At 60.1% G+C, this 57,671-nt stretch carries 52 protein-coding genes (2 of these 52 cut by a window edge); 38 read left to right on the top strand and 14 right to left on the bottom strand.

What is annotated here, in order from left to right:
- Window positions 1-254, top strand: partial view of a tRNA (guanosine(37)-N1)-methyltransferase TrmD gene (trmD, locus tag CCANI_RS08895; RefSeq protein WP_146323536.1) — the 3' end only. 586 nt of this gene lie to the left of the window's left edge; only the last 254 of its 840 coding nucleotides appear in the window; the start codon falls outside the window, past its left edge; the stop codon is at window positions 252-254.
- On the opposite strand, the gene CCANI_RS08890 is transcribed toward trmD, so the two are convergent.
- Both CCANI_RS08890 and CCANI_RS08885 read right to left on the bottom strand, forming a co-directional pair.
- Window positions 251-1,636 carry a hypothetical protein gene (locus tag CCANI_RS08890; protein WP_146323537.1) on the bottom strand — a complete coding sequence of 462 codons (1,386 nt, stop codon included), beginning with the start codon at window positions 1,634-1,636 and terminating at the stop codon, window positions 251-253. The genes trmD and CCANI_RS08890 overlap by 4 nt on opposite strands.
- Window positions 1,637-1,740: 104 nt before the next feature.
- The gene (locus CCANI_RS08885) at window positions 1,741-3,084 is read right to left on the bottom strand and encodes a hypothetical protein (RefSeq protein ID WP_146323538.1); all 1,344 of its coding nucleotides are present in this window, start codon (window positions 3,082-3,084) and stop codon (window positions 1,741-1,743) included.
- Window positions 3,085-3,168: 84 nt separating this feature from the next.
- On the opposite strand from CCANI_RS08885, the gene CCANI_RS08880 reads away from it, so the two are divergent.
- Window positions 3,169-3,669: a transposase gene (locus tag CCANI_RS08880; protein ID WP_146325764.1), complete on the top strand. Its 501-nt coding sequence runs from the start codon at window positions 3,169-3,171 to the stop codon at window positions 3,667-3,669.
- Window positions 3,669-4,757, top strand: a complete 1,089-nt coding sequence (locus CCANI_RS08875) for a DDE-type integrase/transposase/recombinase (protein ID WP_290210955.1) — start codon at window positions 3,669-3,671, stop codon at window positions 4,755-4,757. Before CCANI_RS08880 ends, CCANI_RS08875 begins: the two co-directional genes overlap by 1 nt.
- Before the next feature lie 682 nt (window positions 4,758-5,439).
- Here the strand turns inward: CCANI_RS08875 and CCANI_RS08870 are convergent.
- Entirely contained in the window at window positions 5,440-5,844 is a 405-nt protein-coding gene (locus tag CCANI_RS08870) for a hypothetical protein (protein ID WP_146325443.1), read from the bottom strand.
- A gap of 256 nt (window positions 5,845-6,100) precedes the next feature.
- Between CCANI_RS08870 and CCANI_RS08865 the strand changes: the two genes are divergently transcribed.
- Window positions 6,101-8,389: a Tex family protein gene (locus CCANI_RS08865; RefSeq protein ID WP_146325442.1), complete on the top strand. Its 2,289-nt coding sequence runs from the start codon at window positions 6,101-6,103 to the stop codon at window positions 8,387-8,389.
- Here CCANI_RS08865 and CCANI_RS08860 read toward each other — a convergent pair.
- A complete protein-coding gene (locus tag CCANI_RS08860) occupies window positions 8,386-9,468 on the bottom strand; it encodes a GTP-binding protein (protein WP_146325441.1) in 1,083 nt (360 codons plus the stop codon). The two genes, CCANI_RS08865 and CCANI_RS08860, sit on opposite strands and share 4 nt — an antisense overlap.
- Before the next feature lie 72 nt (window positions 9,469-9,540).
- On the opposite strand from CCANI_RS08860, the gene CCANI_RS08855 reads away from it, so the two are divergent.
- The gene (locus CCANI_RS08855) at window positions 9,541-10,290 is read left to right on the top strand and encodes an aldose epimerase family protein (RefSeq protein ID WP_146325440.1); all 750 of its coding nucleotides are present in this window, start codon (window positions 9,541-9,543) and stop codon (window positions 10,288-10,290) included.
- 3 nt (window positions 10,291-10,293) lie between these two features.
- Here CCANI_RS08855 and CCANI_RS08850 read toward each other — a convergent pair whose 3' ends face one another.
- Entirely contained in the window at window positions 10,294-10,593 is a 300-nt protein-coding gene (locus CCANI_RS08850; RefSeq protein ID WP_146325439.1) for a hypothetical protein, read from the bottom strand.
- Window positions 10,594-11,634: 1,041 nt separating this feature from the next.
- Here CCANI_RS08850 and rplS point away from each other — a divergent pair.
- From rplS to CCANI_RS08810, 8 genes are all read left to right on the top strand, one after another.
- Window positions 11,635-11,976 (top strand): 50S ribosomal protein L19, encoded by a 342-nt coding sequence (rplS, locus tag CCANI_RS08845; protein WP_146325438.1) that lies wholly within the window; start codon window positions 11,635-11,637, stop codon window positions 11,974-11,976.
- Window positions 11,977-12,194: 218 nt separating this feature from the next.
- A complete protein-coding gene (gene lepB, locus CCANI_RS08840) occupies window positions 12,195-12,857 on the top strand; it encodes a signal peptidase I (RefSeq protein ID WP_146325437.1) in 663 nt (220 codons plus the stop codon).
- A 4-nt stretch (window positions 12,858-12,861) separates the two neighbouring features.
- A complete protein-coding gene (locus CCANI_RS08835; RefSeq protein ID WP_146325436.1) occupies window positions 12,862-13,506 on the top strand; it encodes a ribonuclease HII in 645 nt (214 codons plus the stop codon).
- Window positions 13,507-13,533: 27 nt separating this feature from the next.
- Window positions 13,534-13,839, top strand: a complete 306-nt coding sequence (locus CCANI_RS08830; protein ID WP_146325435.1) for a DUF2469 domain-containing protein — start codon at window positions 13,534-13,536, stop codon at window positions 13,837-13,839.
- A gap of 201 nt (window positions 13,840-14,040) precedes the next feature.
- On the top strand, window positions 14,041-14,409 hold the full coding sequence (locus CCANI_RS08825) for a YraN family protein (RefSeq protein WP_146325434.1): 369 nt from the start codon (window positions 14,041-14,043) through the stop codon (window positions 14,407-14,409).
- Window positions 14,396-15,889 (top strand): YifB family Mg chelatase-like AAA ATPase, encoded by a 1,494-nt coding sequence (locus CCANI_RS08820; protein WP_146325433.1) that lies wholly within the window; start codon window positions 14,396-14,398, stop codon window positions 15,887-15,889. The genes CCANI_RS08825 and CCANI_RS08820 overlap by 14 nt, the downstream gene beginning before the upstream one ends.
- Window positions 15,886-17,061 carry a DNA-processing protein DprA gene (dprA, locus tag CCANI_RS08815; protein ID WP_146325432.1) on the top strand — a complete coding sequence of 392 codons (1,176 nt, stop codon included), beginning with the start codon at window positions 15,886-15,888 and terminating at the stop codon, window positions 17,059-17,061. The genes CCANI_RS08820 and dprA overlap by 4 nt, the downstream gene beginning before the upstream one ends.
- A gap of 185 nt (window positions 17,062-17,246) precedes the next feature.
- Window positions 17,247-18,170 carry a tyrosine recombinase XerC gene (locus CCANI_RS08810; RefSeq protein WP_146325431.1) on the top strand — a complete coding sequence of 308 codons (924 nt, stop codon included), beginning with the start codon at window positions 17,247-17,249 and terminating at the stop codon, window positions 18,168-18,170.
- Here CCANI_RS08810 and CCANI_RS08805 read toward each other — a convergent pair.
- Window positions 18,167-18,619 (bottom strand): M23 family metallopeptidase, encoded by a 453-nt coding sequence (locus tag CCANI_RS08805; RefSeq protein ID WP_146325430.1) that lies wholly within the window; start codon window positions 18,617-18,619, stop codon window positions 18,167-18,169. The two genes, CCANI_RS08810 and CCANI_RS08805, sit on opposite strands and share 4 nt — an antisense overlap.
- Window positions 18,620-18,953: 334 nt before the next feature.
- Here CCANI_RS08805 and rpsB point away from each other — a divergent pair, with 334 nt between their 5' ends.
- The 5 genes from rpsB (at window position 18,954) to CCANI_RS08780 (ending at window position 23,598) form a co-directional block, all read left to right on the top strand.
- A complete protein-coding gene (rpsB, locus tag CCANI_RS08800; protein WP_146325429.1) occupies window positions 18,954-19,751 on the top strand; it encodes a 30S ribosomal protein S2 in 798 nt (265 codons plus the stop codon).
- A gap of 116 nt (window positions 19,752-19,867) precedes the next feature.
- The gene (tsf, locus tag CCANI_RS08795; RefSeq protein WP_146325428.1) at window positions 19,868-20,698 is read left to right on the top strand and encodes a translation elongation factor Ts; all 831 of its coding nucleotides are present in this window, start codon (window positions 19,868-19,870) and stop codon (window positions 20,696-20,698) included.
- A gap of 643 nt (window positions 20,699-21,341) precedes the next feature.
- Entirely contained in the window at window positions 21,342-22,028 is a 687-nt protein-coding gene (gene pyrH, locus CCANI_RS08790) for a UMP kinase (RefSeq protein WP_222432967.1), read from the top strand.
- Window positions 22,029-22,065: 37 nt separating this feature from the next.
- Window positions 22,066-22,623, top strand: a complete 558-nt coding sequence (frr, locus tag CCANI_RS08785) for a ribosome recycling factor (RefSeq protein ID WP_146325426.1) — start codon at window positions 22,066-22,068, stop codon at window positions 22,621-22,623.
- A gap of 108 nt (window positions 22,624-22,731) precedes the next feature.
- Window positions 22,732-23,598, top strand: a complete 867-nt coding sequence (locus CCANI_RS08780; protein ID WP_246118299.1) for a phosphatidate cytidylyltransferase — start codon at window positions 22,732-22,734, stop codon at window positions 23,596-23,598.
- Between the two features lie 43 nt (window positions 23,599-23,641).
- On the opposite strand, the gene CCANI_RS08775 is transcribed toward CCANI_RS08780, so the two are convergent.
- Window positions 23,642-24,097: a lipopolysaccharide assembly protein LapA domain-containing protein gene (locus CCANI_RS08775; RefSeq protein WP_146325424.1), complete on the bottom strand. Its 456-nt coding sequence runs from the start codon at window positions 24,095-24,097 to the stop codon at window positions 23,642-23,644.
- 70 nt (window positions 24,098-24,167) lie between these two features.
- Between CCANI_RS08775 and rlmN the strand changes: the two genes are divergently transcribed.
- The 3 genes from rlmN to CCANI_RS08760 are packed head-to-tail and all read left to right on the top strand — an operon-like array spanning window position 24,168 to window position 27,682.
- Entirely contained in the window at window positions 24,168-25,265 is a 1,098-nt protein-coding gene (gene rlmN, locus CCANI_RS08770) for a dual-specificity RNA methyltransferase RlmN (RefSeq protein ID WP_146325423.1), read from the top strand.
- 48 nt (window positions 25,266-25,313) lie between these two features.
- Window positions 25,314-26,108, top strand: coding sequence for an ABC transporter ATP-binding protein (locus CCANI_RS08765; RefSeq protein ID WP_146325445.1), 795 nt, complete (start codon window positions 25,314-25,316; stop codon window positions 26,106-26,108).
- On the top strand, window positions 26,105-27,682 hold the full coding sequence (locus tag CCANI_RS08760; protein ID WP_146325422.1) for a hypothetical protein: 1,578 nt from the start codon (window positions 26,105-26,107) through the stop codon (window positions 27,680-27,682). The genes CCANI_RS08765 and CCANI_RS08760 overlap by 4 nt, the downstream gene beginning before the upstream one ends.
- Before the next feature lie 525 nt (window positions 27,683-28,207).
- Here CCANI_RS08760 and CCANI_RS08755 read toward each other — a convergent pair.
- The gene (locus CCANI_RS08755) at window positions 28,208-28,630 is read right to left on the bottom strand and encodes a DUF2631 domain-containing protein (RefSeq protein WP_146325421.1); all 423 of its coding nucleotides are present in this window, start codon (window positions 28,628-28,630) and stop codon (window positions 28,208-28,210) included.
- Between the two features lie 184 nt (window positions 28,631-28,814).
- Between CCANI_RS08755 and dxr the strand changes: the two genes are divergently transcribed.
- The 3 genes from dxr to ispG are packed head-to-tail and all read left to right on the top strand — an operon-like array spanning window position 28,815 to window position 32,312.
- Window positions 28,815-29,966 carry a 1-deoxy-D-xylulose-5-phosphate reductoisomerase gene (gene dxr / locus CCANI_RS08750; protein ID WP_146325420.1) on the top strand — a complete coding sequence of 384 codons (1,152 nt, stop codon included), beginning with the start codon at window positions 28,815-28,817 and terminating at the stop codon, window positions 29,964-29,966.
- Window positions 29,960-31,105, top strand: a complete 1,146-nt coding sequence (locus CCANI_RS08745; protein ID WP_281285012.1) for a M50 family metallopeptidase — start codon at window positions 29,960-29,962, stop codon at window positions 31,103-31,105. Before dxr ends, CCANI_RS08745 begins: the two co-directional genes overlap by 7 nt.
- A gap of 46 nt (window positions 31,106-31,151) precedes the next feature.
- Window positions 31,152-32,312: a flavodoxin-dependent (E)-4-hydroxy-3-methylbut-2-enyl-diphosphate synthase gene (gene ispG, locus CCANI_RS08740; RefSeq protein ID WP_146325419.1), complete on the top strand. Its 1,161-nt coding sequence runs from the start codon at window positions 31,152-31,154 to the stop codon at window positions 32,310-32,312.
- A gap of 198 nt (window positions 32,313-32,510) precedes the next feature.
- On the opposite strand, the gene CCANI_RS08735 is transcribed toward ispG, so the two are convergent.
- Window positions 32,511-33,293 carry a transposase family protein gene (locus CCANI_RS08735; RefSeq protein WP_290210929.1) on the bottom strand — a complete coding sequence of 261 codons (783 nt, stop codon included), beginning with the start codon at window positions 33,291-33,293 and terminating at the stop codon, window positions 32,511-32,513.
- A 370-nt stretch (window positions 33,294-33,663) separates the two neighbouring features.
- Here CCANI_RS08735 and CCANI_RS08730 point away from each other — a divergent pair, with 370 nt between their 5' ends.
- The 6 genes from CCANI_RS08730 (at window position 33,664) to CCANI_RS08705 (ending at window position 41,570) form a co-directional block, all read left to right on the top strand.
- Window positions 33,664-33,954 (top strand): hypothetical protein, encoded by a 291-nt coding sequence (locus tag CCANI_RS08730; protein ID WP_146323799.1) that lies wholly within the window; start codon window positions 33,664-33,666, stop codon window positions 33,952-33,954.
- A gap of 2 nt (window positions 33,955-33,956) precedes the next feature.
- A complete protein-coding gene (locus CCANI_RS08725; protein ID WP_146323798.1) occupies window positions 33,957-34,415 on the top strand; it encodes a hypothetical protein in 459 nt (152 codons plus the stop codon).
- Window positions 34,416-34,587: 172 nt separating this feature from the next.
- Window positions 34,588-36,432: an HSP90 family protein gene (locus CCANI_RS08720; RefSeq protein ID WP_186750130.1), complete on the top strand. Its 1,845-nt coding sequence runs from the start codon at window positions 34,588-34,590 to the stop codon at window positions 36,430-36,432.
- 66 nt (window positions 36,433-36,498) lie between these two features.
- A complete protein-coding gene (locus CCANI_RS08715) occupies window positions 36,499-39,111 on the top strand; it encodes a hypothetical protein (RefSeq protein ID WP_146323796.1) in 2,613 nt (870 codons plus the stop codon).
- Window positions 39,112-39,238: 127 nt separating this feature from the next.
- Entirely contained in the window at window positions 39,239-41,047 is a 1,809-nt protein-coding gene (locus CCANI_RS08710) for a penicillin-binding transpeptidase domain-containing protein (protein WP_146323795.1), read from the top strand.
- Between the two features lie 79 nt (window positions 41,048-41,126).
- On the top strand, window positions 41,127-41,570 hold the full coding sequence (locus CCANI_RS08705; RefSeq protein ID WP_146323794.1) for a hypothetical protein: 444 nt from the start codon (window positions 41,127-41,129) through the stop codon (window positions 41,568-41,570).
- On the opposite strand, the gene CCANI_RS08700 is transcribed toward CCANI_RS08705, so the two are convergent.
- On the bottom strand, window positions 41,567-42,325 hold the full coding sequence (locus CCANI_RS08700; protein WP_146323793.1) for a carboxymuconolactone decarboxylase family protein: 759 nt from the start codon (window positions 42,323-42,325) through the stop codon (window positions 41,567-41,569). The two genes, CCANI_RS08705 and CCANI_RS08700, sit on opposite strands and share 4 nt — an antisense overlap.
- 431 nt (window positions 42,326-42,756) lie before the next feature.
- Here CCANI_RS08700 and map point away from each other — a divergent pair, with 431 nt between their 5' ends.
- Both map and CCANI_RS08690 read left to right on the top strand, forming a co-directional pair.
- A complete protein-coding gene (map, locus tag CCANI_RS08695; protein WP_146323809.1) occupies window positions 42,757-43,641 on the top strand; it encodes a type I methionyl aminopeptidase in 885 nt (294 codons plus the stop codon).
- On the top strand, window positions 43,642-45,078 hold the full coding sequence (locus CCANI_RS08690; RefSeq protein ID WP_146323792.1) for a cobyric acid synthase: 1,437 nt from the start codon (window positions 43,642-43,644) through the stop codon (window positions 45,076-45,078).
- On the opposite strand, the gene CCANI_RS08685 is transcribed toward CCANI_RS08690, so the two are convergent.
- The 4 genes from CCANI_RS08685 to CCANI_RS08670 are packed head-to-tail and all read right to left on the bottom strand — an operon-like array spanning window position 45,075 to window position 49,662.
- Window positions 45,075-45,854: a hypothetical protein gene (locus tag CCANI_RS08685; RefSeq protein WP_146323791.1), complete on the bottom strand. Its 780-nt coding sequence runs from the start codon at window positions 45,852-45,854 to the stop codon at window positions 45,075-45,077. The genes CCANI_RS08690 and CCANI_RS08685 overlap by 4 nt on opposite strands.
- A 13-nt stretch (window positions 45,855-45,867) precedes the next feature.
- The gene (locus tag CCANI_RS08680; protein WP_146323790.1) at window positions 45,868-47,226 is read right to left on the bottom strand and encodes an MFS transporter; all 1,359 of its coding nucleotides are present in this window, start codon (window positions 47,224-47,226) and stop codon (window positions 45,868-45,870) included.
- Window positions 47,227-47,242: 16 nt separating this feature from the next.
- Window positions 47,243-48,607: a mycothione reductase gene (gene mtr / locus CCANI_RS08675; RefSeq protein WP_146323789.1), complete on the bottom strand. Its 1,365-nt coding sequence runs from the start codon at window positions 48,605-48,607 to the stop codon at window positions 47,243-47,245.
- A 29-nt stretch (window positions 48,608-48,636) separates the two neighbouring features.
- Window positions 48,637-49,662 carry an alpha/beta hydrolase gene (locus tag CCANI_RS08670; protein WP_146323788.1) on the bottom strand — a complete coding sequence of 342 codons (1,026 nt, stop codon included), beginning with the start codon at window positions 49,660-49,662 and terminating at the stop codon, window positions 48,637-48,639.
- Between the two features lie 523 nt (window positions 49,663-50,185).
- Between CCANI_RS08670 and mqo the strand changes: the two genes are divergently transcribed.
- The 6 genes from mqo to CCANI_RS08640 form a co-directional block, all read left to right on the top strand.
- Window positions 50,186-51,688 carry a malate dehydrogenase (quinone) gene (gene mqo / locus CCANI_RS08665; RefSeq protein WP_146323787.1) on the top strand — a complete coding sequence of 501 codons (1,503 nt, stop codon included), beginning with the start codon at window positions 50,186-50,188 and terminating at the stop codon, window positions 51,686-51,688.
- A gap of 3 nt (window positions 51,689-51,691) precedes the next feature.
- Window positions 51,692-52,771: a magnesium chelatase ATPase subunit I gene (locus CCANI_RS08660; RefSeq protein ID WP_146323786.1), complete on the top strand. Its 1,080-nt coding sequence runs from the start codon at window positions 51,692-51,694 to the stop codon at window positions 52,769-52,771.
- 19 nt (window positions 52,772-52,790) lie between these two features.
- Window positions 52,791-53,537, top strand: a complete 747-nt coding sequence (locus tag CCANI_RS08655; RefSeq protein ID WP_146323808.1) for a vWA domain-containing protein — start codon at window positions 52,791-52,793, stop codon at window positions 53,535-53,537.
- A gap of 23 nt (window positions 53,538-53,560) precedes the next feature.
- Window positions 53,561-54,454 (top strand): VOC family protein, encoded by an 894-nt coding sequence (locus tag CCANI_RS08650; protein ID WP_146323785.1) that lies wholly within the window; start codon window positions 53,561-53,563, stop codon window positions 54,452-54,454.
- 286 nt (window positions 54,455-54,740) lie between these two features.
- Entirely contained in the window at window positions 54,741-56,516 is a 1,776-nt protein-coding gene (locus tag CCANI_RS08645) for an ABC transporter ATP-binding protein (RefSeq protein ID WP_146323784.1), read from the top strand.
- Window positions 56,513-57,671: the 5' portion of an ABC transporter ATP-binding protein gene (locus tag CCANI_RS08640; protein ID WP_146323783.1), read on the top strand. Its footprint extends 578 nt past the window's final position; the window shows 1,159 of its 1,737 coding nt (coding positions 1-1,159); it begins with the start codon at window positions 56,513-56,515; its stop codon lies beyond the right edge, outside the window. Before CCANI_RS08645 ends, CCANI_RS08640 begins: the two co-directional genes overlap by 4 nt.

The raw sequence follows: 57,671 nt of genomic DNA, 5'->3' as shown, positions 1-57,671 counted from the left end.
TGGGCAATGCCCGCAGTCATCAGGAGGACAGCTTTTCCGATGGTCTTTTGGAAGGCCCGAGCTATACCAAACCGCAGGTGTGGCGGGGTTTGGAGGTGCCGGAGGTGTTGCGTTCCGGCAATCACGCCAAGGTGGATCGGTGGCGCCGGGATCAGGCCTTGCTTCGCACCGCGCAGCGGCGCCCCGAACTCATCGAACAATTGCGTGAATCCGGTGGTTTGAGCGCGGCGGACGAGGAGGTATTGCGCGGTTAACGCTCCGGAAGAAATACCGTCAGCTTGCCGTATTCGTCCGAATCCTCGGCCTTGTGCGTGATGGCCAGGGTGCCGTTGATTACCTGCGGGGTGGAGTCCACGGTTTCGATAATGTCCATCGAATTTTCGTTCGTGGTATCAAAGATCTGGTACTTCACGGAATGCGCCGGGGTTCCCTCTTCGGTGCGCACCAGCAACAGTGTGCCGTCCCAGCTGCCGGTGAGCAGGTTGGAGGCCGCAAAGCTGAATTGTTTATCGGCGCTATCTAGGCGGAAGAAGTGCTTCGTTTTGCCGTCGTTATCCATGGCGCCGCGGTAGGTAATCGTGCCATTTGCGGATACCACGCCGGAATCCTGCGCCTCCATCCCCGCGATGCTGTGCGCCGGGTATGTCAGGGTTTCCGAATTCCCAAGGTTGCGGTCGGTGTTGTACGGGAAAAACGTGTCCACGCCGGAGCTTCGGCTTTTGCCTTGGTGCCGGCCGTACGCATCGTAGACTTGGTAGGGTTTCGCCGGTTTGCGCGCGGCCGTCGTGGTTGGCTGTTCGGTGTCCGGCGTTTCGGGTGGAAACTCGATCCAACCTCCGCTGGTTATCGCGATGCGGGTGTCGGCGTGGTGGTTGGTGAGTTCCGCGCCGTCGGAAACCTGGAGCGTGCGGATGTCCACCGCCCCCGGCCCACCCCCGGCGGGTTGATGGCACAGCAGTATCCGATTCCGGTGAATCGCATTGCAACGTTCGTTCGGATGCAGTTTTTTGGACCACCGAATTGAATTACCGGTGATGGAGTACAGGGTGTTCGTTGTCGCCGGCCCGTCCTCGCTATTGCGCGCCACAATGATGTCGCCCTGCCGGCCGGTGCCCAGCAATTCAAAGTGGGCGTCCGCGTCGGGCGTGGGGAAGGAAAACATGCTTTTACCAGTAAACATGTGGTACGCGGTGACGTGTGAGCGCTGCCCATTGTGGCAGTACACGACGTTATTGCGGGAGACATTTGAGCAGCCCGAGGCGTAGGTTTCGTGGCGGAGGCTTTTCGACGCCGCGTTATACACCTGCAGTTTTGCCTCCCGATGCGGGTCCTCGACCTCCGCGGAGGTCACGTCTACCGCGAATGTGGCGTGGTTGCTATCCGTGCCTAGGAACCGCCCCGGCTCTGGAATGTCAACAGGGGTGACGCCATTGCGGTAGTCGTTACGCAGGAAGATGCTGGTGCTGCTTGGGGTGGCTCGGGTGTCTAACAGCGGGGTATTGGTTTTGTATTTTTCTACATTGAATGTCTGAACAGATTCATACAATGCGACGATGCACAGCAAAGCCATGATGCCAAGGAACACCTTGATGCAGTACGTGACTATTTCTGCATTCACGTTGTTAAATAAGCGCACTACCAGACTCTCTGTTGTGGCGAATGAAACGGTGGCGAATGAAACCGTGGGCACATGCGCGGCCGGCGATGCGCAAGCTAGCACGGTGCCAGCCGCCGGGTGAGCTACGTGCCGGACGGCAAGAAGATAACGAGTTTTTCAAAGCCCCCAGTTTTTATGGATTTCTTCGTTTGGGCCAGCAGCCCGTTGATCACCGTGATCTCATCGTCGCCGGTGTCCTCGATATCGAGCACGCTGGCGCGCGTATCGGTGTCGTAGATGGTAAACACGTCGTTGTTTTTATTGGCCGAATTGTCCAGCTTTAACAGCACAAGTTTGCCGTTTTTGCTGCTGGAAAGCACCTTATCGGCGGCGGAAATGCTAAACACAATGTCCGGCCCGCCAACGTGCGCGTAGCTGGAATCCTCCGGGTTGTGGGACGGCACGCGCACCAGGTTGATCTCCCCATCGGCGGTGACGATTCCGCCGGCGTGGAAGCCCATCGCCTCGATCACATGGGACGGGTACGCCAAGGTCTCCGTGTTGCTGCCGCCCTCCTCCGACGTACGCGGGAAAAAGGCGGTGCCGACCCAATTTTGCGAGGTTCCCTTTTCCTTGCCGTCCACGCCGAAGATCTTGTTCGGCTCCGGGGCGGGCATCGCCTCCGATTTGTTGACGGAAACGTGGGAGGTAAAGGCGGCCGTGGTCGGGTTGTTATCCGCCTTGTATTCCGGAGATTTTTCCATCCAGCCGTCGCTGGTCAGCGCGATTTCCGCCGCGGTTTCCCGGGTGCCAATCTCGTGCCCATCGGCCGTGCTTAACGTGCGGATCTTCGTGCCTTCCTCCGAATCCGCATCCGGGGTTTGGCACACGATGGTGCGGCCGCGGTCGATCACATTGCACTGCTCGGTGGGCGCGAGCTCCTGGCTCCAGCGCACGCGATTCCCAGACAGGGTATATAGCTGATTGCCCGAGGTTTCCCCTTCCTTCTTGGCAGTTACCTGCACGATATCCGCCTGCTGCTGGGAACCCAAGAGCCGCGCCTCGGCGGCCCCAGCGCCGTCGGTGGGCGCGGGGAAGTCGGACATCTTTTTGCCGTTGAGCACATTGATGCCGTGGATCGAGCCTTCCTCATCGTTAAAGCAATACACCAGGTTATTGATGGAAACATTCGAGCACCCAGCTGCCGCGATCTCGAGGCGGCGCTGCTTGGTGCCTATATCGAAGACCTGCAATAGCGACTTTGCATCAACGCTGCCGTCCTCCTGGTAGCGCATGTTTACCGCCAGCACGGAGCTGCCGCGGTCGGTGCCCAGAAACGATCCACCTTCGCCCTCGATCTCAAATGGCTGCGCGCCGGATTGATACCCATTGCTTAGGAAAAAGCTGGTGCTGGTCGGGGTGGCCCGCAGCTTTCTGGTGCCGCCATCGTAAGACTGTGAATCGCGCCCAAGAATAACCAAATACATCGTGAAACGTACCTTGCCATTGAAGATGTGAACTTTCGGAAGCTTCCCCGTGATGGTCATGGGGATGAGGAAGGAAGGTTCAAGATGTCTGTACAGATCCCTCCGGTAGATCCGGACCGGACGTTTACTGCGGAGCAGCGCCGGGAGATCGTGTTGGCCCATGCGGAGACCAAGCATGGTCTGAAGGGAGAGTTCCTCCGGGCGGCCGGGGTGACGCCGAGGCAGTTGTATTTGTGGCGGCGGCAGCTTGCGGCGGGCACGCTCGACATCGGGTTAACACCGCGAGAAAATATTCCTATGAGTGATGAAAATATCGTGGAGTTTTCTCGGCTGACACAGCGCAATCAGGAGTTGGAGGCGCTTAACGCCGAGCTGGGGGCGGAGCGTGCGAAGCTGGAGACCGAGCGCGCGAAGTGGGAGACTGCGCGCGCGAAGTGGGAAACACGTCACGCCAAATTGGAGGCGCGGATCGCTGAATTGGAAAAGGTGGTTGCGGATAAGGATGCTGCCACCACTGCGCATGCCAAGGCGGTGGAGGCGATGGGAAAAGCTATCGCCGCCATGCAAAAATATACCGATCGTTGATGCGTGGTGGCCGGAAACTTTCCCCAGAGCAGCAAGCCGATTTCGATGAGTTCGTTAAGCTTGAAGACCATATTTTAGAGTTGCTTGCGGCGGCTGGCTATACCCAAAACGCGGCGTTGAAGCTGCTTGGGCTTGCGAAAACAACCCTGTATTACCGGCGGCATCCGCGGCCGAAGAAACCACCACAACACCCAAAGGCCGCGCCGCCGAAAACGATTAGCGCCCCGGAGCGTCAACGTATCGCCGCATTGCTTCGCGACGGTCGTGAGCAGGGATTATCGGTCTATAAAATCTTTTTCAGCCATGTCGATTCCGAGGAGCCCTTGCTCGGCTCATTGCGGACGTTTTACCGCGTGAACAATGAAATCAAAACGGTGCCAGMMCCGCTGCGCCACGGCGCGCCACGGGCGCCGCAACCACCACGAATAGTGACCGCGACACGGCCCGGCGAAGTCCTGTGCTGGGATATCACCTGGCTCCCCGGATCCTTTATGACCAAGGGATTTCACCTCTACACCGTGCTGGACTTGCACTCCCGTAAAATCGTCGGCCACACCGTACAACTGCGCCAAGACAAACACATCGCCACCGACCTCATCGCCCAAGTCATCGCCGCCGAGCAGCTCAACCACGCCAAGGTCCGAGTCCTGCACACCGACAACGGTGCTGTCATGACCTCCACCCAAATGCGCCAAATGCTCGACGCCAACGGCGTAGAACTCTCACTCATCCGCCCCGGAGTATCCAACGACAACCCTTTCGAAGAATCCTCCCACCGCACACTCAAACACCACCGCTACGCCTTAACCAGCTACCCCAATATCAAGGCCGCCGCCAACACCATGGCCTCCATCATCGACGCCTACAACAACCACGACCCACACAGCGGCCTCGCCGGATTCACCCCACAACAGGTCTACACCGGCGAATGGAAACCACTACTCAAACACCGCAAAGCAAAGGAAGAAATCTACTACAACACCTACCCCCAACGACGCCCACCACGATCCATGTTCCAACCACCACCAGCCACCGTCGGCATCAAAATCGGAACACCACCACCAACCCCACAAAACCAAGTACAATAAAACCAAGAACAATCAAAGAAGTTCACAACTCAATGGCACGCGGCGAAAAACGCCAATAACATCAGTATCGCAAACAGAATCTTGGCTGTGTAAACGGCGATCGAGTCTTTCGTATCCTTCACTTGGGGCATTATTTGCAACTCCGTACAGCAGTGTTCAGTGCTAGGTTCTCGAATTGAGTAAAACTGGTTGTTTCAGTATTTGTTAAAACAGGTGAAAGGCAATAACGATGGAACATAAGGCGCCCGGATATGCCGCCATTACACGGCATTTAGGGTGCGGTGGGCGAAATTCAACCCCTCCGAGTTGTCTGGTGCAAAACCTATCTGACCTGTATGGATCGCGCCGGTTTCGGTCTCCAAGTCCACCTCATGGAGCGGTGATCTATCACTGGGTTCCAGCGTAGCAGCAATGACAACATGTTTCCCTAGAAGTTTTGTTCCCCTGATATCAAGATGGTGAATAATCGAAACAATGTAGCAGTTTAGTCACCGCCAGATAACAAAATAGAAACTGGTCCCCGAACCATCAATTCATCGTGCGGAAGTAAACGCGCGTGAATATTCGCCATAATGCACTTCGGCCGTATTAGGTCGGCACCGCCGCGTCCCGCGCACCAAACGCCGGGCCAAATAAAATGGGGTCCCCTTATTGAGGGAGTTCCGCCGACCCCTACCAAGGTTCACACCGTGGCGTCGAGGTAGGCGTTGAACAGCAGATATGGCCCCACGGTCAGCGAGCAGCACCACAGCACAAGCACGAGTGCCGTCACCATCATGGACCAGAGGAACCAGGTTTGGTCCCGTGGATTCGCCACTATGGTCCGCCGAATGCAAAAGCACTTGACCATGCACCAGGCGGCCGGCATCGGCGTAATTGTGTACAGCAGAATAAGCAGCCACGTCACAAAAAGGTTCGGGGAGCCGCCGAAGATTGTCGCGCCCAGCCACGCGCCGCTACGCAGCGTGGAGCCCGGTGCCAGCACGGAGGCAAAGTACAGCATCGGAAGGCACGCCAGCACCCAGGTGATGTAGTTGATGAGTGTGATGGTTCGCCGCGTGGATTGCGTCACTTCAGCGTGCGCCATCCTTCCTCTTGCAGAAGTGAGTGGGGAGGTAAAGCCCAATAAACCCGTATCAGGTAGGGCTAAGGTTGCCCCGTAAGCTTTCACATTAACCCCGGTAGCAGGAAAGCTGCAAGTGTTTTCCGTGTGCTCGCGTATGGTTTTTCCGCCATTCGAACGTGATTGCGTCCGGCGTGGGGTCCGCCCGGCGGAGGCTGAAGTCGGATCGGCGGGGTGAGCGGTGGCCGACGCTGCCGGGGTGCGGGCTAGAATCGGCGGAATGATTATTTCCACGCTCGCCCGTGAACTCGGGGTTGCCGAGGCCCAGGTTGCCGCTACCGTTGCACTGCTCGATGAGGGAAACACTGTGCCATTTATCGCCCGCTACCGTAAGGAGATTACCGGCGGGCTTGATGATTCCCAATTGCGGCAGCTGGAGGAGCGCCTCGCCTACCTGCGCGAATTAGAGGAGCGTAAGGGCGCGGTGTTGGCGGCGATCGCGGAGCAGGGCAAGCTCAGCGAGGAGCTGCGCGCGCAGATCCTGGCGTGTGAGACCAAGGCCCGCGTGGAGGATTTGTACCTGCCGTTTAAAAAGCGACGCCGCACCAAGGCAGACGCCGCGCGTGAGGCCGGAATCGAACCTTTGTTGGACGCGCTTCTCGACGCCCCGACCGCCGACCCGCACGTTATCGCCGCCGATTACGTCACCAAAGGTTTCACCGATACGAAGGCGGTTTTGGAGGGCGCCCGCGCCATTCTGGCTGATCGTTGCGCCACCAACGCGGACCTTGTCGGCACCGTCCGCGAACGCATGTTTGAAAACGGCGCTATGTTGGCCACCGTCGTCGCGGGCATGGAAACCGCCGGCGCAAAATTCAAAGATTATTTCGATTTCGCCGAGGATTTTACCTCGTTGCCTTCGCACCGCATCCTCGCATTATTCCGCGGCGAGAAGGAAGGAATCCTGCACTTAAACCTGGACGCCGGGGACGATGCGCCGTATATGGGCATGATCGCTGAAGCGGAGGGCGTCGATACGCACGCTTCGCCCTGGCTTGCTGACGCAGTGCGCTGGACCTGGGCCACAAAGCTCGCCGTTTCTTCTGCATTGGATGTTCGAATGCGCCTAAAGGAAAAGGCGGAGGCGGGGGCGCTGGAAGTCTTTGCCACGAACCTGCGGGACGTGTTGCTCGCGGCCCCGGCAGGTCAACGCGCCGTGCTGGGCCTTGATCCGGGGTACCGCAACGGCGTGAAATGCGCGGTGGTGGACCCCACGGGCAAGGTGCTGGATACCTGCATCGTCTACCCGCACAAGCCGCAAGCGCGCTGGTCAGACGCGGTGTCCGTGTTGGCTACGGCATGCGCCACGCACGGGGTGGAACTATTGGCCGTGGGCAATGGGACGGCCTCGCGGGAGACGGAAAAACTCGCCGGTGAGGTCGCGGACCTTATCGCAAAAGCGGGAGGAAAACGGCCGACCCCGGTTGTGGTTTCGGAATCCGGTGCGTCCGTATATTCGGCATCCTCGGTGGCCGCCGCGGAGTTCCCCACGATGGACGTTTCCCTGCGCGGCGCGGTGTCGATCGCCCGCCGCCTCCAGGACCCGCTCGCCGAGCTGGTGAAGATCGACCCGAAGTCCATCGGCGTGGGCCAATATCAGCACGACGTGAACCAGACCGCGCTGGCGCGCACCCTCGACGGCGTGGTGGAAGATGCGGTAAATGCCGTGGGCGTAGACCTTAATTCCGCATCTGCGCCGCTGCTCACGCGGGTCGCCGGGGTAACCGGGACCATTGCGGAAAACATCGTGGCATACCGCGATGAGCACGGCGCTTTTGCCTCGCGTTCCGAACTGAAAAAGGTGGCGCGTCTAGGGCCCAAGGCCTTCCAGCAATGCGCCGGTTTCCTGCGGATCCGCGGCGGCAAGGATCCCCTGGACGCTTCCGCAGTGCACCCCGAGGCGTACCCGGTGGTGCGGATGATGGCCAAGCGCACCGGCCTTGGCGTATCCGAACTGATTGGCAATACTCGGGTGTTGGCGGGGCTGAAACCCGCAGAGTTTGCCGACGATACGTTCGGTATCCCGACCGTCACCGATATCATTTCCGAGCTGGATAAACCCGGCCGCGACCCGCGCCCCGAATTCCGAACCGCCACCTTTAAGGAAGGTGTGGAAACCATTTCGGATCTGGCGCCCGGCATGATTCTGGAGGGCACCGTCACTAATGTTGCCGCCTTCGGCGCCTTCGTGGACGTCGGCGTGCACCAGGATGGTTTGGTACACGTGTCCGCCATGTCGGACCGCTACGTTTCGGACCCGCATTCGGTGGTGCGTTCCGGGCAGGTGGTCAAGGTCAAGGTGATGGAAGTGGATGTGCCCCGCAAACGCATCAGCCTTTCGCTGCGGCTGAGCGATGAGCCCGCCGCGCCTGCCGATCGCAAACGTAACGATGCTGGTCAGCGCCCGCGCGCGGGGCGCGGGCAGCAGCCGGGGCGCAGAGACGCATCGCGCCGGGAATCGGGTGGCTCGATGGCGGACGCGCTACGCAAGGCGGGGTTTGGTCGCTAGGATGGCAGCAGCGCCGCAGCCTCGGCGTCTGTGACAACCGCCTGTTCGAATGATCGGAGGAGCGCGGGCGCATCGAGGTCGATTCCGATAAGCACCACCTCACTGCGCGGAGTTGCGGTGCCCCACGTGCCTACCGGTTCGATGCTTAGATTGGGGCCGGCCTGCTGCCATGAAAACACCAGGTTGAGCCTAGTGTCTAGCCAACAATAACCCTTGGAGCGTACGAGACCGCGGCTGCCGCGCAGCGCGGTAAGCAGACGGTCCTTATTGAACGGACGTTCGGCGCGAAAAACGACGGAGGAAATGCCGTATTCTTCCGTTTCGGGGTCGTGCGGGGTGGCCAATTCCTCCGCGAATCGTTGCTGGGCGTCGGCGTCCGGATCGTATAGCCCGGCGTCGAGCACAGTGGCGATATCGATCTCGCCATTGGTAACCGGGACCACGCGGGCGCGGGGATTCATGGCGCGCACGGTTTCGATGACCTGCCGCCCGCCGTCGGGGGAAAGGTCGGTTTTGGTTATTAGGATAAGGTCGGCAAATTCCACTTGATCGACAAGGAGTTCGGATACCGTGCGGTCGTCCTCGGGGGTGGCTTGGCTATCGGTTTCCGCAAGCGTGCGGCCGCCGCGCAGCATGGGCAGGAACGTGGCGGCGTCGACGAGGGTTACCATTGTGTCGATGCGAGCTAGGTCCGCCAATCGAAAGCCATCCTCAAACTCCCATTCGAAGGTCGCGGCGACGGGCAGGGGTTCGGAAATCCCGGTGGATTCGATCACGATCTGATCGTATTTTCCGGAGCGCGCGAGGCTGGCCACGCTTTCAATCAGATCTTCGCGCAGCGTGCAGCAGATGCAACCGTTCGAAAGTTCGATGAATCGGTCTTCGCCGCGGGTGAGGTGCCCTTCTTCGGCGATAAGCGCGGCGTCGATATTCACCTCGGAAAAGTCATTGACAATCACGGCGATTTTGCGGCGTTCTCGGTTGGCCAGCAGGTGGTTGAGCAGGGTGGTTTTGCCGCTGCCGAGGAAGCCGCTCAGCACGGTGACCGGTACAGGTGTTCGGGGTGAGGGATACAACATGCGCTTAATGGTAACAATTTTCGTTAAAGCTTGTGGGTGCGCGGCGCGCCCGAGAAGCGGACAATAGAGCACATGACTCAAACAGCACTCATCCCACACGGCGCCCATTTGGCGCTTGCAGACACCAACCATGGCCCCCTGTTTTGGCTCAGCCCCTCCGCACAACTCAGCGGTCCGAAACCCATCCGCGGCGGCGTACCCATTATCGGCCCCTGGTTTGCCGACCTCACTGGCCAAACCCCCGGGCACGGCTGGGCGCGCGTTTCCACCTGGGAGCTCGCGGCGGACGGCACCGAAGCGCGAATCGAACACGATGACTGGGAGCTCGCCGTCGCGCTCAATGTGCGGCCCGACGGGATCAAACTTGCGTACTGTGCCACGAACCACGCGACCTCCCCACGCCGCGTGCAGCTAGCTTTCCACCCGTATTTCCTTGTCGACGACGTGCGTAACATCACCGTCGCAGGGCTCGACGGCACCCAGCTTTACGATCGCGCCGCCGAAGTTTTCGAAGAGCAAGTGGGCCCTTTGACGGTGAGCGGCGAATTCGACCGTATTATCGCAACCGATCGCACGCAGGTGACCATCCAAGACCCCGGATTAGGCCGCAGCATCAGCATCGAAGCCTCCGGTACCGACGCCTTTGTGGTGTGGAATCCCGGCGAAACGCTCGGCACTAGCATGCCCGAAGTGGGGGAGCAGTGGCCACGTTTCGTGTGCGTGGAACCCGCCCTGCTGGGCGCCGGGCTGCAGGGCGAATTACTCACGCCAGGTGAACGGCGATGCATCACCATGGAAGTAACCGTGGCGGCGCTGCCGTAACAATCACACCGCAGAAACACTTTCGCCGTGTAAACCCCGCTTTTTGGTGAGCCTAGTGAGCACGGTGCGGGTAGCGAAAACGCCGACGACCGCTAGCACCAATCCGAGGTTAAGCCCAGCCGACAACGGGGTATCAGTCACCGCTGCATTGATTCGAGCGAAAAGAAATAGTCCAATCAGAATAAGCAGCGGCACTTCCAAAAACTTGACCACCTTTATCGGTGTGGAACCATGCGCCTCGGCCGGGATCGCCTTCAACTCACTTCGAACGCTGAATACGGTATACAGTGCAAAACCTGCCACGATAAGTGTTGAAATCACATTGAGCCTTTCAAGGTTGAGGGTGCTGAGCAGGGGAAGGCTTCCGCACGGTGGAACTCCTTAGAACCAAAAAACTGAACTACTGATATGTTACAGAAACATGTTTACCTAGACGGGGCTAGGTAGAAGACTTACCCCCATGAACAGATAGGCCGCTAAAAGGTATGCACTATAAGCGCTGTTAGAGCGGCGGGATCGTGGGGCTAGAGGGTGTTGGCCAAGCCGGTTCAGTTGAGGTCAATGCAGGGTGGGGTGGCAAGAAATTTTACCGGCGTAAGCAAAGTTACTTTGGCCAAAACGTGGGGAATAGTTGAACGCATGAAGGTTGTTTGTATACTCCTTCAGACGGCAGCTAAGGTTGACGCAATATTTGGGGTTTATTCACGGGGTTTATTTGGGTGAATAAGAATCTCGCCCGCATTATGGCGCGCTGCCACACAAAATGAATCTTTTTGGTGGTGGGTTGCAGCGTTGCCGGGTTTAAAGGCGTGAACTAGGTCGCCGTCAGCCGTTTGATCAATCCACCCGCTGCAAAAACGTCTCCTAATCATCCCCGCTGCACATCCGCTGTCAGTGGCGTGCAGATGTGCCTGAGGCAGATCCTGCGTGGCCGCGTTTCCCCAGGATGATCCGGTCCGAAAGCAAGGCAGATCCTGCGCGGCGAGGCAGATCGTACATGGGCGTTTGGTGCAGAGTCCGGCGGTGCACTCCGGCCGAACACAACCGATGTCGTTTCCAGTGTTTTCCAACCGGCCGTGCTCCGATGGCGCGCACCAACGGCTCGGACCGGCGCAGTTTTTTCGGGCGTTCTTGGTCGCCCAAACAACCACCGTGAATAAACCCCTTGGGGCGTGTTGGTAGTTTTCAGGGTGTTTTGCTTTTCGGGGGTGGCCTAGGGCATACTGGCTCAGTTGTCATCTATGTATGGCGGCAAGAATGTACCGAGCATGAACCGGCCGAGCGCCCAGTGTGGGAAGTGCCGCTAGGTTCCTCTGTTCTATAACAAGACAAGGTTGTTTCCTTATGAATATTCTCGACAAAGTCGATGCCGCGCAACTGCGCGATGATATCCCGGATTTCCGTCCCGGTGACACCGTAAACGTGCACGTGAAGGTTATCGAAGGTGATAAGTCCCGTGTGCAGGTGTTCAAGGGTGTTGTGATCCGCCGTCAGAATGGTGGTATCCGGGAAACCTTCACCGTGCGTAAGATCTCCTTCGGTATTGGTGTGGAGCGTACCTTCCCGGTTCACTCTCCTAACATTGATCGGATCGAAGTTGTTACCCGTGGTAAGGTTCGCCGCGCGAAGCTGTACTACTTGCGTAACCTGCGCGGTAAGGCCGCCAAGATCAAGGAACGTCGTTAATCAACGCACGCGCCTTTACCCCTCAACTATCGCCCTTTGCGGGGCGGATGTTGAGGGGTTTTTCGTGTCTCACTTAGGAAGCGAAGATGGTATCGTAGACCCCCGTGACCGATCAGAATTCAGCAGAGTCGCCCTCAGGTTCCCGCCCTCGCAAATTGTTTAGAACCAAGGACGAAGATAAAGAGCCTGCACCGTGGTATATCGAAATACCGGTGGTTATGCTCATCACTTTTGCTTTGCTTTTTGTGCTCCATACGTTTATTGGTCGGTTGTATCTCATCCCCAGCCAGTCCATGGAGCCAACCTTGCACGGCTGCCCGGGTTGTAGTGGTGACCGCATTTGGGTGGATAAAATCACCTACAAGTTCAGCGATCCGGAGCCGGGCGACGTCGTCGTGTTTGTGGGTACTGAGTCGTGGAATAACAACTTCACTTCGCAGCGTTCAAACAACACCGTGATTCGTGGTTTGGAAAACCTCGGTTCGTACATTGGTTTGGTAGCCCCCGATGAGAACACGTTGGTCAAGCGTGTGGTGGCCACCGGCGGGCAAACCATTTCCTGCCAGGCGGGCGATGAGGGCATTAAGGTGGACGGTAAGGTGATCGACTCGTCTTACACTCTGCAGCCCCCAGCTCATGCCGTTGATCCGCGTAATGGTTCGGAGGCGTGCGGCGGGCCGTTCTTTGGGCCGATCACCGTCCCAGCCGATCATTTGTTCATGATGGGCGATAATCGCACCAATTCTGCGGACTCCCGTTACCATCTCGGCGATGAGTACCAGGGCACCATTCCGGAGGCGAACGTTGTGGGGAAAGTACAGGCGATTCTCCTGCCGTTGAGCCGGATCGGTGGGGTGAGCGACCCCGATATTCAGCAATAGCGCTGTGCGCCGCCTCAAGCACTTGCGCACTTTTGAGGTTGCGCTGTCTAAGCAGGGCTTGGGGCCCGTCGCGGGTGTCGACGAAGCTGGTCGAGGCGCCTGCGCCGGCCCCATTACCATCGCCGCGTGCATCCTGCCCGAGCGTCCGATCGCGGAGCTCGCCACCCTCACCGATTCGAAACAGCTTTCGGCCACGCAGCGGGCTCGTTTGGCGCCGCTGATTCAGCGCTTCGCCAGCGCCTGGAGCGTCCTGCATATTTCCGCACAGGATATCGACGCCGCGGGCATCCAACACGCCAACGTTTCCGGCATGCGGCGCGCCATCGCGCTTCTCGACGTCCAGCCGGGCTATGTGCTCACCGATGCGTTGCGGGTGTCCGGCCTCCCGTGCCCTTCCTTGCCGGTGATTGGTGGCGATGGTTCGGCCCGCTGTATTGCCGCTGCGAGTGTGTTGGCGAAACATGCCCGCGACGTGCTGATGGATCAGTTGGATGTGGATTATCCTGAATATGGTTTTGCTTCCCATAAGGGGTATGGCACACGTGTGCATATGGACGCGGTGCGCCTCCACGGGGGCAGTCCGATGCACCGCTACAGTTATGCGAACGTAGCCGCCGCGCATCAGGCGTGGCTCGGGTCTAACTCATGAGTTCTTAAGGTTTGGAAGGTGGATGCGATGAGCGCTGAAGATCTCGACAACTACGAGGCGGAGGTTGAACTCTCGCTCTACCGCGAATACCGCGACGTTGTCAGCCAATTCTCCTATGTGGTGGAAACCGAACGCAGGTTCTATTTGGCGAATGCGGTGGAGCTCATTCCCCATAGCACCGGCGGCGATGTCTACTACGAGGTTCGCATGTCCGATGCCTGGGTTTGGGACATGTACCGAGCCGCCCGTTTTGTGCGTTATGTTCGAGTGATTACCTACAAGGATGTCAATATCGAGGAGCTGGATAAGCCGGAGATGATCATCCCCGATTAGTACGCGCCGTAAACCTTCCATGGTGCGGCGGTAGTCGGGGCGTCGTCAAGCGTTTTTCGGGGTGGTCTGTCGCGGCCTGTGGATAACTTGCAACTATCCACAGGCGCGCCGTGGGTGTGGGGGAAAACGCTGTACATCGCTGATTTATGGGGGTTAGGTGGAAGTCATATCAACGTTTCTACCTAGCAAAGGGAATCCAGCATGGGGTCACGCAACGTGGCGGTGGGCAGGGCGGGCGAGCGCGCCGCCGCCGAATATTTCGCGCAGTGCGGATACAGAATCCTCGCTCAAAACGTGCGCAATCGGTGCGGCGAAATCGATTTGATCGTCGTCGCGGCCGATGGCTCACTGGTGATCGTCGAAGTGAAAACACGTTCGAATCGGGCGTATGGTGCCGCGGAAGCTGTTACCCCGCGCAAACTCGCCAGCATGCGGAAAGCCGCCGCCCGGTGGCTGCTGGATTCGACGGACTTCTACGCCGCAGTGCGCTTTGACGTCCTAGTGGTGCTGCGCACGCCTGTCGGCGTGAAGTTCGAACATTATATGGGGGTGGAACATGGCGCTTGGTGAGGCCTATTCGGCAATGGTCACGGGCGTGCAAGCCAATCTCGTAACAGTGGAAACCACGGTCGGGCCGGGGCTGCCCGGAATGCACATAGTGGGGCTTGCAGACGCCGCCATTGGGGAGTCACGCGAACGAATCCGCGCGGCGATGAATCATTCCAATGTGCCGTGGCCCAAGACCAAGATTGTGGTGAGTTTGTCTCCGGCGGGGTTGCGGAAATCTGGATCCCATTTCGATCTAGCCATCGCATTGTCCGTGGTGGCGGCGGATTTACCCGACCCCGAGGTGCATGCCCGGTTGCGCGGCACCTTGTTCTTTGGCGAACTGGGCCTTGATGGACGGCTGCGCGCAGTGGAAGGCCTGTTGCCGGTTTTGCTGGCGGCTCGCAGCCACGACGGCATACACACGGTGATCGTGCCGGAGGGCAACGCTGCCGAGGCATCGCTGGTGGATAGCCCGCGCGTGCTCGTGGCCCCGAGCCTTGCCGCCGCGTTCGCTTGGTTGCAAGGCATTGGGGAGCTCGAACGCGCTAGCGCAAATCCGGCTGAGGCGTCGGTTGTCCGCCCGCCCGATATGGCAGATGTTGCGGGGCAATCCGAGGCGAAATACGCGGTAGAGGTCGCGGCGGCGGGTGGCCACCATATGTTGATGCTGGGCCCGCCGGGATCCGGAAAATCCATGTTGGCGGCGCGTTTGCCGGGCCTGCTGCCGCCCCTTGATATCAACCAAACGATCGAAGCCACGGCGGTGCATTCCGTGGCTGGCCGAGCGGTGTCGTTGCCGATTCATACCGCACCGTTTGTGGCTCCCCATCACAGCGTGACGCGCGCGGCATTGCTCGGCGGCGGTTCCGGCAGGCCGAAACCTGGCGCGGTGAGCCTGGCTCATCACGGGGTCCTGTTTCTCGACGAAGTGAGCGAAATCCCGGCGGCGATCCTCGACTGCCTGCGCACACCGTTGGAGGAGGGCACGGTGCGGCTGGTGCGGTCCCGCCGCGACGTCACGTTTCCCGCCAAGTTTCAGCTGGTTATGGCCGCGAATCCGTGCCCCTGCGGCGCCGAGGAGCCAAGTAAATGTCGATGCGCCTCGCGTGCGCGAGTGCGATATTTAAACAACCTTTCGGGACCATTGCGGGATCGCCTCGATATCTTTGTGCGAACGCAGGCTTGCGGTGCGGTGTTGCGTGATGACGCCGAGCCTTCCGCAGCCATCGCCGAGCGCGTGGCGGAGGCACGGGTGCGGGCCATGGCCAGGTTTGGCTGCGTCAATGGCCGGATGAGCCCCCACACGATTCGGCGGGGCTATCCGGCAGACGATGCGGCCATGGCGCTGCTGGCCGCGCATCTAGCGGCCGGGGATATCAGCCAACGCGGGGTGGATCGGGCGCTCAAGGTGGCGTGGACGTTGTGCGATCTTGACGGCGCTGCCCGGCCAAATCTTGACCATATAGCACGTGCATTGGATCTCAGGGAGGGATTGGTATGAACCGACAACAAGCGTGGGCGTATCTTTCGCGGGTGGTGGAAGGCCCTAGCCGCAACCTGCAGGTGTTGCTGAAACAAGGCCACGATGCGGAGCGCATCGCCTACGCCATCCGGAAACGGGAGAATTGGATTGGTCCGCTGCTGCAGGAGACTGCGGCGCGCCACGATTGGGATCGCGCGGCCCAGGATCTTGCCGAGTGCGCGGCGTTGGGTGGCCGCATGATCACCCCGGATGATGATGAATGGCCCCACGAACGCCTCGATCAATCGTTCGGTTTTGCCGAAACCGGTCGAAGCGAACACTTGCGCAGCTACCAGGCGGATGCGGTGCCGCCGCATGTGCTTTGGGTGCGTGGCAAACCACTCGCCGGCATGGTGGAACGTTCCGTGGCGCTGGTGGGTACGCGGGCGATATCCCGGTACGGGATGGAAGCGACCAAACTTTTGGTTAGGGGACTCAGCCAACATCAGTGGTGCGTGGTTTCGGGCGGCGCGCTGGGCGTCGATACGATCGTGCATGAGACGGCTTTGGCGCACGGTGGGACGACGGTGGTGTTGCAAGCGTGCGGGCTGGATCGCACCTACCCGGCCAGGAACAAACGTTTGATTGATGAGATCGCCGAGCGGGGTGCGGTGGTCACGGAATATCCGCCGGGCACCCCACCCGCACGGCATCGTTTTCTTACCCGGAACCGGCTGGTGGCGGCGCTCACGCAGGGCACCGTGATCGTGGAGGCGGCGTGGCGTTCCGGCGCGCTGAACACCTTGAGCTGGGCGGAAGGCTTGGGCAGGGTGGCCATGGCGGTGCCCGGGCCGATCACCGGCGCGGGGTCGCTGGGCTGTCATGAGCGGATCCGCACCGGTCGGGCGCAGCTGGTTACGAGCGCGGACGAGGTGCGTGGGCTTTTGGAGGCAATCGGCGTGTTGGATGTTGGCGCGCAATACGAAATCCAGTTTGCGGGCGATCAGATCGCCGGTTTGAGCCGAACGGAGTTACGTCTTTATGATGCCCTGGGTGCCGTGCCCGAGGAAACTGCCGTAGTTGCTCAACGGGCGGGGTTGCCGCTGACGCTGACGGTTCATGTGCTGCTTGACCTGGCAAAACGCGATCTTGTGCAGCGCGTTGGCCCCGGTTGGCGGCGGGCCGAGGAGCCTGCATTGGGGTGTGCTTGAGGGGTGGTTTTCGGCGCTAGCGATAATACTTTTGAGGTAACCCTTGCCAAATCAAACAAATCAATCTAAAGTTGGACAGGCAAGCCTAAGTAGCAGTGTATAGGGTTCGGGCTGGTTCCTTATACGCTTGCCGAAGGGCCTCCCATCCGCAATGGTGGGGGCTCGGGACGCTAGGGTTATGCATTATGGGTGAGTCAGACGAGAAGGCGGTGCGGTCGGAAACGACGGCACCGCCTTCCGCAATCTATGAAGCAGTCAATGATTATTTGGATCATGCGATGCTTGTCGAGGGGAAATCGCCCGCGACCATCCGCGGTTACCGCAGCGACCTGCAGAATCTCGTGGCAGACATGGTTGGTTGGGAAGACGTGACGCTCAGCGCATTGCGCGCGTGGTTGGCGGCGGCCGTCGAGCAAGGCAAGTCCCGGGCGACCATCGCGCGCCGCACCGCAGCCGTACGTGCGTTCTGTGCTTGGGCGCTTCGTCAGGGGTATCTGCAGACCAATCCCGCGGCTCGGCTGGTGTCCCCGCGTACGGTTCGTAGCCTGCCGCGCGTGTTAGAGGCTTTCGACGCCGCGGAGTTGGTGGAGCAGCCCCTCGCCGGCAATGGAACCGAACGGGTGCGCGATCGGGCGATGCTGGAAATGTTGTACGCCACCGGGATCCGGGTGGCGGAATTGGTCGGGCTCGATCCGGAGGATGTGGACCTGCAGCGCGGCACCGCGCGCGTGTTGGGTAAGGGCAATAAGGAACGCATGGTGCCGTTCGGGCGGCCCGCCAGCGAAGCCTTGCAACGCTGGCTCCAAGTCCGGCACGAACTCGCAAATGATGGCGAATCCGCCCTGTTTGTGGGGGTGCGAGGCAAACGCATCAACCAGCGGCAGGTGCGCCGGGTGGTGGAGCGCGCGGCGTCGACAATCGGCGCCCGGGGGGTGACGCCTCACGGGTTACGCCATGCTGCGGCCACACATTTGCTCGATGGTGGTGCGGATCTGCGGGTGGTGCAGGAAGTGCTTGGGCACTCCTCCTTGCAGACGACGCAGATATACACGCACGTGAGTGTGGATCGGCTAACCAAGGCGTATCGGCAGGCGCACCCCCGCGCTTAGACGGGTTTTAGGCGGATCGTGGGGCGATCAAGCAGACTCAATGGGTTGATATAGGCGTCCTTGCCCGTGCGCGCGCCCCAATGCAGGCCGGGGTCATTCGCGGTTGTCGCGCCGAGGATGCCGATCACGGCACCTTCGGAAACCTGTTCGCCTTGGGTGACCCACGCATGGACCGGCTGGTAGGTGGTGCGGATGCCGTCGGCATGATCGATAGACACCACGGGGGTGCCCGCGACCGTACCTGCGAACGCCACCACACCGTCCTCGGAAGCGAATATCTGTGCGCCTGGCTGAGCGGGCAGGTCGACGCCGCGGTGGCCCGCCAACCACGGCTTTGCGGGCGGATCGAAACCCCGCCACACCTCGGACGCGTGCCGCTGACCGGTGGCCGGATTCACGTAGCCGAGCAGGAAGGGAACAAGGAGCAAAGGGTACAGTGTCTTGCGCATACCTTGAGCTTCGGACGCTCGGTGGCTATCGCGCTAGGGTTTGAGGCAGTGCGTGCTGGCGAGCCTGTGGATAATGGGGCGGGAGGGGATGGTGCGCTCGCGCTGTGGAAAGAATTTCCGAGCGCGTTTGATTCCGCGCGGAACCAGTGAGTAGAATTTAACGCCAGCAGTGTGCCCGGCACGCTGACTACGCGCGCCTTTACACAAAAACGCAAGGTGGCACGGTCCCTAGAAATGTTCGAAGGGCGTCGCCTGCGGAAAAGGCGCTAGGGCGCAGGATAAAACCTGCGTGTTTTTATCGAACCGAAACTCTAATAGCAGAAAGGGAGCACCCATGGCAGTAGTAACCATGCGCGAGCTTCTCGACGCTGGCGTCCACTTCGGACACCAGACCCGCCGCTGGAACCCGAAGATGAAGCGTTTCATCTTCACTGATCGCAACGGCATTTACATCATCGACTTGCAGCAGACCCTGACCTACATCGACGAGGCGTTCGAGTTTGTCAAGGAGACCGTGGCGCACGGCGGCACCATTCTGTTCGTGGGCACCAAGAAGCAGGCCCAGGAAGCTGTTGCCACCGAGGCGGAGCGCGTGGGCATGCCGTACGTGAACCACCGCTGGTTGGGCGGTATGCTCACCAACTTCCAGACCGTGTCCAAGCGCTTGCACCGCATGAAGGAATTGCAGGCCATGGACGCTGCGGAAAACGGATACGATGGCCGCACCAAGAAGGAAATCCTCATGCTGACCCGCGAGCGCACCAAGCTGGAGCGCGTGCTGGGCGGCATTGCGGAGATGAGCAAGGTGCCTTCCGCGCTGTGGATCGTTGATACCAACAAGGAGCACATCGCGGTTTCTGAGGCCCACAAGCTGAACATTCCGGTGGTGGCGATCCTGGACACCAACTGTGATCCGGACGTTGTGCAGTACCCGATCCCGGGCAACGATGACGCTATTCGTTCCACCGCGCTGCTTTCCCGCGTGATCTCCACCGCCGTGGAGGAAGGCCGCAAGGCGCGCGCCGAGCGTGAGCTCGCTGCCGCCAAGGAAGCCGCTGGCGACGCCGAGAAGGTTGAGGTCGCCGCAAAGGTTGAGGCTACCGCTGAGGTTGCCGAACAGGCTGCCGAATAATTCACTGATCGTAGAGTGAACAGATGCAAACCCTCACGCCCACAGCCGGCCGTGGGGGTTTGCTGAGCTATAACCGAGTTTAACTTTCCTAACAACCCAAGGAGGATCGCCCTAGCATGGCGAACTACACCGCTGCAGACGTCAAGAAGCTCCGCGAAATCACCGGGTCCGGCATGATGGACTGCAAGAAGGCCCTCGCAGAAACCGACGGCGACTTCGATAAGGCTATCGAAATTCTGCGTATCAAGGGCGCCAAGGACGTGGGCAAGCGCGCCGAGCGCACCGCCGCTGAAGGCCTTATCGCCGTTTCCGGCAACACCATCGTGGAGATCAACTCCGAGACCGACTTCGTGGCCAAGAACGCCGAGTTCAAGGAATTCGCCGCCAAGATCGCCGATGCCGCAGCCGCCGTCAAGGCCAATACCGTCGAGGCGCTGCACGCCGCCGAGGTGGAAGGCAAGGCCGCTATCGAGGCCATCCAGGAACTTTCCGCCAAGATCGGCGAAAAGCTGGAGCTTCGTCGCGCCGCCACCCTCGAAGGCGATAACTTGGCCGTGTACCTGCACCACCGCGCTTCCGATCTGCCTCCGGGCGTTGGCGTGCTGGTCACCTACGAAGGCGAAGGCGAAGCCGCCGAGCAGGCTGCCCACGCTGCCGCCATGCAGGTTGCTGCCATGAAGGCTCAGTACCTGAACCGCGAAGACATTCCGGCGGAGGTCGTTGAAAAAGAGCGCGCCACCCAGGAGAAGATCACCCGCGAAGAGGGCAAGCCCGAAGCTGCAATCGCAAAGATTGTCGAAGGCCGCATGAATGGCTTCTACAAGGACGTGTGCCTCAACGAGCAGGTTTCCGTCGCGGATAGCAAGAAGACCGTCAAGCAGGTCATGGACGAAGCTGGCGTTACCCTCACCGGTTTCGTGCGCTTCGAGGTGGGTCAGCACAACTAAGCAAACCACCAGCACCGATAACACACCCCAACGGGAACTATCCCGGTGGGGTGTTTTTCGTAGATTTTGAGTGAATAAGAACCTTGCCCGTGTGTGCAGATGTGCCTGAGGCAGATCCTGCGTGGCAAGGCAGATCGTACATGGCCGTCAGGTGTGTTGTGTGCAGCCGTTGACCTGCGATCGTCCGGAATTTCTTCCTTGGGTGCCTCAACGAAGAATGGAAGGACGAGCTGCGGGGTTTTTGGGCCAGATTCGTCCGGAATTTCTTCGTGAGACCCCCGAATGAAGAATAGAAAGACCAGCCCCAGGTCGGCGGTTGCGCACAACCCATCGGCAACCTAGGCGGTGACACACAACCCACTGCCGCTGGGGTGACTTGGGGCCGAAATCGGCCGCCGAGCTACGCGCTCAGGCAGATTCGACATGCTGGTTGTCGAGTAGTGGCGTAGTGTCCGCACGCCCTTGGCGGCTGAGCGCCCCTCAGGATATGACGTGCGAAAGGTAAGAAAGTGCGGTGCGGTAGGATGAGTGACGGAGTCTGACGCGGCGTCGAAAAGCGGCGTCGTGGGAGTGAACACAAACATAAGGAGTCCGCACGGTGACTGCACCTGACACACACAAGCGTCGAGCCTTTAAGCGCGTTATGCTGAAGTTGGGTGGTGAAATGTTCGGTGGGGGAAGTGTCGGCGTGGACCCCGACGTGGTGCAGAACGTGGCTCGACAAATCGCGGACGTGGCCAAGAAAGGCACGGAAGTGTGTGTGGTCATCGGCGGCGGAAACTTCTTCCGTGGGGCGCAGCTCCAACAACGCGGCATGGACCGCAATCGTTCGGACTATATGGGCATGCTCGGCACCGTTATGAACTGCCTTGCGCTGCAGGATTTCCTCGAACAGCAGGGCGTGGATAGCCGCGTGCAAACAGCCATCAATATGGCGCAGATCGCCGAGCCGTACCTGCCGTTGCGGGCCAAGCGGCACTTGGAAAAAGGCCGCATCGTTATTTTCGGCGCGGGCATGGGCATGCCGTATTTTTCCACGGACACTACCGCCGCCCAACGCGCGCTGGAGATCGATTGCGAGGTGCTGCTGATGGCAAAGGGCGTGGACGGGGTGTACGACGATGACCCGCGCGTGAACCCCGATGCCTCCATGTTTACGGAAATCACGCACCGCGAAGTGATTGAGCGGGACCTGAAAGTGGCGGACGCGACGGCGTTTTCGCTGTGCATGGACAATGATATGCCAATTCTTGTGTTCAACCTGCTCACCGAGGGCAATATTGCCCGCGCTGTTTCCGGCGAACACATCGGAACTCTCGTGCGTTCCTGATAGATTGACTAAGAACCTTAAACAGTAAAGGAACGACATGATCGACGAAACACTCTTTGAAGCCGAAGAACGCATGACCCACAGCGTGGATTATGCGCGCGATGACCTTGTGACTATCCGCACCGGGCGTGCGAACCCCGCAATGTTTAACAATGTGATGGCGGAGTATTACGGCACCATGACGCCGATTAATCAAATGGCGACTATTTCCGTGCCGGAGCCCCGAATGCTGCTGATTAAGCCATATGAAATGTCTGTGATGAACGACATTGAAAATGCGATCCGCAATTCCGATCTGGGCGTAAACCCCACCAACGACGGGCAAGTGTTGCGCGTAACCATTCCGCAGCTCACCGAGGAACGACGCCGCGAGATGGTCAAGCTTGCGAAGTCGAAGGGCGAGGACGCGAAGATCGCGATTCGAAACATTCGGCGCAAGGGGATGGAAGAGCTAAAGCGCATTCAGAAAGACGGCGAGGCCGGCGAGGACGAGGTCGTGGCGGCGGAGAAGGAACTGGACAAGACCACGCAGAAGTACGTGGCGCAGGTCGATGAGCTCGTGGCCAAAAAGGAAAAGGAACTCATGGAGGTGTAGCCTCCCGCGCCCCGCGCGCGGAGTAGTTCTTTCGTCGCGTCGCTCACTTGGTCGAATGCCGGGTGGGGGCGCGGCTTGACGTGAAGTTGCCAGGAGTGTAGTCCCATCGTGATCCATCGCCACCCGCACCTGCTGAAGCCTAAGAATTCGGCGGGCCGTGATTTGAAATCAGCCATTACCGTGGGGGTAACCCTCGGTGGCATCGCACTTTTGGGCATTTTTTCGGGGCCGATGGGGTGGTACCCGGTTGTCGCCGTGGCGCTGGCGTTGGCAACGTGGGAGGTGCATCGCCGCCTGAAGGAGCGCGGCTATGTGATTTCCCTGATGTTGCTGATCGTGGGCGGCCAGCTGACGGTGTGGTCTTCGCTGTTTTTCGGCGTGACGGGGCTGGTTGCGGGCTATGTGACTTCCGTGCTGATCTTGATGTTCGGCCGCCTGTTTCACCATGGCCGCCACAGCCCCCCGCAAAACTATGTTCGAGACGTTTCTATTGGCGTGTTCGTGCTTACCTGGATCCCGTTATTCGGCGCGTTTGCGGCGATGTTGTCCCAGTTTAGCAGGGCGGATATCGCGGGTTCGTTTTTTATTATCACGTTTATGCTGTGCGTGATCGCCTCCGACGTGGGCGGCTATATTGCCGGCGTTTTGTTCGGTTCGCACCCGATGGCGCCGGCGGTGAGCCCGAAGAAATCCTGGGAGGGTTTCGTGGGCTCCGTCGTGCTCGGCGCGCTGACCGGCACGTTGTGCGTTACGTTTTTGCTTGACGACGCCCCGCTCGTGGGCACCGCGCTCGGCGTCCTGCTGGTCATCTGCGCAACGTTGGGCGATCTTGTCGAATCTCAGTTCAAACGCGAACTTGGGATCAAAGATATGTCCCGGATGCTGCCCGGCCACGGCGGCATTATGGACCGCCTCGACGGAATGCTCCCCGCCGCGATGGTGACCTGGCTGATCCTCAGCTTTGTGAGCGTGTAACCGCGCGGAACTTTTGCCGCGCGGGCTAAAGCTGCCGGGCCCGCTATGGGTTTCGAACCTGGCGGCGAAGCTGGAGCATACGCACGCCCCCAACCAGTGCCATGATGAGCGCGCCGGTAATTGCGGCGAGCAGGTAGCCGACACCAGCCGGGAAGCTAAACGACCAAGCAAGCAGGTTAAGCTGCGTTTGCTGTTGGTTTTGCAAGATAAAGATAAGCAGCAGAATCAGCAGCAGCGCGCCGGCTATCAATGCGACCCAGGTGCCGCCGGCGAAAGATCCCACAACTTTTCGTTGTGTCGGCTGCGTGATCTCGGCAGGTTCGTTCGGCGTGACCGGCACTAATGCGGTGTCTGGTTCCGTGTGTGGGGCGTCGAATGCCGTGGTGTCGTGGGTGTCGTGCCCGGCGTATTGATCCTGCGCGATCGGATCGGGGTGCGTTCCGGGTTCGGGGGTGTTCGGCTGATAGCGGTCTTCGTGTGGTGAATTCGTGGTGTTCATATTTCCATTGAACGTGCTTGCTGCTCGCGGTTCAACTTTTTTATGCCGTCATGGAAAGATAGATTGCATTATGGCTCAAAATCTTCCCTTAGTGTTCACAGCCCAGAAACGTGGGATGCCACCAACCCATTTTGCAGATTTGACCCCGCAGGAACGTTGCTCAGCGGTCACAGCATTAGGTCTACCGAAATTCCGTGCGAACCAAATCGCGCGCCATTATTACGGCCGGTTGGAGGCGGATCCGGCGACCATGACGGATCTTCCGGCCGCGGCGCGGGCGGCGGTGCAAGAGGCATTGTTCCCCGTGCTCATGACCCCGTTGCGCGAAATTTCGTGCGATAATGGCCAAACCAGCAAGACGCTGTGGCGCCTCCATGATGAAACTTTGCTCGAATCTGTGCTGATGCGTTACCCGGATCGCGCCACGTTGTGCATTTCTTCCCAGGCTGGCTGCGGCATGGCCTGCCCGTTTTGCGCCACGGGCCAGGGCGGTTTGGATCGTAATTTGTCCACCGCTGAGATCGTCGATCAGGTGCGCGCGGCCGCCGCAACGATGCGAGCCGAAGGCGGGCGCCTATCGAACATTGTTTTTATGGGCATGGGGGAGCCGCTGGCCAATTACAAGCGGGTGGTCAGCGCGGTCCGCCAGATTACACAGCCGACCCCGGATGGCTTTGGGATCTCGCAGCGTAATGTGACGGTGTCCACGGTGGGTTTGGCGCCCGCGATTCGTAAGCTTGCGGATGAGGGCCTTTCGGTCACACTTGCGGTTTCTTTGCACACTCCCGATGATGAGTTGCGCGATACCCTAGTGCCGGTGAATAACCGCTGGCCCGTCAGCGAGGTTCTCGACGCCGCGCGCTACTACGCGGATTGCACCGGCCGCCGCGTGTCCATCGAATACGCGCTCATTCGCGATGTGAACGATCACGATTGGCGCGCCGATATGCTGGGCGAGAAGCTGCACCGGGCCTTGGGTTCGCTCGTGCATGTGAATCTGATCCCGTTGAATCCGACGCCGGGTTCGCAGTGGGATGCCTCGCCGCGTCACCGCCAGGATGAGTTTGTGCGCCGGGTGGAGGCGCAGGGTGTGCCGTGCACGGTTCGTGATACCCGCGGGCAGGAGATTGCCGCCGCGTGTGGCCAATTGGCCGCCGAGGAGCGCTGACGGCCTGGGTTAGAGTGGGGATAGTTAATCGATACATTGGAGGAAACTATTCCCGTGACCACCGAACTCGCCTTCGAGGTGCGTAACCTCACAAAAAGATTTGGATCGAACACCGTTGTCGATGACCTTAGTTTGGGCGTACCGCGCGGCAGCATTTACGGCATCGTTGGTCCGAACGGTGCCGGCAAAACCACGATGTTGGGTATGGCTACCGGCCTGATCCGCCCGACCGCCGGCGAGGCCTATATTTGTGGGCGCAATACGTGGACCGATCCGCTTGAGGCGAAGCGGCGCATGGGTTTGGTTGTTGATGGGCTCCCCGTGTTCGACCGTTTGACCGGCGGCGAGCTCCTCGAATATGTGGGCGCTTTGCGAGGGCTGCGGCGGGCCGATATCGCCACCCGAAGCACCGAGCTTCTCGACGCCCTGGGTCTCACCGAAGCGCGCAACAAACAGGTGGTCGATTATTCGGCGGGCATGACCAAAAAGATCCTGCTGGCCACGGCGCTGATCCACAATCCCGAGCTGCTGGTACTGGATGAACCGCTGGAGGCGGTGGACCCAGTCTCCGGCGAGATTATTCAAAAGATCTTGCGTGCGTTTGCCGCGGCTGGCGGCACGGTGGTGCTGAGTTCGCACGTCATGAGCTTGGTCGAAGGCTTGTGCGATCACGTGGCGATCATCGATCACGGCAAGGTGCTGCTCGCGGGCCATGTGGATGATATCCGCGATGGGAAGACGTTCACCGAGGTGTTTGTGGAATGCGTCGGTGGCGGGGATTTCAATGAGGATTCGCTTCGCTGGCTGTCCGGTCGCACGCACGAAAGTGGGTCCGAATCATGACTCGTACCCTCGTGCAGCTTCAGTGGTTGCTGTGGAAACGCAACCTCAAGGGCAACCCGGCCCTCATCATGATGGTGCTGTTCACCTTTATTTATGGGGCGGCGGGCTTTTTGTCGGTGGGTCTGGGAATGGGCGTCGAAACGTACGATGGTGCGCCAATGGCAATCGCCGGAGCGGTGGCGATTGGAACGTTTGTTTATGTTGCGGTGGCGCTCATGATGCCGTCGGGGGAGAAGCAACTTGCACCCGAGGCGTTTGCCACGATGCCGATCACTACGCGGGATATGTTGCCGGCACTGGCGTTGTCGAACCTAATGCAATCTCGTGGGGTAATCGCAAGCCTGTGCACATTGGGGACGGGGCTTATCGCCGCCTTTACGTTGCACAGCGGCCTTGGCGTGGCGTTGCTCCTGCCGGCGTTGATATTGAGTTTGTGTAATGCGCTGCTGCTTGGGGAGGCGATCGCGGCGCTGCTCAGTGCGCCGATGGATCGTACGAAAACGGAGCGGGGCGTGTATATCGCGGCGGCGGTCGGCATGCTTGTAATGCTTGGGTACGCCACGTTTTCCAGCGCTTCTGCCGAAGGTGTGTTCACCTATGCCGCTATCGGACAAGTGCTCGTATGGACCCCGCTGGGCGCACCTGCGGGGATCGTCGTGTTTGCTGCGGAAGGCGCGTACCTAAAGGCGGTAGCGAGCCTTGCGATCACCCTGGTGACGATGGCGCTCAGCGCTTGGCTGTGGTGGCATTCGACGAGCGCGAGATTGATCGCGCCGCTGGATCGAGGGAGCGGAAGTTCGAAAAGCGAGCGACGCGGTTCCGGCAGCTTGATTCTGCCGGGGTTGAAACACACCGTCGGTTCGATGGTGTATTCGAGGGTTGTTCGGTATATGCGGCGCGATTCGCGTTTCGTGGGATCGTTGATCTTTATCCCGGTATTAATCCTGTTTTTCCTGTACCAGGGCCGAGTTAATGGCGATTTCCAATTGTATATCGGCGCAGGTGTCATGGCGCTGCTGGCATGCTCTGTAGCCATCAATGATTACGGTTACGATGGTCCCGCAAACTGGCTGCATATCGCGACCGGCGTGCCTGCGAAAACCCTTGTGGTTGCGCGCCACCTCGGCGCGATCAGCGTGCCATTTGTCGGGTTCCTAGCCTATCTGGTGATGATGAACCTGCTGGCCGAAGATAAGAACACGAGTTCGCTGGTGACCGCAGGCGCATTCGGCGGGTTCCTAGTCGGTGCGGGAGCCTCCGCGGCGCTCAGCGCATACAATCCGTTCCCCACCGGGAAACCCGGCACGAACCCGTGGCAAGACCGCAGCGGTTTCAGCGGGGCGGCCCTGGCCAGTACTTTCATCTTGATGTTGCTGGGCTGGATCCCCGTGGCACCCGGCGTGGCGCTGATGGTGTGGGGCAGCTTCACGGCCAACACCCTATTGATCACACTCGGCGTGGTGCTGGTGCTGCTGATACCAGCACAGCTGTACGCATACCTGGTGCGGAGATCGATCCGGCAGGTGGACCAAAAGTATCCGGAAATCTTCGAAAAAGTGCGCGGGTATGTGTAAGTTTCAGGGTTTCAATCTAGTTAATGCACGATCTGCCTTGCCGCGCAGGATGTGCCTTGCTTTCGGGCCGGATTTTCCTGGGGAAACGCGGCCACGCAGGATCTGCCTCAGGCACATCTGCACACGGCTGGCGGCAGATGTGCAGTAGCGGTGATTGGGAGGTGTTTTCGCAGCGGGTGGGTTGATCAAACGGCGGACGGGATCCTTGTTCACGCCCAAATAAGCCCCGTCATTCCTCTTTCTAGGTTGGCAATCAGGATTGCTGGATCGCAGTGGTATCCTAGGAGCTGCAAATGGGAATCACGTGCCTGTTGACATCTAACTTGAGGTTAGACGATCGGTTACCTGTACTCCCATTCCACGTTGGAGGCGCTCCCCGTTTAGGGTTGAGCGCCTCCTTTTCGTTGCCGCTCACGCACCTAGGCAGGGTAAGTCTGCGTAAGCGGGCAAGGCCTGCGCCGTGTGCGCATACCGAAAAACCCCACCAGCCGGGCCGGGCGCGGTGGGGTTTTGGGTTATACGGTATTAACCTTCGATGACCTTGCGGTTTTGGACTGACGAAGGTTCGATATTCAGGGCACGCAGCTGTGAGTCAGTGAGATCTGCGTACGGGCCTTGCAGGGTGTGCTGGAGGTGAGCCCAGTCTGGTTCCTGGTGGCCGGCCGGCTTGTTGCGGGCGGTCACTGTGCGCACTTGGTTCAGCTTTGGCTGGAAGAGCTGGATAAGCAGCCCGATGCTGATCAGTGCGGCGAGAACGAGCAACCATGCGGTTTCTACGTTGCCTTTGTGGTTGCCAAAGTTAAACGCGAGGAGGAAGAGGACGGAAACCCAACCGGCGATTTGGATCGGCCCACGACCAATGTCGTGCCAGCCCCATGCCGCCGACGGCTCGTCAAGGGTGGACACGCCGTTGTGGACCTCGGGAACGGGGGTGTGATTGCCTGCCACGTTGTTCTCCTTTTAACACGCATAACTTATGGGCTATATCTTTGCACATTTTCCATTTGGGGGCGATTCGAATCCCCCGGATAGGAGCAATAATTCGATGGATATGTGTGAAGCGTCACGCCCGTCGGTTGCGTCACATGACACGGTGAGCGTTTTCTTACGTGTGTTTGAGACAATGAGCGGCATGATGCAACGCGTTCTGGTCCTCGGCAGCACTGGCTCAATCGGCACTCAAGCTTTGGAGGTGATCGCAGCTAATCCCGACCGTTTCGAACTGGTGGGCATTGCTGCGGGGGGTAGGCAACCGGAGCTTGTGGCGGCGCAGGCACACCAGTTCGGCTTGCGTGCGGATCAAGTCGCCGTGGTGGACAACGCCGAGCGCGTGGCTCAGGCCCTCGGGGGCACGGTGATTTCGGGTGTCGACGCCGCGGCCACCCTCGTGCGCAGCGTTGCGGCGGATACTGTATTAAACGCCCTCGTGGGATCGTTGGGATTAAGCGCCACCTTGGCGGCTTTGCACACGGGTGCGAGGTTGGCCTTGGCGAACAAGGAGTCGTTGGTGGCGGGCGGGCAGCTGGTGTTGGATGCGGCCCAGCCGGGGCAGCTCGTGCCGGTGGATTCGGAGCATTCGGCGATGGCGCAGTGTTTGCGCTCCGGCACCGAGCGTGAGGTGGAAAGCTTGGTGCTTACCGCGTCCGGCGGTCCGTTCCGCGGTTGGAGCAGGGAACAGATGTGGGATGTGACGCCGGAGCAGGCGGCGGCGCATCCGACGTGGTCGATGGGGCAGATGAATACCTTGAATTCGGCGACGCTAGTAAATAAGGGGTTGGAGCTGATCGAGGCGAGTTTGTTGTTCCGGATTCCGGCGTCGCGGATCGCCGTGACGGTGCACCCGCAATCGATCGTGCATTCCATGGTGACCTTTGTGGACGGGTGTACGATTGCCCAGGCCTCCCCGCCGTCGATGAAGCTGCCGATTTCGCTGGCTTTGGATTGGCCCAACAGGGTTCCGCACGCCCAACCCGCCCTCGACTTTACGCAGGCCTTTACCTGGGACTTCGCTCCGGTTGATGACGTCGCGTTTCCCGCCGTTGCGTTAGCGCGCGACGTCGTCACGCGGGGCGGGACGTGGCCGGCGGTGTATAACGCCGCAAATGAGGAGGCTGCGGAGGCGTTTTTGGCTGGTCGGATACGGTTCCCGCGGATTGTGGATACGGTGGCCGAGGTGGTAAGTGTTGCGGACGCGTTTGCTGGTGTACCCTCGGGGCTCGACGATGTGCTGGCCTGCGAACGTGAAGCTCGGGCCCGCGCGCATGAGGTGTTGGAAGGATTTTAGTGAGCTATCTCGTCGGCGTTCTGCTGTTCGCCTTGGGCATTATGGTCACCATTGGTCTGCACGAGTGGGGGCACTACCGTACGGCCAAAGCAACTGGAATGCTTGTTCGGCGCTTCTTTATTGGGTTCGGCCCCACCGTGTTTTCGTACACGCGCAATGGTACCGAATACGGGCTTAAGGCGATCCCGGTCGGCGGGTTTTGCGATATCGCGGGCATGACGGCGCAGGATCCGGTGACGCCGGCGGAACGTCCGTACGCGATGGTGTACAAGCCGGCCTGGCAGCGCATCCTGGTGCTTTCCGGCGGCATTCTGATGAATATCCTTGTGGCGTTTGTGCTGCTCTATACCGTTGCGGTGAGCTCGGGGCTGCCCAATCTCAACGCCGATTTCACGGCTACGGTGGGCAAGACGCAATGCCTGGATAGCGGTGCTTGCCCGGCGCAGGACGCGGGTATTGAGGTCGGCGATCGCATTACGCACATCAATGGCGAGGAGATGGTGGCGTTTGTGCAGGTGCGCGACACGGTCCGTAAGTTTGCCGGCGAAACCATTTCGCTGACGGTGGAGCGCGATGGCGTCGAAAAGATTATCGACGTCGCGGTGGCGAAAGAAGGTGCGATCGGCGTGGTGTCGGCGCCGATTAAGGACCCCATCAAGGTCTATGGTCCGCTGGAAGCCGTTCCGGCGACGCTGCAATATTCCGGCATGATGCTGCAGGCGACGGTGCAGGGGCTGGCGGCGTTTCCGGCGAAGCTGCCGGGAGTCGCGGCGTCGATACTCGGCGAGGAGCGCGATAAGGAAGGGCCCGTGAGCGTCGTGGGGGCGTCACGCGTGGGCGGTGAGCTGGCGGAGCGCAGCCAATGGGCCACGTTTTTGATGATGTTGGCGAGCCTGAACTTCTTCCTCGCCCTGTTTAACCTGGTGCCGCTGCCGCCGCTGGACGGTGGGCATATTGCGGTGGTCTGCTATGAAAAGGTTCGCGATATTGTTCGAAAAATGCGTGGATTGCGGCCGGGTGGTCCCGCGAACTATGACCGTCTGATGCCGGTCACCATGGCCGTGAGCGCGGTGCTGATTGGGGTGGGTGCGCTGGTGATTGTCGCCGACGTAGTCAATCCCATTCGAGCATTCGGCTGATAGGATAAGTCGCGTCTCACCCGGTAGTTTTCAAGGAGTTTACACTGTGTCTACCCCCATCGGCCTTGGTCTCCCCGAAGCCCCAGCGCCCGTATTGGCGCCGCGGCGCAAGACTCGGCAACTGATGGTTGGAAACGTTGGCGTGGGGTCGGAGTACCCCATCGCGGTGCAATCCATGACCACCACCAAAACCCACGATGTGAATGGCACGCTGCAGCAGATTGCGCAGCTCACGGCGTCGGGTTGCGATATTGTGCGCGTGGCGTGCCCGAAAACGGTGGACGCGGAGGCGCTGCCGATCATCGCAAAGAAATCGCCGATTCCGGTAATCGCGGATATTCACTTCCAGCCCAAGTATATTTTCGCGGCTATCGACGCAGGCTGCGCCGCCGTGCGCGTCAACCCCGGCAATATCAAGGAGTTCGACGGCCGCGTCAAGGAGGTCGCACAGGCGGCCGGCGCAGCTGGGATACCCATTCGAATCGGCGTCAATGCCGGGTCCTTGGACAAGCGCTTGCTGGCCAAGTACGGCAAAGCCACCCCGGAGGCGCTGGTGGAGTCCGCGCTGTGGGAAGCCTCCCTGTTTGAAGAACACGGGTTCGGGGATATCAAGATCTCCGTAAAGCACAATGACCCCGTCATTATGGTGGAGGCCTACCGGCAATTGGCGGCGCAATGCGACTATCCGCTTCACCTCGGCGTCACCGAGGCGGGGCCCGCATTCCAGGGCACCATTAAATCGGCGGTGGCGTTTGGCGCGCTGCTTTCGCAAGGCATCGGCGATACCATTCGCGTGTCCCTGTCCGCGGACCCCAAGGAGGAAATCAAGGTTGGCGATCAGATCCTGCAATCGCTGAACCTGCGGCCGCGGAAGCTGGAGATCGTCTCCTGTCCGTCCTGTGGCCGCGCCCAGGTGGACGTGTACACCCTGGCGGAAGAGGTTACGGCGGGCTTGGAGGGCATGGAGGTGCCATTGCGCGTGGCCGTCATGGGGTGCGTGGTGAACGGTCCCGGCGAGGCGCGTGACGCCGACCTCGGTGTCGCCTCCGGTAATGGCAAGGGCCAGATCTTTGTCAAAGGCGAAGTGATCAAAACAGTGCCGGAATCCCAGATCGTGGAGACATTGATCGAGGAAGCCATGAAAATCGCCGAAACGATGGAGGATGCCGGGGTTACCGGTGCGCCCGAGGTGAAGGTGACCCGCTAGTTTTCGCCGATCGCGCCCCGCGTGCGCGGCGGCCGGGTCTTAAGGTATCCGGCGGCGGGGCGCTGCGGTACGCGGCCTGACTTAGCCCCGGAATAGGGCGATTCGAAGATATATTTCTGGGTCAATATTTGACAAAGATTTCGCACTTCAAATCATATATCGGGGGCGTTTCGTGGGGGTAGCTATGTTGAAGGTTATTCAGGGGTTTCTGTAGAAGAATAGCTTGGTAAGGGTTTGTATTGTGCGCTTCGTGGTGGCTATGGGTAATCGGCAGTCGGTGTGAAGTATTCGCCAGTTTTTGATGTGGGCGATTGCTTGTTCGACGACCCAGCGGATGGATGCAAGAGCGTTGTTGAAGCGCTGCTGCCAGGGTTCGAGAACCTTTTGCCCGTTGTTGCGTTTCTGGGGGATGTCAAAACCAGTACCTACGTACCCAAGGTCGGCGGTGACATAGTCGCCTGGCAACACGGTGGTGATGCCCAGCTTATCTGCGATGCGCTTATCGTGAGATCTCCCAGGCATTGGCGGGCTGATGTACTCGATATTGCCGTTCTGGTCGGTCAAGACTGCGAGGTTGTGGCCGGTGGCTTTGCGTTTGCCGCTGATCAACTGTTGTTGCCCTTTCCATGACCAGCATGGGACCAATGTCCCATCGAGGACGCGATGGCGCGTTGGTACGAGGTCTTCCACGGTTGGTGCGGTTGGGAGAAAGCGTTCCAGAAGGTCAAGGACTGCGTTGATGGCGCGGGAAATCGTGGGTTGGGACACCCCATAGATCGTGGCGATCACACGTTGCGGGAGATTTTCGCTCCAGTAGTAGACCAAAGCGCATTCCAGGCTACTGACTAACCCCAAACTAAGGGGGCAATGATGTGTATAACCTGCGGTTTCGATGTCGTTGGCTAGCGCGATAATCTCATCAGTCGAACATTTGCTAGTATTGGCCCAGCGGTACAAGGCATTTGTGTTTTGTTTTGTCATAGATTCATTATGCGGAACCTTGTATCGCCTTTGCTATGTTCGGGGGTATTGAGGTCGGAAAGTCCACCCGGCAAAACCCCAGCGGTTGAATAACCCTCGTTGCTGGCATTAGAAGTAGTGTGCGACACATCTCCGGCGGGTGTCTGGTGCGCGTGTTAATTTGGGTTGCGTTCTCGGATATATAGCATGCTCGGAAGGGGTGCGAAGTGACGGTTCCCGCAGTGACCATGAATCGAATTGAGGCGTTGCTAAAAAACAACAACCTTGACTGCAGCCTGGACGATGACGGCGACCTTTCCTTACCGTTAGTTGGGCTTTACTTCAATTTCGAAATAATAAAACCTCTCGGAATGCTTCGAATCTATGGGGCTTGGCGCGGCGTTGCTCGGATGCTGAAACTATCACAAGGCTGCAGGATTTTATCGCCGTTCTACATATTCAAACCGTATATTTTCCTAAGTTTTTTATTCTGTACGACAAAGACGATTCGGGGCGCTTGGCGTATGAGTATTGCATGCCGATAGGTTCCGGCCTTACTGATGAACAATTGGATGATATTGCATTTGAAGTTATGCAAACCACGGTGTGGGTCGAGCATGAATTGCGAAAAATGTTTCCAGATCTGGTTACTTGGGATCCTGGAAACGAGGGCGAGGTGTAGTCATGGCATGGTTCGATGATGCAGGCGCTGGTTCAAAGCCGCAACCTGTGACGATGGAGCGCATCCAGCAATACTTTCGCGAAATTGATTGCTTATTTGAAATGCAAAAGGGTACCGTAGTAGCGAATGTGTCCGGGTTCGCTTGCAATGTTAGCACATACCAGGATGAATATATGTTTATAAGGGCGGGTTATCCGAATCCTGATATAGGGCAAGAACGCTGGGGAGAATTGTGGGCTTGGGTTCAAGATCGGAATGTGGTGGGTACCATCGGGACCTGCAAAGTGACGAAAGTGGTAGATGGAGAACTACTTGCGGTGATTTCGGAGCATTGTTATCGCATAAAGTTTGGTGCCACTGATGCGCAGCTTCGTGAATGGTTGCGCGTAGGGATCGAGGCGCAAATTCATCATATGGAATCATTTTGCAAATTGTTTAATTTCCCGCGCCCCCTAAAATGAGAGTTTATACGTTCTTAACGTCAACCATCAGTATATCTACTGCCAACAAGGAATACGATGCACCATTTCCACGGTGCATTTTCTTTCTGCAATGACGCGGCGGCATTGTTTGTTTCCCCGCTAGCACGCAAGTGAAACCAGCAGATTATCACGCAGAAACTATGAGGTTATCGTGTCCAAATCAAGTGAAAACCTCCGCGAGGAGAGGTTTCGTGTAGACCTTGGCGGCATCGTTGAATTGTTATCTCGGAATCTATATTCCGGAAAGGACGTGTACGTTCGGGAACTCTTGCAAAACGGTATGGATGCGGTGACCGCTGCGGCATCCGAGACCGGCGGCAGTGTTCGCGGACGTGTTCGATTCGTGGTGGATGGCACCACCTTGCGCATTACGGATAATGGGATCGGCCTCGGCGAGGCGGAGGCGAAGCGGCTGCTGGCGACGATCGGCGGGTCGTCGAAACGCGATGAATTCGGCCTCGGACGCAGTGACTATCTCGGGCAGTTCGGCATCGGATTGCTTTCGTGTTTTATGGTGACGGATGAGATCGTGGTGTACTCACGTTCGGCTCGCGAGGGTGCGCGTCCGGTACGGTGGCAGGGCAACGCGCGGGGCACGTGGACCGTCACGGAGCTCGGCGCTGCGGAGCTGCCGGCAGAACTAGCGCGCCTGGCGCACGGCACCACCATCGTGCTGCGCAGTCTTCCTGGCGAGCGCGGCTTCAATTATCGTGACATGCGCGATCTGATCGAACGTTACGGCGAGTTTCTGCCAATCGAACTGACGGTGGAACGGCCCGGCACGGATCCGGAGCCCATCGGCGCATTTGGCAAGGGCCGGGTGCCGGTGTGGGAGGCCTCGGCGCTCGCGCAACGGCAATGGTGCAGCGATAATTTCGGTTTCGAACCCTTCGATATCATCCCGCTGGATGTTCCGGTGGCCGGGTTTAGGGGCACGGCGTTTGTGCTTTCGGAAGGCGCGCACCCGGGGCGTTCCACACGCCACCGCTTGTACCTCAGGCGCATGCTGCTTAGCAATAAGGTGACGGATTTGCTGCCTGAGTGGGCGTATTTCGTGCGCGTGGTGGGCAATACCGATTATCTGCAGCCAACGGCATCGCGCGATGCTTTGTTCGAGGACTCGTTATTGCTGGAAACGCGGGAGGCATTGGGCGATGCCGTGCGCGAATGGCTCGCGAACTTGGCGCAAGTGGATCAGTATCGTTTCGCACGTTTCATCGGTTTGCACATTAACGGTTTGAAGGCTTTGGCGATTACGGATGCGCAAACGCGGGACCTCGTAGTGCGTTCCGTTCCTTTCGAAACCACGTTTGGTTTGAATACGTTGCAGGATCTTATGGCCGATGGCGCGCTTCGCTTTACTCGAACAGATCAGCAATACCGGGCATTGCTGCCGATCGCCGCCGCCAACGGCTTGCAAGTGCTCAATGCGGGGTACGCGTTTGATGAGGAGATACTGGAGCAGCTGCGCCTTGACCACCCAGAGCAGCGCATCGTCGAGGTCAATATCAACGATATCGTCGGCGCTATGCTCCCCTCCGACCCGGTGGAGGAGGCTCGGTTTTTGCCCTTGTTGCACGCCTGCCATCAGGCGTTGACGGGCCAGGGCGTGACGGTGATTTTGCGCGATTTCAAGCCGGCGACGATCCCGGTGCTATACCTGCCGCAGGCCGCCGCTGCCGCCGGTGTGGTTGAGGATGCGGCGCGCAATGCCCCAGGTGAAAGCGGGTTAGAAGGCATTTTGGACGTGCTTGCCGACGCCGCGCAACACGGCGGATCCGGCACCGTCAGCGCGCCCGATAAACCACAATTGGTGATCAATGGTAGTTCGCCGCTGGCGCATCAATTGCTGGCGGCGGTGGATTCGCCGCTTGTGGTGGCGGCGTTGCGGGGTTTGTATGTGCAGGCGTTGCTGGCGGGCAACCATCCGATGAATCCGCAGGCGCGCGCCTGGGCATCCGAAGTGTATACATCGTTGATTTCCACCGCGTTGTAGGCGGTGGCTTCGCGCGTGACCGGTGGCGTAGGCGCGGCGTCGACAAGCTAAAACAAGGACAAATGCATGTTTGAACACGAGTCTGTGCAAGATCTAATGGCATTAGCCCACGAAACCCCTTACGGGAAGAAGTGTTCGGCGTTGTGGGCGGAGGCGGCGCGGCGCGCCGGAGCGGAAGGTTTAGAACGCGAGGAGCTGGTGTGCTACATGCAATTGGCCGTCGCGTTTACCTTGGGCGGTGAGGTCACTCGAATGGTTGCGCCATTTATGTGGGTGGATAAGCGGCGCAAGGAACGCCCAGATTTGGTAACGGAAAGTATGCAGCGATCATTCGGCTGGTACTTCAAATATTTAATGCTGGTATTGCGGGAAATCCCCCAGGTGCCCGCGGATGAGTGCTTTCGAACGCTAGACCAAATGCGCGAGTATTACCAAGGCTTGGGTGACTCGTTAAAGCCTTACTATCTGCGCGAATACTATATGTATACCACCTTGGGCAGGGTCGAGGACGCCGAGGAAGCGTACCGCAAGTGGCAGCTCGCAGATAAGTCCGATCTTTCCGATTGCGCCGCGTGCGACCCGCAGCATGAGGTGGGCTATTTGACGCAGCGCGGTCGCTGGGAGGAAGCCGTCGAGGTGGGCAATCGCGCGCTTGCGAGTTCGGAAAGCTACTGTTCAGCGCAGCCGGAAAACATGTATAGCCATATGTTGGTGCCATGGTTGCGCACCGGCAACGATGCGAAGGCGTGGCCCGCGCACGTTCGGGCCATGCAGCGCAATAGCCAGCGCGCCCATTTTCTCAAACACTTTCACCAACATTTGTTCTACCTGGAATTGTCTGGGTCCGCGGGGCGTCCGCAACGTCTGCAGCGTGGGCTGGAGCTGGTCACCCGATTCCTGCCGTGGTGGCTGGAGGCGGAGACGCCGATCGTGCTTATGGAAATCGCCACCGCATCCGCCCGTGTGTTCGCTGCGCAGCCGGATCAACAAGAGCGCCTGGATATCACGCTGCCCGGGCAATCCCTGCCGTGGGTGCGCGTGCCTGACTTGGCTAATCCGACCATGGCCGAGGCGCACGAATGGTGCGCCCAGCTCGCCCTTAAAATCGCCGCCATGTTCGATGCGCGGCCGGGGCTGGAACACCCGCATCAGGTCGCCGAGGTGACGCACCAGCTCTATCACCTCGAGCCCGCGCCAGTGTTCCACGATACCGATGCCCTCGCGGACGTTTCCGGGCAGTTCTCGCCGGTAAACACCGATTATCGGCTGCAATCCGCGCTCGGCGTCGCGCCCGAGGATGCCGCGGACGGCACGCCGGAGAATCCGGCGGACGGTGACGCGGCGGCCGAGGAGCAGCCGCCGATTGTGGCAATCGATATTCACGGCCCGTGGCGGGAGTTGACGGAAGAGCAGCTGGTGGCAGAGCACGCGGCCCTGGGCACGTCCATGCCTTCGATCTTTAGCTACCGGCTCGATTTCACTTGCGATGTGGATATAGATACCGCCGCGGAACGCGAACCGGCGCGGCAGTACCTCTTGGAGGCGCACCGGCTGCTCGCGGCGGATAATTATATGGAGGCGGCGCGGGCCGCGGATCGTGCGATGCGCACCCCCAGCGAGGAGCCGATCAGCGTGCGATTGATTGCCCTGCGCGTGCTTGCGGTGACGGCGCTGATGGCGGGTTATTTTGCGGAATGCTGCGAGGCGGCGCGGCACCGGTTGAATCTGGCCGCGGCCTGCGGTCTGCTGCGGGTGCAACTCGATTCCGCCATTTTATTGGTGCATGGCCTGTTGAATCAGGAGCAATGGTCGGAGGCCGCCGAGGTGGCGCATACGGCCCTGGCGGCCCTGCAACATGCGATCGATTTCCCCTCCGGTGCCGCCACCGTGCGGCACACCCCGGAGCAGCTGGTGCAGCAGACGATTACGCTGCGCGAGTTGCTGGTCCGCGCGCTGAGCGAAGCGGATCTGGATACCGCGGCCGCTCACGAGGCGTTGCGGCTTGCGGAGTTGGCGCAGACCGCGGAGCAAAAGGTGAGCGCCTTAGACCAGGCCTTGAATGGTTTCCACGCCGACCGCGAGTACGAACGTTGTTTCGCAGTTGGGGATCAGCTGGTCGCCGCGGCCGAGTCTATGTTGCTTGAGGTTCAGGCCGAAGCCACGGTCGATGAAAGCGCCCAACATAAGTTCAAAAACGCCGTCAAAGAGGCGTGCCGCATTCTGATGAACGTGGCCCTTGTTCGCTCCGAGCAGCCGGCCATGATCGACGAGTCCACCGCCGACTATGTGGAGAATCTGCTCCGCCGCCGCCTCGACCTGCTGATCAAACATTTAACCGATGAGACGCATGGCGCCGAATACTACCGCGCGGACAATTTGGAGGACCATGGCCTTATCGCCTTGCGGTGCCGCCGATTGCAGGACGCGATGGGTTATCTCGAGCGGGCGGCGGATGAATTTCTTGCGTTGGGTTACGAGCGTTACGCGGCGCGCGCATTGAATACCGCGGCGCACGCGCAGCTCCAGGCCGCAAACATTCCCGCGGCGAAGAATTACGTATTGCGCAGCCTGAGCCTGCTTGAAGGTAAGAGTTGGGAGAATGCGAGGACCGCCCAAGACGCCCGCGAGCTGTATCAGCGGATCCAGCACCTAGAGGCGGAGGGGGAGGCATACGAGTAGCAGCGCTAGCAGCGGTTTTGCTGTTTTCTAGCGGGCCGTGCGGGAAGCTGAGTTAAGGCTCAATGAGTTCCTTATTGCCTCGGTGTGGCCCCACCCAACGGGCCCGCCGAGGTGTTAGCGTGAGCGCATGAAACGTGTGCTGGGAATCGTTTGTGTGCTGGGAATCTTGGGTGCATCGACGGCCTGCACGCCGAAACCTGATGCGGCGGACCCCGTGGTGGAGGAGTTCCTTGCCGCGATGTCGCGCGGGGATATGGGGATCGCCGCGGAGATGTCCGATCAGCCCGATGTGGCGCGCAGCGTGCTTGCGGATTCCTGGTCCGGCATGCAGGCGGAAGGGCTCGAAACCAAGATCGAACGCGTGCAAACCCGGGAGTCGTTGGCCACCGCAACGTACACGCTGACCTGGGATTTGCCCAAGGACCGCACCTACAGCTACACCGCCGAGATGACGTTGAGCCAGACGAAGGGCCAGTGGGCGGTCCGCTGGCAGCCAACCATCCTCCATTCGAAACTAGGTGCGAATCAGCATTTGGAGCTGCGGGCCATTCCCGCCGAGCGTGCCAGCGTGATTAGTAGCGACGGCGCGGAGATCCTCGCCCCCGGGGTGGTGCACCGCGTGCTTTTGAACCCCACCGAAGCGGACAACGTTGCGGGTGCCGCGGCGCGCGTGGCCGAGGCGTTGAGAAGCGCGCACGGGCGTGACGATACGGTGCCGCAGGTGAGCAGTTCGGACTTAGAAGCGAAGCTCAAGGACATGAAGGGCCCGTATTCCGTCGCCGTTGTTAATGATACGCAGGGCAAAATTATCGCCGATGAATTGCGCGGGGTGCCCGGCGTGACGGTACATGAGGAGGCCGCTATGGTGCGCGCCGACCCCAATTTCGCCCCCGATATTATTTCCCGCGTGGAAAAGGTGGTGAATAAGGACCTTGAGGGGGCCAACGGTTGGCAGGTCGCCGCAGTGAATTCCCACGGCGCGCTTATCGACGCCCTGGAGGTCCACGCCCCACAACCCGCCCCGGCCGTGCGCATCAGCATCGACCACAATATTCAGCGGGCCGCCCAACAGGCCGTTGATCTGCGGAAAGAAATGAAGGCCATGATGGTGGCCATCCGTCCCTCCACCGGGGAAATCCTGGCGGTGGCCCAGACGCAGAAGGCCGACGAAGACGGCGATGTGGCGCTGATGGGCCAATATCCGCCCGGCTCGACGTTTAAGATCATCACAGCCGCGGCCGGGATTATGGATGAAGATCTCACCCCCGATAGCATCGTGCCGTGCCCCGGAACCATGGAAATCGGGCATCGGATTGTGACCAACTATAACCAGTTTTCGCGCGGAAATGTGCCCATGGAATCCGCCTTTGCGGCCTCCTGTAACACCAGTTTTGCAGATATTTCCTCCCGCCTGGAGCCCGGGGAATTAGAACACACGGCCAAGCAATTCGGTCTCGGACTGGATTACGAAATCGAGGGCGTGAATACCATTACCGGGGCCGTGCCCACCGGTGAGGAATTGGTCGACCGCGTGGAGGCCGGTTTCGGCCAAGGCAAGGACCTGGCCAGCCCGTTTGGCATGGCGCTGGTGGCGGCCACCGCCGCGCATGGTCAGACGCCCGTTCCGTACCTGGTGCCGGGGCATGAGACCAAGATCAGCGAGCAGGTCGATCCGCCGTCTCCGGAGTCCATCGAGGGCCTGCGCCGCATGATGCGTTCCGTGGTCACCAGCGGCACCGCGCGCGGCATGGGTGCGGGCGGGGAGATCCGCGGCAAGACCGGCGAGGCGGAAATCACCGGTGGTTCGCACGCGTGGTTCGCCGGTTATCGCGACGACGTGGCCTTCGCAACTTTGGTCGTACTCGGCGGGGGCTCGGAGTCCGCCGTTGCGATCACGGACCACTTTTTTAAGACCATGGACGCCGGGGCAAGGTAGCGCGCGATGCGTGCCGCGGCGGGTGGTGGCCGCGGCGTCGTGACGCTACCCGCGACTGAGTAGCAGCTAAGCTATGGGCATGGTGATGGTTGTGGTTTCGCTGGTGGCGGGGTTTGTGGGCGTGCTGTACGGGGCGGGGGTGTCCGCGAAAGTGTCGCAACGACAAGAACTCATGCGGGCGCGGGTCCGGCAGCATCGTGCATTGCGCGTTCTGGTGGAATTTCTGGCCCGCGAGCGGCAGCGTATCGACGCCGCGCCGGTCGCCCCCACGCACGACGATTACCGTTATGTGGGGGCACAGGGTACCCACTTGGCGTACCTGGCCAGTTTGGAAGCCATCGACGTTGATGTGGTGGATACACTAACTAAGGCGCAAGCGCATCTGGCCGAGCTGAGAACCTACGCCGATACCGAATGTTTGTTGGATGAGACGATTGGCGTGTTGGAGCGCGCCACCCGGGAAGCCGCGTTGCGTGCGGCGGGCGGGAAACCCACCACCTACCTTGGCTCGTTGCTTACCTAATCGGTGGCGGTTTCGGCGATCACGCGCAGGCCATTCAGGGTGCGCGGGTAGCCGATGATCGGCAGCAGCTGGGTGACGCAGGTGACCATTTTGGCGCGGCTATTGCCCACATTGATATTTGCCGCGATATGGGAGCGCAGCTGCGATTCGCAGCCGCCGAGCGCAACCAGCATCGAAAGGGTAAGCAATTCCCGCATGGGCCGGCCGATGCCCGTCCGGCTATACAAATCCCCGAACACATTATCGGAAATATAGTCCAGCACGTGGTGCATATCCGGTGCGGTATTCGCGCGCAGCGCGTCCACGACCTGGTCGCCCAAAATGGCGCGTTGCAGCCGCTCACCTTCGGCTTTGCGGGTCTCCGGCGTGGTCGTGGCCTGACCCGCAAGCGGCAGCTTTTCATCGCGGCGTAGCAGCTCGTTATTGGTGATGTGCAGGAAATCGTACACCCGGCCCATGCCGACATAGGCGGAAGCCTGGTAGAGGATCTCCTTGATCTCGATCGGGGTGACCCCAACGTTTAAGGCGGCCTCGAGCATCACCATGTACATGTTTTCTGAGCCGCACGCTATTAATGCCGCCAAATGCGTCATTAAGCGATCGTGGGTGTCTAGGTCCTCGGATTGCTCAATCAGCTCACCATAAGCGAAGTTCACATAGAACTCGGCGAGTTCGGGGTCCAATGTTTGGAATCTCGAACGCCGATTATGGAATAGCGTTTCAAAATATTCTTCAGCGTGTTCATGAATCGACATGCGCCCGAGCGTAGCCACAATCCTGCCGGCGGGTTTTCGGCCCCGATTGCACGGGGGTGTTAGCCTGGTCACTTTGCCGGGGTTCGAAGGGGCGAATTCACGATTTCGACGCCTTGTTGCGCACGCGTAAATATGTCTGAACGGTGTGGGGCGGGGCGTCGAAAAGCGGCCATGGAATGCGCGGGGCGCGGGGCGGAATTCCCTGCTTGGTGCGGCACTGCTTGTGCACAATCGTTCAACGGCGGCGCGGGCACCGCATGGGCGCGCGCGGAAGCGCTGGAAAAATCAGACCTTTCCGCAGGGTAATAGCACAAACGGGGGCAAAAATCCCCTGCGGGTCGCGTGATAAAACCCACGTGCCACGGCGGCGAGCGGTCGTCTGCGGCGGCTGCACGGTATTCGTAACGGAGTGCGGAAAGCGGGTGAGTACGATGGTGGTCATGTCTAAAACTCGCGCCCGCGTCACCCCCGGAACACCCACCCCAATTCGCACCGTGCCCAAGCATATTGTTCGCCCCGAATACGTGTGGAAAGACACGGTGCGCGAGGCGATGGGGGAACCGGTGATCCAAACCCCCGAAACAATCGAAGCTATGCGCGAAGCTTCTCGGATTGCGGCGAATGCTTTGGTGGTGGCGGGGCGGGCCGTGGCCCCGGGCGTGACCACGGATGAGCTGGACCGGATCGCTCACGAATATATGTGCGATCATGGCGCGTATCCCTCGACGCTGGGCTACCGCGGGTTCCCGAAAAGCTGCTGCACCTCGCTCAATGAAGTGGTGTGCCACGGCATTCCGGATAGCACCGTGATCCAGGACGGAGACATCGTAAATATCGACGTCACCGCCTTTAAAAACGGTGTGCACGGCGACACCAACGCCACCTTTCTCGCGGGCGAGGTGAGCGAGGAACATCGGCTGCTGGTGGAGCGAACCAAGGAGGCCACGCTGCGCGCGATCCGCGCGGCCAAGCCGGGGCGCGAGCTCAATGTAATTGGACGCGTGATCGAATCTTATGCCAAGCGTTTTGGCTACCAGGTGGTGCGCGATTTCACCGGGCACGGCGTGGGGCCGACCTTTCACAATGGGCTAGTGGTGCTGCACTACGACAATAATGTGTATAATGACCTGCTCGAACCCGGCATGACGCTGACCATCGAGCCGATGATTAACCTTGGTGATTTGCCGTACGAAATTTGGGATGACGGCTGGACCGTGGTGAATAAGGACGGGAAATTTACCGCTCAATTCGAACACACGATCGTGATTACGGAGAGCGGGAATGAGATCCTGACGCTACCGGACGAAGATATCTAAATGGCGGCTGTGCTTATCGCCGGCACCACCTCGGACGCCGGCAAATCGGTGATTGTTGCGGGGCTGTGCCGCGCGCTGACCCGGCGCGGGATTCGGGTGGCGCCGTTTAAGGCGCAAAACATGTCCAATAATTCCGCGGTATGCCCGGATGGTGGCGAAATCGGGCGTGCCCAAGCCCTGCAGGCGGCGGCGTGCGGGCTGGAGCCGAGCGTGGATTTTAACCCGATCCTATTGAAGCCAGGTTCCGACCGTACTTCTCAATTGGTGGTCCGTGGGCGTGCGGAAGGGCAGGTCAGCGCGCGTTCCTATATCGAGCATCGCACGCACTTGCGAGAGGTTGCGGCGGCGTGTTTGCGGGATTTGGAGTCCCGATTTCAGCTGGTCGTGTGCGAGGGCGCGGGTTCGCCCGCGGAGATTAACCTGCGTGAAACGGACGTGGCCAACTTCGGGCTGGCCGAGGCGTGCGATCTGCCGGTGTACGTGGTCGGCGATATCGATCGCGGCGGCGTGCTCGCGCATTTGTTCGGGACGCATCAGATCGTGTCGGAGGCGGACCGGGCGCGGATCAAAGGCTTTGTGATCAATAAATTCCGCGGCGATCAAAGCATCCTCGACCCCGGTCTCGCCGCCCTTGAAGAGCGAACTGGCGTTCCAACGGTGGCGGTGTTGCCGTATCTTTATGGCCTGTGGGTGGATGCCGAGGATTCCCTGCAATCCCATATCGGCTCCACCATTGGCCCGCACACAGTTGCGATTGGCAGCCAGCGTCTTCGAGTCGCCGCGATCCGCCTGCCGCGCGTGTCCAACGCTACTGACGTCGAAGCCCTAGCGTGCGAGCCCGGCGTTTCCGTCACCTGGACCATCGATCCCGACGCCGTCGCGGAGGCCGACCTTGTGGTGCTGCCGGGATCCAAGGCAACCGTCTCTGACCTGCAATGGTTGCGCACCACCGGGCTTTTCGAGGCCGTGGCGGCCCGCACCGCACCCACCCTCGGCATCTGCGGCGGCTATCAAATGCTGTGCCGCACCATCATGGACCCCGTGGAATCCGGTTCGGCCGAACCCGTGCCGGGAATCGGCATCTTTGACACCGATATTGTGTTCGATCCTTCGAAAACTTTAATCCGGCACGAACACGGTGCCTACGAGGTGCACCACGGGCGGGTTGCCCGCACCAGCGAAACCCCGTGGATCGGGGACGAAGGCGCAGCCAAAGGCATGTTCCGGGGCACCCACCGCCACGGGCACTTGGAGCACGATGAGACCCGCCGGGAATTCCTCCGCTGGGTGGCACAAGCCTGCAATAAGACCGGGTTTGTGCTTAGCCCCGATACCTCATTCCACGGTGAGCGCGACCGCCAGCTCGACCTGATCGCGGATGCCTTGGAGGCGCACTGGGATTTGGACGCCTTTATCGCCGGATTGATCGAACCTTAGGTCGCGGCGGCGGCGGACCCCGGCGGATTAGCGGACTCCGGCGGGCTAGCGGACTCCGGCGGACTAGCGGGTTTGCGGTACACGAACCCGGCGATGGTGGCGCATAGCGCCGCCGCGATATACGCCCAGGCGAGCAATGCTGGAGGGGCGGCCCAAGATAATTGTGCCGCTGGGATCGCTGCCGCGTACACTGCGTACAGCATGGTGGGTGCGAGGATGAGGCACGCGGCCGTCGCTAAGCGGGAGGCGGGGGAGCGTGCTGCGTTGCGTATTCGAATAATCGTAAATATGCACGCAACGGTGGTAGCTAGGGAAATCGCGATGACGACGAGCCGTACGGTGAGGGTATCTTCGCCGATAGCAAGGTAACCGGTCGCGGCAGGCCCCGCCACACACGGAAGAATGTTCGAGCGCCACGAGGCGGGAAACTGGCCGAGCCCGCCCACAAAACACGCGATCGCCGCGAGCGGCATGCCATACAATGTGCCCACCAATGCCGCCACGGACAGTTGATCCAGATACGTCAGCCGGGCTATACCGGTGATCGATCCGACGGCAAGGATGGTCACCCCGCCGAGCGCCGCCAACCCCTCAAACACGTTGAGCGCGCGCCCTTTTCGCAGCTGTGCCAACGCCGAACCGGCGCCTAAAACCACGCCAAGCGCTGCGAGAACTGAGTAAAGCCAACTGGACCTTGTGAATTCGTTGCCCAGGGTTGCCAATAATATCGCCACGGCCGTGCCGAGACTCGCCGTAGCCGTAGGAACTCGAAGCATTTCCGATGCGGACCTACTCTCTTGGTTCAGGAACTACGGGACGCCACCATACCAGCAAGGGTAGCGCGGCAGCCGAGATCATCACGAATACGCTCGGTAATAAGGCGGCACTGGCAAACACCTGTATGAGCGAACACAGCGATAGCATCAACGTTGTTCCGATGGTGCCCGTTACCTGCAACGCGGAGCCGGTAAAGCCGGTATCTTGCGGGGCGCAAAGCTCCAATGGCTTCGAAGACATGCGCGGATATACGAACCCCATGCCGATTGCGGTGAGGGCCCAGCCGAGCACCACCACCGTCCAATGCCCGGCGAGCAGCGCCACCACCCCTACCCACAGCGTGCCTATCAGCATGAAGGAGCAGCCGATGCGGAACACCAGCGGCGTGGGGATGCCCGCACCGTAGCGCGATTGATATTGCGAACCCAGGAACCAAAACACGCCGCTGATGGTGAGCGCGGTGCCGGTCAGCGACGGGCCTAGGTGATAGCGCTGCGCCAGCACCAGCGGCAGGTACATTTCTGCGGCAAAGAACATGTCCACAAAACCGCGGGTGGCTACCAAGCGGGGAACTCCGCGGCGAACTTTCAGCGTTCCCGGGGGAGTCAGTGTGCGCAATGCAAGCAGCGCGATCGCGAGCGAGACAATGATATATAAGGGCGCCCAATTCTGTTGCGCCTGCGAGGACAGGCTCATTCCCGTGGCGGCGCCGGCCAGTACGATTGCGGTCAATAGGGTGGTGAAATTGCGCGGGTTTACCACGGGTTCGGGTTGCGGCAATGACACCAGCGCTTTAGCCAGCAAAATTATCGAGGCGATGACCGCGATCAGCGCGAACAAAAACACCGCATGCCACGAAAACACAACGGTGAGCAATCCCGCCAAACCGGGGCCGACCAGCGACGGTATTACCCAGGCCCCGGCAAAAGCGGCGAAAACGGCGGGGCGCAATGCAGCTGGATATGCCTGCGCAATGACCGCATATATCGCGACGACAAGCCCACCTGTGCCCAGCCCTTGAATTGCGCGCGATATTAGAAATACCGGCATATCCGGCGCGACCACCGAAACGAGCAGCCCGAGCACCAGCGTTGCGGCCGAAACTATGAACGAAAGGCGGGCGCCGAACCGATCAGTCGCGAGCCCCGAGGCCACCATGCCGATTATCGACGCCGCGAGCGCCGCCACAAACGTCAACGAATACGCATCCGCGTCCCCGAGCTCCTGCGCGATATGTGGCATGACCGCGGTGACGGCCGTTTGGTCGAAGGCGCACGCCATGATCGCGGTGAGCAGCCCGGTGGTGGTCAATCGGTACGTCGGGGAGAAAATCCCCGGCCGAGAACGTGCGGCGGAAGCGGGCAGAATCAACCTTGCCTCCTATGGGCTAGTCGAAGTCCAGCCCGAGGAGCGCGTTTTCGGTGACTTCCGGCAGCGCGGGGTGGATCCAGTACTGGTTCCGGGCCACCTCGCGGACGTCGAGATCGAACGCCATTACGGTAATGAGCTGTTGGATCAGGCTGGACGCTTGGGGGCCGAGGTAGTGCGCGCCCAGGAGTCGCCCGGTCTTGCGATCCGCGATGAGTTTGGCAAAACCGGTCGTGTCTTCCATGGCCCACCCGTAGGCGGTATCGCCGTAGTTTTGAATCTTGATGGTCACATCCAGCCCGGCCTGTTTCGCCTCCGCTTCGGTCATGCCCACGCTGGCGATCTGCGGGTGCGTGAACACGGCGGCGGGCACGTGTTCGTGGGGCATCGGCCGTAGGTCGTCGCCGTGGAGGAGGTTGTGTCGCACCGCCCGCATCTCGGCATTGGCCACGTGTTTGAGCTGGTAGGGGGAGGAAACGTCGCCGAGCGCCCAGACGCCTGCGGCGGTGGTGCGGCCGTATTCGTCCACCTTGATGCGTTCGCCATCCATTTCGATGCCGCCGCGTGCAAGGTCCATTTGGTCACCGTTCGGGGTGCGCCCGGTGGCCACGAGCAGGATTTCGCCGGTGAGTTGTTCACCGTTATCCAGCGTGAGGGTGACGCCTCGCGCGTCTTGGGTTGCGGCGGTGACGGTGCGCCCGAGTTTCAGGTTCCATTGTTCGGCGGCGATTTCGGTGAACCGTTGGGAGATGGTTTCATCGGCTTTGCGCAGCAGGATGGGGCTGCGGTTCGTGATGGTCACCTGCACGCCCAGCGAGGCGAAAATGTGGGCGAATTCCACGGCGATAAAGCCGCCGCCTTGGATAATCATGGTCTTCGGCAGCGCGGGCAGCCGCAGGATGTTTTCATTGGTGTAGTAATCGACCCCGGACTCGGCGATGACGGGCAGTACGGAAGGCCGCGCCCCGGTGGCGATGACGATGCGCTCGCCGCTGATTGTTTCCTCGCCGACCTGTAGGGTGCGCTTATCGACGAACCGCGCATGCTCGGCGTAGACGTCAATGTTCGGCGTTTCCTCGCCTCGCCGGTAGGCTTCGCCGCCGGCCGCGATGGGGTCGATCCGTTGGGCAAACACACGATCTACAATGGCGGGCCAATCCACACCGGTGAGCGAGGCGGAAAGATTGTATTTGGCGGCCTCGCGGATTTCGGTGGCAACATCCGCCGCATAGACGAACATTTTGGTGGGAATGCAGCCCACATTGAGGCAGGTGCCGCCAAAGGTGCCTTTTTCCACGATGGCGATGGATTGGTCATCGAACTCAGGTCCGGGAATGGAGTTACCGGAACCGGTGCCAATAATGATGAGATCGTAATGCTTCATACTTAACCTTAACGTGCGCGGGCGGTGGGTTATTTCTGGTCGGGGCGGGAGGGTGGGGCGTCGATAAGCGAAGACGCCCACCTCAGGGTGGTTTCGAGGGCGGTGGCGAGCGGTTCGGGGCGCGACAGGTACACGTCGTGCCGTGCGCCGGGGATGGGTGCGATGGTGACATCGGGCGAGAGTGTGCGCGCCCAACGGCGGATTTGATGCACGTCGAGGACGCCGTCGGCACTGTGCACACGTTCGGAAAATTCGGGGCGCAGCCAGGTCTCGGTGGAGCACAGCACTAAAAGCGGGAGTTCGCACTCAATGTCGCCCCGGTGAATGCTGCGTTGATTCAGCAAAATGGTGCGCAACCACGCGTAGTTTTTCGGCTGGCCGCCGAAAGGTTTATAGGCGACGTTGTAATCCCAATCGCCATATTCGCTGGTGTGCAGGGACTTTCCATAGGAGCCGAGCGGGTCTATGGCAAGCTGTTTCGCGGGCCGGATCTTGCCCAGCACGTTATAGAGCAGCGTGCCGATGTGCACCTTGGGCCGCGCGTACATGAGTTCGAGCCACGGGCTATTGAGCACGGCGCCGGCGATATCCGCATGCCGCGCCGGATCGCGCCGCCGCAGGTAGTCGAACCACAGTGCTAATGTCAGCCCGCCTGTCGAATGCCCGTTCCAAACCACGGTGGGGTGGTGGCTACGCACGTAATCAAACACGGCGGTCAGGTCGGCGAAGTAAAACTTCAGCTCCGAAGTGTGGTGCCAGCGCTGCCCCTCGCGCCAGGAACGCCCGCATTTGCGCAGGTCAACACCGTAGACCGCCCACCCCGCCGCGGTAAAAAACTCGGCCACGTGGGTGTGGAAAAAGTAATCGCTCATGCCGTGCACAAACACCATGGCGGGTGCATTCGGGTCGCTGGTCGCGGGGCCGCGCCGGCGCACGAGCGTGGCTATCACGGTGCCCTCGCCGTCCGGGTCGGGGCCTAGGGCGAACGTGCGCCGCTGGTAATCCGAACCCAGAATGTCGGTGGTCCAGTCCGGGGCGAGCGGCAGTTCCTTCATGCGTCTATCGTACGTTTCTTCCCGCGGATTGTTCCGCACGCGTGGCGCAATAGTGTGTTTCTAAACAACGCAAAAGAAACCCCAGCGCAATAATGCGCATCTTTATGTTAACGCGCTGGGAATGAGCGAAAAACACTAACTGTAATCACCCAACCGGGGGTGGTGGTTATGAATTTGAAATGTGCGGTGAGTTTCGTGAGTTACTCCCTAAAGTCGCTGCTTATCACGTGGGGCGCGGCCGGTTATGGCGGGGGAGAGCTGGGAGTTTGTTGTGTAGTTATGCTGTAACCCTGTAATTTTTGCCTACCCCCAAGCCAATCAGCGTAGAGTTATTGCAAACACGGCCGCCTTACCCGGTACCCGCTGCCAGGTGGGTGGCCTGTTGGTGCCTTTCAGTATCTGTAGTGGCATTCCTATTTGGCGTGTTTTCCGGTAATCCGGCCCGCGGAATTGGGTGCCGCTGTCGCCAGGTGTTCTAAGGTCTCGGAAGCGAACGCACAGTCATTGAAGGAAGTTGAAAGCAGTGTCAGATTCCAAGGTTTCTACAATCCCGGTGACCGATGAGGTAGACGTTGCCCTCATCGGTGCTGGCATCATGAGCGCGACGCTGGGTGCAATGCTGCGTGAACTGGAACCGGGGTGGAGCCAGGTCATGGTTGAGCGGCTTGATGGCCCGGCAGAGGAGTCCTCCTCCCCGTGGAACAACGCAGGAACCGGTCACTCTGCCCTTTGCGAGCTGAACTACACGCCTGAGGTCAACGGCAAGATTAAGACCGCAAACGCCATTAACGTGAACGAGAAGTTCCAGGTGTCGCGCCAGTTTTGGGCGCATCAGCGGGAAGCGGGTGTGTTGACCGATCCGCGCGAGTTTATCAATGCTGTCCCGCACGTTTCCTTTGGCCAGGGCGAGGAGCAGGTTGCGTATCTGAAGAAGCGGTTTGAGGCGCTGGCCCCGCACCCGCTGTTCCCGAACATGAAGTTCACCGACGATCCGACAGAGTTTGCGAAGATGCTGCCGCTGATGGCGGAGGGGCGCGACTTTGATAGGGAAAAGCTGGCGATTTCCTGGACGGACGCGGGCACGGACATTAACTATGGCGCGATGGCAAGGCAGTTTATCGACGCCGCGAAACGCGCCGGCACCACCGTGCGTTACGGCCATGAGGTGAAGGACATTGCGGCCGATGGGGACGGCTGGAAGCTTAAGGTGAAAAACGTACACACTGGCGATCTTTCGGTGATTCGAGCGAATTTCGTCTTTGTTGGCGCGGGCGGTATGGCGTTGCCGTTGCTGCAAAAGGCCCGGATCCCGGAGATCCGCGGCTTCGGTGGTTTCCCAGTGTCTGGCCAGTGGCTGCGCTGTACGAACGAGGAGATTATCAAGCAGCATCACGCCAAGGTGTACGGCAAGGCTTCCGTGGGGGCTCCGCCGATGTCGGTGCCGCACCTGGATACCCGCGTGATCGACGGGAAAACGGGGTTGCTTTTTGGCCCGTATGCGGGCTGGACCCCGAAGTTCTTAAAGCGCGGGTCTTGGTTCGATCTGCCGAAGTCGCTGCGGCCCACCAACTTTATGTCCATGATCGCGGTCGGTTTCCAGGAGCTGGGTTTGACCAAGTACCTGATCACGGAGCTGCTGAAGGACCAACAGGCGCGCATCGAATCCTTGCGCGAATACATGCCGGCTGCGCGGCCGGAGGATTGGGAGCTGGTCACCGCCGGCCAACGCGTGCAGGTGATCAAGCCTATCGTCGGCCCGCGCTTCGGTTCGCTGGAGTTCGGCACCGCATTGATCAACAATTCCGAGGGCACGATCGCCGGTATCCTGGGCGCCTCCCCGGGTGCTTCCATCGCCCCGGCCGCCATGGTTGAGCTGCTGGAACGTTGTTTCGGTCAGCGGATGGTGGAATGGGGCCCGAAGCTGAAGGAGCTGATTCCGTCCTACGGCATCAAGCTTTCCACCGATCAGAAGCTGTACAACGAGATGTGGGAGTACACTCAAAGGACACTCGATCTGGAGGTCTAACACTTGTCCCACAACGCCCCCGCGCCTGGCTATCCATTTACCGCCGTAGTGGGTCAGGATCAACTTCGGTTGTCCCTGATCCTTACCGCAATCGCTCCCAGGATCGGGGGTGTTGTTGTGCGTGGAGAAAAAGGCACCGCCAAGACTACAACGGTGCGCGCATTCGCAGCTTTGCTCGATGGTGCCCCGCTGGTGAATCTGCCCATCGGCGCCACGGAAGACCGCGTGGTCGGTTCCCTCGATATGGAAACCGTGTTTACCACCGGCCGCGCCGAGTATCGTCCCGGCTTATTGGCCCAGGCCGACGGCGGGGTGCTTTATGTGGATGAGGTGAACCTGCTGGCGGACCACCTCGTAGACGCCCTGCTGGACGCCGCCGCCACCGGCCGCGTCACGGTGGAGCGCGACGGCATTTCCCACACCAGCCCCGCCTCATTTGTGCTGGTAGGCACCATGAATCCGGAGGAGGGGGAGCTGCGCCCACAGCTGTTGGACCGCTTCGGTTTGGCCGTGGATGTGGCCGCTTCCCGCGATGTTGAGGTCCGCTCGGAAATCATGCGCCGGCGGCTGGCGTTTGAGGCAGACCCGGCCGGGTTCGCTGAGCGCTGGGCCGCGGATGATGCCCAGATCGCGGCGAGCATCCGGCGGGCCAAGGACCTGCTGCCGCAGGTTGTTTTGAGCGAGACCAACCTCGCGCGAATCGCTCATTTGTGCGCCTCGTTCGATGTGGACGGGATGCGCGCGGACCTAGTGATCGCCCGCACCGCCATGGCCCATGCCGCGTGGCGCGGTTCCACCGAGGTGGATGACGAGGATATCCGCGTCGCCGCAACGCTCGCGCTGCCGCATCGCCGCCGCCGCAATCCTTTCGACGAGCCCGGCTTGGATGAGGAGCGGCTCGACGAGGCAATGGAACAAGCGCGCGATGAGCACCCGGAGCCGGAGGACGTCGATCAGCCCGAGCCGGAGCAGCCGTCAGAGCCGGAGCAGCCCGAGGAGCAGCCCGAGGATGAGCCGGAGGATGAGCCGACCCAGGACGGAGAGGTAGGTAGCGCCGATACTGGCGCTCAGTTTCGCCCCTAGGCTCTTGCGCAGGCAGGGGATCGGGGACAACGGCAGCCCCGGTCGCCGCTCGAAAGCGTATTCAACCCATGGTGCAGACGTTCGAGCCATTCAAGGCGGGCGTGGCATTCATCCGATCGGGACGTTGCTTGCCGCGGCGGATCGCGGCGCCAGCGTTGTCCGTGGCATGATCGATTTCCGGCCGCAGGATTTGCGCGGTTCGCTGCGCCGCGGCATGGAATCCAACCTCATCGTCTTTGTGGTCGATGCTTCCGGCTCGATGGCGGCGCGGGATCGCCTAGCCGCCGTGACGGGGGCGGTGCTGTCGATGTTGCAGGACGCGTACCAGCGCCGCGATAAGGTGGCGGTGATTACCGTGCGCGGCTCCGAACCCACGTTGGTATTACCGCCCACCGGTTCGATTGAGGTGGCGGTGCGTCGCTTTCATGACCTCCCGATCGGGGGCCGCACCCCACTCGGCGAAGGCCTGCTCATGGCGCACGAACTCATCGAACGCGAGGCCCGCAAAGACGCCGGCCGACGTGCCCTCCTCGTGGTGCTTTCCGACGGTCGCGCCACCGGCGCCTCCGGCATGGAAGGCGTGGCGCGGGCTGCGGCGGCCATCGCTTCCCGCAGGTTGGCGGGCAGCTTGGTGATCAATTGCGAGCGCGGCGGGCGCATCCAGCTTGGCCTTGCCAAGGATCTCGCACGTAGGCTCGAAGGCATCTGCATTGAGTTGGACGAGATCAATGCGGAGTCCGTCGCCGGAGTGATCAACGCGATCTAGCGTTGCCGTGGAAAGGAAAGATAATGCAACGAATCGTTCCCCATGCGTGGTGCAATCGTACGAATGCCGCCGCCGCCGAACTATATTGCGCGGCGTTGCCGAACACGAGTGTGATCAATACGCTGCATTACCCGACCACCGGCCTCCCCGAATTCCAGGAATCCTTTGCGGGCGAACCGGTGGTCACCGAACTGGATATCGCAGGGTTTAAATTTGCGCTGATCAATGCCGGTGATACGTATCGGCCCACACCGGCGCTGAACCTGATGTTGAATTTCGATCCCGCCAATTCGCCGGCTGCCGAGGAGCAGCTGCGGCACGCCTGGAAAACGTTCATGCAGGCCGGGGCCACGGAGCTGATGCCGCTAGGGGAATATGCGTTCAGTCCGCTGTATGCGTGGGTGGAAGACCCGTACGGTGTTAGCTGGCAATTGATGCTTACGAACCCGCAGGGTGAACCCCGCCCATTTGTGATCCCTAGCTTCCTGTTTGGTGGGCCAGCCCAAAACCAGGCACAACGGGCGATCGAAACATATTTGCGCGTGTTTCCGGATTCCCAAATGGGTACCTTGGTGCCGTGGGCCGAGGCCACAGGCCCCGCCGAAGAAGGGTCGGTACTATTCGCCGATTTCCAGCTGTGCGGCCAATGGTTTACCGCAATGGATTCCGGTGCGGAAACGGAGTTCACGTTTACTCCCGGAATGTCGCTGATGTTGCTGTGCGAGACTCAAGAGGAAATCGATGCGGCCTGGGAGCAATTGTCCGCGGTCCCAGAGGCGGAGCAGTGCGGCTGGTTGATTGATGAATTCGGCGTCAGCTGGCAGATCGCCCCAGCCCAATATCACCAGCTGCTGGAAAAGCCCGGGGCCTTTACGAACATGATGCAGATGAAAAAGCTCATCATCGACAAGTTCTAAAACTCGCTCCCGCCCAGACGGGGTGTCCGGGAGGGGGATTTGGGGGGTGCCCCTACACCCTAATAGTGCTGGGGGAACTGGCGGGATCCTAGGAACTCACGAAGACCCAGAGTAGCATAGGCATGGCTAACACTGAATAGGGTTCACCATTGCGCACTGGATCGCGGTCCAACGGCTGTCGAAAAGCTCGGTCGTGGCGCGCCCTGGTTGCGGGGGCGGACGCGTTCGTGGGGCCGCTGCGGTGTTCTCGAAAGTGATATCGATTGTTGTGAAGGGAGCGAGGACTATGGCCGAGGTTGCGGTGGATCGCACCGACACCGAAAAGCAACAACAAACGGGCGGTATGCGGGATCTGTTTCAGCTGATGCGGCCCATTCGTGGGCAGATCATCGCCATTGTCATTCTTACCGTGTTTGCCACCGCGCTGCGTTTCGCGCCAAGTGTGGCGATCGCACAGGTGGCCATGAAGTACGCTGCCGAGGGAACCGTCGATGGAGATTACCTGCTGTGGTGGGTTGTGGTCGGCGGTTTGGGGCTAGTGATCGGCCACTTGATCATTATGTGGGCGACGGGTTATTGCCATCGCGTGGAGGCAAAGTTCCGGTGCGAATTGCGCAAACAGGTGGCAAAGAAACTTTCGGAAGTGCCGTTGGGCTGGTACGACAATAACAGCAGCGGTTCGGTAAAAAAGCTTGTCCGTGACGATGTCGCCGCCGTGCATACGCTTGTTGCGCACGCGCCCGTGGATTTGGTTACGGCCCTGGCTTTGCCCGTAATTAGCATTGTTTACCTGCTGTTTTATGATTGGCTATACACCCTCGGGCTGTTGCTCTTTTTGGTGCTCGTGGTGGCTATCGGCGTGCTTGCAATGGACAAGGACAATAAGCACATCACCGAGGAATGGATGGGCACACAGGCGCGGTTATCGCACTTGCTTGTGGAAATGACCGAGGGCATCGCCACCGTGAAAAATTTCGGCGGCACGAATCAATTGATGCGGCATTTCGATAGCGCGTTGACGGAGCTCGCGGATACCACGAAGCGGTGGATGGACGGCACGGGCCGCGGCCAAAACGTGATCAGTGCGTTTGTCGGGCCGGTGGGCATGTTGCTTCCTGTGTTCGGTATCGGCTGGCTGATTATCACCTATACTGACGCGCCGCCGATGATTTTGATCCCGTTCCTTATGGTTGGTTTGGGCCTGCCGTCCGGGGTGCTGAGCGCCGTCGGCTTGGTGCGCTTTGTTACCACCGGCCTGGAGGCGATGACGCGCATCCGTGCCTTGATGGCGGTGGAGCCGCTGCCGGCCGCTTCGAACCCAAAGTCGATGCCGCCGGGGGACCTAGGCGTGGAGGTAAACAATGTTTCGTTTAGCTATGTGCCGAGCCATCCGGTGTTGCGGGATGTTTCCGTATCGTTTCCGGCGGGTTCCGTTACGGCGATCGTCGGCCCTTCGGGTTCGGGCAAGACTACGCTGACCAGGCTGATCGCGCGGTTTATGGATGTCGATTCCGGATCCATCACCATCGGCGGGGTGGATATCCGCGATCTCGCGGAGGACCAATTGCTTGGTCAGCTGGCCATCGTCGATCAGGATGTGGCGTTGATACAGGATACGGTGGCGGCGAATATTAGCCTTGGTCATCCGGATGCCACCCGCGAGGAGGTCATTGCCGCTGCTCAGGGCGCGCAAATCCACGATCGCATCATGAAATTACCCGGGGGTTACGACGCCGCGGTGGGCACCGCAGGCGTGCAGCTTTCCGGTGGCGAGCAGCAACGCATGACCTTGGCGCGGGCCATGCTGCGCAATGCGCCGATCGTGTTGTTGGATGAGGCCACGGCCTATGCGGACCCGCATTCAGAGCGTGAGATTCAAAAGGCGCTGTCCAAGTTGGCGGCGGATCGCACGGTGATCGTGATCGCCCACAGGCTGTCTTCGATCGTGGGCGTGGATAACATCGTGGTTTTCGATGGCGGGCGTGTGGTTGAGCAAGGAACCCACGACGAATTGCTGGCGCAACGCGGCACCTATTACGAGCTTTGGGAGGCCCAACAATGAAACAATTCCTGCAGCTGTACACCAAAATCCTGGGTACGCGTAATGATCTACCAAAGCTTGGGGCCTGGTACCTCGCGGTGTCCTTGATCGAATCGCTGGCATTATTGCTGGTGTATCCGCTTTTGCAGACGCTTTTTGCGGGCGATTTTGCGGGTGCGTTCACCTGGTTTGTGGTGATTTTGGTGCTCGCGGTGGTGTCGTTGATTGCGATCCCCATTGGCTGGCAATCGCTCGTGGTGTGCTGCCGTGACATGTCCGTGGTGCAGCGCCGCATCGGCGAAAAGGTGATTCATCTGCCGCTGGGTTGGTTTGATGCCAAGGCGCCCGCGCGTGTGAATAATGCCGCCGTGAGCTGCTGCGACGATATTTCCCATATCGCCTCGGTGGTTTTGCCAAACCTGGTGCAATGCGTGGTCATTCCGGTCGCGGTGAGCGTGGGCATGTTGGCCATCGAGTGGCGGGTCGCGCTGGTTTTGTTTGCGGCCATGCCGCTGCTGTGGGTGCTCGATCAAAAGGTCGATCGGGGCACCGCCCGCACCGCCGGTGGCGAGCGCGATTCCTCGGAGGCATTGGCCAATCGGGTGATCGAATTTGCCCGCTTGCAGCCGGTGCTGCGCGCGGCCAGCGGCGATAAGGGGCTCGATCGTGTGAACGACGCCCTCGAGGCGGACCTGCATGCGACCGAACATACGATGGAGGTGAAATCCAAGCCCGTGGCGGCCTTCGGCCTGCTCACCATGATCACCATCATTATCGGTTTGATCGTGGCCGCCTTGCTGTGGCGTGCGGGCGATATCGACGCCCCGACGTTCTTTACCACCGTGCTATTGCTGACTGTGATTTACCGGCCCGCGGCGTTTATCCCCATGTATAAGGCGGAGTTTACGGCCGATGTGGAATCGCTGCGCAAGATCGAGGCGGTGCTGTTTGCGGAGACCCTGCCGGAGGTCGCGGAAGACGCCGCCAAGCAACCGCAATCCAGTGCGATTGACGTGCGGGAGGTGGAGTTCGGTTACACCCCCGGCAATCCGGTATTACGCGGCGTCGACATCCGCATTCCGGAGCGTTCGGTAACGGCGCTGGTCGGGCCTTCCGGCTGTGGCAAAACCACGCTATTGCGGCTGATTGCCAGGTTCTGGGATGTGGATTCGGGCA

The organism is Corynebacterium canis (genome assembly GCF_030408595.1).
GTDB lineage: Bacteria > Actinomycetota > Actinomycetes > Mycobacteriales > Mycobacteriaceae > Corynebacterium > Corynebacterium canis.
The sequence above is the reverse complement of the archived record's forward strand: the minus strand, read 5'-3'. Positions and strand labels throughout refer to the sequence as shown.

Excerpts from the sequence above, each read along its gene's own strand:
- CCANI_RS08885 (WP_146323538.1), bottom strand. The coding sequence starts at position 3,084 with ATGTATTTGGTTATTCTTGGGCGCGATTCACAGTCTTACGATGGCGGC.
- CCANI_RS08880 (WP_146325764.1), top strand. The coding sequence starts at position 3,169 with ATGTCTGTACAGATCCCTCCGGTAGATCCGGACCGGACGTTTACTGCG.
- CCANI_RS08870 (WP_146325443.1), bottom strand. The coding sequence starts at position 5,844 with ATGGCGCACGCTGAAGTGACGCAATCCACGCGGCGAACCATCACACTC.
- CCANI_RS08865 (WP_146325442.1), top strand. The coding sequence starts at position 6,101 with ATGATTATTTCCACGCTCGCCCGTGAACTCGGGGTTGCCGAGGCCCAG.
- CCANI_RS08860 (WP_146325441.1), bottom strand. The coding sequence starts at position 9,468 with ATGTTGTATCCCTCACCCCGAACACCTGTACCGGTCACCGTGCTGAGC.
- CCANI_RS08855 (WP_146325440.1), top strand. The coding sequence starts at position 9,541 with ATGACTCAAACAGCACTCATCCCACACGGCGCCCATTTGGCGCTTGCA.
- rplS (WP_146325438.1), top strand. The coding sequence starts at position 11,635 with ATGAATATTCTCGACAAAGTCGATGCCGCGCAACTGCGCGATGATATC.
- lepB (WP_146325437.1), top strand. The coding sequence starts at position 12,195 with ATGCTCATCACTTTTGCTTTGCTTTTTGTGCTCCATACGTTTATTGGT.
- CCANI_RS08830 (WP_146325435.1), top strand. The coding sequence starts at position 13,534 with ATGAGCGCTGAAGATCTCGACAACTACGAGGCGGAGGTTGAACTCTCG.
- CCANI_RS08825 (WP_146325434.1), top strand. The coding sequence starts at position 14,041 with ATGGGGTCACGCAACGTGGCGGTGGGCAGGGCGGGCGAGCGCGCCGCC.
- CCANI_RS08820 (WP_146325433.1), top strand. The coding sequence starts at position 14,396 with ATGGCGCTTGGTGAGGCCTATTCGGCAATGGTCACGGGCGTGCAAGCC.
- dprA (WP_146325432.1), top strand. The coding sequence starts at position 15,886 with ATGAACCGACAACAAGCGTGGGCGTATCTTTCGCGGGTGGTGGAAGGC.
- CCANI_RS08810 (WP_146325431.1), top strand. The coding sequence starts at position 17,247 with ATGGGTGAGTCAGACGAGAAGGCGGTGCGGTCGGAAACGACGGCACCG.
- CCANI_RS08805 (WP_146325430.1), bottom strand. The coding sequence starts at position 18,619 with ATGCGCAAGACACTGTACCCTTTGCTCCTTGTTCCCTTCCTGCTCGGC.
- rpsB (WP_146325429.1), top strand. The coding sequence starts at position 18,954 with ATGGCAGTAGTAACCATGCGCGAGCTTCTCGACGCTGGCGTCCACTTC.
- tsf (WP_146325428.1), top strand. The coding sequence starts at position 19,868 with ATGGCGAACTACACCGCTGCAGACGTCAAGAAGCTCCGCGAAATCACC.
- pyrH (WP_222432967.1), top strand. The coding sequence starts at position 21,342 with ATGCTGAAGTTGGGTGGTGAAATGTTCGGTGGGGGAAGTGTCGGCGTG.
- frr (WP_146325426.1), top strand. The coding sequence starts at position 22,066 with ATGATCGACGAAACACTCTTTGAAGCCGAAGAACGCATGACCCACAGC.
- CCANI_RS08775 (WP_146325424.1), bottom strand. The coding sequence starts at position 24,097 with ATGAACACCACGAATTCACCACACGAAGACCGCTATCAGCCGAACACC.
- rlmN (WP_146325423.1), top strand. The coding sequence starts at position 24,168 with ATGGCTCAAAATCTTCCCTTAGTGTTCACAGCCCAGAAACGTGGGATG.
- CCANI_RS08760 (WP_146325422.1), top strand. The coding sequence starts at position 26,105 with ATGACTCGTACCCTCGTGCAGCTTCAGTGGTTGCTGTGGAAACGCAAC.
- dxr (WP_146325420.1), top strand. The coding sequence starts at position 28,815 with ATGATGCAACGCGTTCTGGTCCTCGGCAGCACTGGCTCAATCGGCACT.
- CCANI_RS08735 (WP_290210929.1), bottom strand. The coding sequence starts at position 33,293 with ATGACAAAACAAAACACAAATGCCTTGTACCGCTGGGCCAATACTAGC.
- CCANI_RS08725 (WP_146323798.1), top strand. The coding sequence starts at position 33,957 with ATGGCATGGTTCGATGATGCAGGCGCTGGTTCAAAGCCGCAACCTGTG.
- CCANI_RS08715 (WP_146323796.1), top strand. The coding sequence starts at position 36,499 with ATGTTTGAACACGAGTCTGTGCAAGATCTAATGGCATTAGCCCACGAA.
- CCANI_RS08710 (WP_146323795.1), top strand. The coding sequence starts at position 39,239 with ATGAAACGTGTGCTGGGAATCGTTTGTGTGCTGGGAATCTTGGGTGCA.
- CCANI_RS08705 (WP_146323794.1), top strand. The coding sequence starts at position 41,127 with ATGGTGATGGTTGTGGTTTCGCTGGTGGCGGGGTTTGTGGGCGTGCTG.
- CCANI_RS08700 (WP_146323793.1), bottom strand. The coding sequence starts at position 42,325 with ATGTCGATTCATGAACACGCTGAAGAATATTTTGAAACGCTATTCCAT.
- map (WP_146323809.1), top strand. The coding sequence starts at position 42,757 with ATGGTGGTCATGTCTAAAACTCGCGCCCGCGTCACCCCCGGAACACCC.
- CCANI_RS08690 (WP_146323792.1), top strand. The coding sequence starts at position 43,642 with ATGGCGGCTGTGCTTATCGCCGGCACCACCTCGGACGCCGGCAAATCG.
- CCANI_RS08685 (WP_146323791.1), bottom strand. The coding sequence starts at position 45,854 with ATGCTTCGAGTTCCTACGGCTACGGCGAGTCTCGGCACGGCCGTGGCG.
- mtr (WP_146323789.1), bottom strand. The coding sequence starts at position 48,607 with ATGAAGCATTACGATCTCATCATTATTGGCACCGGTTCCGGTAACTCC.
- CCANI_RS08670 (WP_146323788.1), bottom strand. The coding sequence starts at position 49,662 with ATGAAGGAACTGCCGCTCGCCCCGGACTGGACCACCGACATTCTGGGT.
- CCANI_RS08650 (WP_146323785.1), top strand. The coding sequence starts at position 53,561 with ATGCAACGAATCGTTCCCCATGCGTGGTGCAATCGTACGAATGCCGCC.
- CCANI_RS08645 (WP_146323784.1), top strand. The coding sequence starts at position 54,741 with ATGGCCGAGGTTGCGGTGGATCGCACCGACACCGAAAAGCAACAACAA.